A 56893-nucleotide genomic window follows, 5' to 3' on the forward strand; every position below is an offset into this window, starting at 1 on the left:
GATGGCGAGCCGGAAGTTGTTGTCGTTGATGAAGGTGTTGGAGTCCTTGTTCGCCAGGGCGAGTCCGAGCTGCAGGAACAGGCCGAGGTTGCAGAACACGATCACCAGCGTCAGCGGCGTGTTACGCACGATGTTCACGTACAGGGTGCCGAGGACCTGCAGCACCCGCACGGGGGACACCCGCATGACGGCGACGACCGTCCCGATGAGCAGCGCGCACAGGGCGGACAGCACGGTCAGGTAGATCGTCGTCTTGAAAGCTCCGAGACCGTCGTACTCGGAGAAGAACTCGGAGATCACGTCCATGGTTCTCCTGCAGGGGACGAAAGAGGGGACTCATGCGTGTGGGGAGGGACCGGCGAAGGGTCCCTCCCCACCGGTCAGGTCAGGCGCAGGCGTCGAAGGACTTCGGCGGGTTCGTCGCCGCGTCCAGCTTCAGGCCCGACGGGCCGACGTTCTTGTCGACCGCCTTCTGCCACTCGCCGGAGTCGACCATCTTCTTCAGCGCGTCGTTGACCTTGGTGCAGGTCTCGGTGTCGCCCTTCTTCAGGCCGACGCCGTAGCGCTCCTCGGAGAAGGTCTTGCCGACCACCTTGAACTTGCCCTGGTTGGCGGCCTGCGAGGCGTAACCGGCCAGGATCGTGTTGTCCGTGGTCAGCGCGTCGATCGCGCCGGCGCCGAGGGCCTCGACGCACTTGGAGTAGGTGTCGTACTCCTGCAGCTGCACGGTGTTGGCGAACTTGTCCTTGACCTTCTGGGCCGAGGTCGAGCCGGTCACCGAGCACAGCTTCTTGCCGTTCAGGGCGTCCGGGCCGGTGATGTCGCTGTCGGCGCGGACCAGCAGGTCCTGGCCGGCCACCAGGTACGGGCCGGCGAAGGAGACCTTCTCCTTGCGGGCGTCGGTGATCGAGTAGGTCGCGAAGATCATCTTGACCTGGCCGTTCGACAGCAGCGTCTCCCGCTGGGCCGACGGCGCTTCCTTGAACTCGATGTTGTCGTCGGAGTAGCCGAGCTCCTTGGCGACGTACTTGGCGACGTCGACGTCGAGGCCGGTGTAGTTCGACCCTTCCTTCAGGCCGAGGCCCGGCTGGTCGAACTTGATGCCGATGGTGACCTTGTCGCCACCGCCGCCGGAGCCTCCGTCGCCGGAGTCGTCACCACAGGCCGCCAGGCCGGTGGCGGCCAGGGCCGCGATGCCGAAGGCAGCGATGATCCGCTGTCGCATGGTTGGTTTCCTCCAGTGTTTCGGTACTGCGCTGGGAACGCGGGGACGGTCAGTGGGTGAGGATCTTCGAGAGGAAGTCCTGGGCCCGCTTGGTCTGCGGGTCGGTGAAGAACTGCTCCGGCTCGGCCTGCTCGACGATCTGGCCGTCGGCCATGAACACCACCCGGTTCGCGGCCTTACGGGCGAAGCCCATCTCGTGGGTGACGACGACCATCGTCATGTCCTGGCGGGCCAGGCCGACCATCACGTCGAGGACCTCGTTGATCATCTCCGGGTCCAGCGCCGAGGTCGGCTCGTCGAAGAGCATCACCTTCGGGTCCATCGCGAGCGCGCGGGCGATCGCCACCCGCTGCTGCTGGCCGCCGGACAGCTGGGCCGGGTACTTCTCCGCCTGCACGGCGACGCCGACGCGGTCGAGCAGGGCGCGGGCCTTCTTCTCGGCCTCCGCCTTCGACTCGCCCCGGACCTTCATCGGCCCGAGCGTGACGTTCTGCAGGATCGTCTTGTGCGCGAACAGGTTGAACGACTGGAACACCATGCCCACGTCGGCGCGCAGCCGAGCCAGCGCCCGGCCTTCGCTCGGGAGCGGCTGGCCGTCCAGGCTGATGTCACCGGAGTCGATCGGCTCCAGCCGGTTGATCGCCCGGCACAGCGTCGACTTGCCGGACCCCGACGGCCCGATCACGACCACGACCTCGCCCTTTTGGATGGACAGGTTGATGTCCTTCAGGACGTGCAGCTCACCGAAGTGTTTGTTGACGTCGGTCAGCGTCACCAGACCAGTTTTCGTCAAGGTGCCGGAATCGCTCATGGCGTGAACCTAGCGGAGCGGGGGGTTGGCCTGCACGGCCCCCCGGTTCCACGGTGGTAACGATCTGCAATCCGACGGAGCAGGCTGTGACGAATCGGTCACAGCCTGCTCAGCGGTTGTCCTCAGTGTTCGCGACGCTGCGTTCCGCAGCAGCCACCCGCGGCCAGGGCCGCTGCCGGAGCCGGGTCCTTCACGGCGGATTCGACGTCGGCGAGCAGTTGCCGGCGCGCCGCGGGCGAGATCACCCGGCCGCGGGTGATGACGCTATGAATTCGCCGGGTGTTGCGGATATCGGTCAGTGGGTCCGCGTCCAGGACGACCAGGTCGGCGATCTTGCGGGGTTCGACCGAGCCGAGGTCGGTCCCGAGACCGAGGAACCGGGCCGGTTCCACCGTCGCGGCGTACAGGGCCTGGCGCGGGGTGGCGCCGGCTCCGACGAGGAGTTCCAGCTCGTCGTGCAGGGCGAACCCGGGCACGGAGTACGGCGTCCCCGTGTCCGTGCCGGCCAGGACGGGGACGTCGTGGGCGAACAGCTCGCGGGTGAACCGTTGCCGCCAGTCCCACATCTGCCGCTGCCGCGCGACCTCCTCGGCCGGACGGTTCGGCTTGTACAGGTACTCCATCGCGTAGTCGAAGCTGAAGCGGGAGTCCTCGCTCAGGTACTTGCCGAGTTCGGGATCGAAGGTGACGTGGTCCGGCATGTCGAGAGCCCGGTGCATCGTCAGCGTCGGCGTGACCCGGGTGCGGTTGCGGCGGAGCGTGCCGAACACCTCGGCGGCGCGGGACCGGCTGTACGTGGTGGCCGCGAGCCATTCGATCGGGTGCATCTGGCGGAACCAGCTGTTGTAGTCCCCGGTCGACACCTTGATCGCCAGCTGCATCCGGCGGACCTCGGCCTCGCGCGTCGACACGGACAGACTCAGCGCGTGCAGGTGCTCGAGGCTGCGTTGTCCGGCGGCGCTGACCTGCTGGATCGGTACCGCGTCCGGCCCGTGCCCGTGGACGGTCAGTCCGAGCCGCCGTGCCTCGTCCACGATCGCCCGGTACGCCGCGGCGCCGAGCCGCGAGTACACCTTGACGAAGTCGGCGCCCTCCGCCTTTACCGCGCGGACGGCGGCCCGCGCGCCCGCCTCGTCGGCGACGACCTTGACGGTGAGCAGGTTCGGGTCCCACAGGGTCGGGTCGCCGTCGATGATCTGCGAGCCGACGACCATCCGCGGACCGAGCAGGGTGCCCGCAGCGATCCGGTCCCGCCAGTCGTACACGAGGGGGTTGCCGGCCATCTCCCGGACGGTGGTGAGGCCGTTGGCGAGGTAGAGCGGCGGGGAGACGCGGTCGTCGCCGAGGCTGTGGACGTGCATGTCGGCGAGGCCGGGGATGACGTACTTGCCCCGGAGGTCGATCGCGGTGGCGCCGCGGGGGACGGGAAGACCACGGCCGACGGCGAGGATGCGTTCGCCGCTGATCAGTACGGTCTGCCGCTTCTTGCGGTGGCCGGTGGCGACGTCGATCACGGTGACGTCGGTGAGCGCGGTGATCCGCGGTGCGGCCGTGGTCGCGAGCGGCTGGGCCAGCGCGGTGGAAGCGGAGGCGAAGGAGCCACCGGCCACGACAGCGGCGGCCCCGGCGGCGGAACGGGCGAGGAACTGACGGCGAGAACTGTTCATGCCCCTAACTATTCTTTCCCGCCGCCGCCCAGGCAGGGGTACCAGGGAGCCAAACCCAGGTAGGGCTATGTCCACCAAGGCACGTACTCTAGGTGGCTGTCATGCGTACTTATGAGGTCCGCACCTACGGGTGCCAGATGAACGTGCACGACTCCGAGCGCCTGCGGGGGCTGCTGGAGGACGCCGGGTACGTCCGCGCGCCCGAGGGCGACCAGGCCGACGTGGTCGTCTTCAACACCTGCGCGGTCCGCGAGAACGCCGACAACAAGTTGTACGGCAACCTCGGGCACCTGGCGCCGGTGAAGGCGAAGAAGCCGGGCATGCAGATCGCCGTCGGCGGCTGCCTGGCGCAGAAGGACAAGGCCGGCATCACGAAGAAGGCGCCCTGGGTGGACGTCGTCTTCGGTACCCACAACATCGGCTCGCTGCCGGTGCTGCTGGAGCGGGCCCGGGTCCAGGAGGAGTCGCAGGTCGAGATCCTCGAGTCGCTCGACGTCTTCCCGTCCACGCTGCCGACCCGCCGCGAGTCGGCGTACTCCGCGTGGGTGTCGGTCAGCGTCGGCTGCAACAACACCTGCACCTTCTGCATCGTGCCCGCGCTGCGCGGCCGGGAGAAGGACCGCCGGCCGGGCGACGTGCTCGCCGAGGTCGAGGCGCTGGTCGCCGAGGGCGTGCTCGAGGTGACCCTGCTCGGCCAGAACGTGAACTCCTACGGCGTCGAGTTCGGCGACCGGTACGCGTTCTCGAAGCTGCTCCGCGCCTGCGGCACGATCGACGGCCTGGAGCGGGTCCGGTTCACCTCGCCGCATCCGCGCGACTTCACCGCCGACGTGATCGAGGCGATGGCCGAGACGCCGAACGTGATGCCGTCGCTGCACATGCCGCTGCAGTCCGGCTCCGACGCGGTGCTCAAGGCGATGCGCCGCTCGTACCGCCGGGACCGGTACCTGAAGATCATCGAAGACGTCCGGGCCGCGATGCCGGATGCCGCGATCACGACGGACATCATCGTCGGCTTCCCCGGCGAGACCGAGGAGGACTTCCAGGGCACGCTCGACGTGGTCCGGCAGGCCAGGTTCTCGGGGGCGTTCACGTTCCAGTACTCCAAGCGCCCCGGGACTCCGGCCGAGGTGATGGAGGACCAGGTCCCGCGCGACGTCGTCCAGGACCGGTACGAGCGGCTGGTCGCGGTGCAGGACGACATGGCCTGGGCGGAGAACAAGCTCGTCGTCGGCCGATCGCTGGAGGTCCTCGTCGCCGAGGGGGAGGGGCGCAAGGACGCCACCACCCACCGGCTGTCGGGGCGGGCCCGGGACAACCGGCTGGTCCACTTCGCGCTGCCCGAGGGCGTGGACGCGCCGCGACCGGGAGATCTGGCGACGGTCGAGGTCACGTACGCGGCGCCGCATCACCTGGTCGCGGACAAGTTCGGCGCGGTCCGCCGGACCCGTGCGGGCGATGCGTGGGAGGCGGCCCAGGGTGCGCCGGCCGCGTCGGCGCCGGGTGTGATGCTCGGGATGCCGACGCTCGGGGCCAAGCCGATGGAGCCCGCGACCGGTGGCTGCCAGGCCGGCTGATCCGTATCCCGTGAACCTGCCGCCCGGTGCCGAGCCGTTCGCCTTCGGACGAGACGCGGACGTGTACGCCCTGCCGGACGGGCGCGTTCTGCGTCGGTACCGGAACGGTCATCCGGTCCGCGACGAGGCCGAGTACATGCGGCACGTGGCGAAGTACGACTACCCGGTGCCGGCCGTGTACGAGGTCGACGGCGCCGACATGGTGCTCGAACGGCTGACCGGGCCCACGCTCGGTGAAGCGGCGACCGCCGGTGAGCTCAGTCCGACCGAGTTGGGCGAGCTGCACGCCGACCTGCATCGCCGGCTCCAGGAGATTCCGGCGCCGAGTGGTGCGGACGGGCTGGTCGTGGTGCACGGCGACCTCCATCCGCTCAACGTGATCCTGACCGCGGACGGCCCGAAGGTCATCGACTGGCGCAACGCCGAAGAGGGCCCGGCGACCTTCGACGTGGCGATGACGGCGATCATCTTCGCCCAGGTGGCCCTGGATCCCTCCTTCGCCGAGCTGTCGGACCACCTCCGCGAAGCTCTGGCCGCCTACCTCGCGAACACGATCGACCCGAGCCCGTCGCTCCCCGCGGCTCTCGATGCCCGAAGCAACAACGTGACGCTCACCCCCGACGAGCTCGCGCTGCTCCCCGCACAGGAGGAGCTCATCCGCTCCCACCTCACGCGCTGAGGGATCGGTGATCCGGCCGGCTCAGAAACCCTCCGCGATCACCGCGGGGAGCTCGCCGTCGCGGACTCCGGCCAGTACCCGCGCCTCGTGCGGGACGACTGGGTCGGGCAGCTTGTCCAGGGAGTACCAGTCGAGGCCGGCCGCCTTGTCCGGCTCGACGATGCGTGGCTCGCCGGTCCAGCGGGAGGTGGTGAAGAAGAAGTCGACGCGCTCGTCGATCGGCAGGCCGGTGCCGCCGGTGCGGTGCATCGCGGTGAGGGGGACCAGGTCGGCCGGGTCGATCTCCACCCCGACCTCCTCGCGGACCTCGCGGCGGGCCGCCTCCAGTACCGATTCGCCGCGCTCGACGTGACCGGCCGGGACGGCCCAGTACCCGTCCATGTAGCCGGTGTTGGCCCGGAGCAACATCAGCACCTCGTCACCGCGCCGCAGCACCACGTACGCCGCCGGTATCACCTGGAATCCGTCCATGCCGAAACCCTAGTGCCCCGCACGGACGCCCCCGGACACTGCGAAGGGCCGGTGGGAAGCGGTGTGCTTCCCCCGGCCCTCCGGGTGCTGCGGGTGGGGCGGCTCAGGCGGGCTTGGGCCCGTTGTTGATGTCGTCGTCCTGGCCGTCCAGACCGTCGAGCTTGTCCTTGGCGACGCCGACACCCTTGTCGATCTTGTCGCCGTACTTGCCGCCGGTCTTCTCGTCAACGAAGTCGCCGGCCTTGTCGAGTCCCTCGCCGACCTTGTCGCCGTGCTGGTCGACCACGTCGGCCGCCTTGTCCTTGAGGTCCTCGGCCTTGCCCTTGAACTTGTCGAAGATGCCCATCTCGGGGGCTCCCATTCCTAGCGTAGTGAACTGCTTACAGACAGCTAGCGGTGATGATTCCACCTACTGGGCCCGAGGTGTGGGACGTTGTTTCAGTTTCCGCCGCCGGTGCCGCCCTCGACGTCACCGCCGCTTTCCACGTCGCCACCGCTCTCGACGTCCCCACCACTGTCGCTGCCGTTCCCCGGCGCCTCGACGTCGCCGCCGCTCGCCTTCAGCTCGACGTCGCCGCCGCTGCGCTTGGCCGCGTCCGCGGTCTCCTCCAGGTTCAGCGCTTCCTTGGCCGCGTCGGCCTCTTCCTCGAACTGATTCGTCACGCGGTGACCTCCGAGTGTGTGCTGGCGATCTTGGTCGGCCCCCCGAATCGCCGCCAGTTGCGGTCCGGAACCGTCCCTTGTTTTCTAGCCAACAACAGGGTCACCAACAACCCCGGCCGGTCCGTCTTGTCCCAGACTTCACGCCGGTCCGCCACCTGGTGGCCGCACACTGTCACACTGGACCGATGGCCGTACCACCCGTTGTCGCCGTCGTCGGCCCCACCGCCGCCGGCAAGTCCGACCTGTCAGTTGCCCTTTGCAAGCACCTCGGCGGCGAGGTGGTGAACGCCGACGCGATGCAGGTCTATCGCGGGATGGACATCGGCACGGCCAAGATCACCGAGGCCGAGCGCCAGGGCGTACGGCACCACCTGCTCGACATCCTCGACGTGACCGCGACCGCCACGGTGGCCGAGTTCCAGCGGTTTGCCCGGGCGGCCATCGACGACTGCCTGCGCCGTCAGGTGGTTCCGGTGCTGGCCGGCGGCTCGGCCCTGTACGTCCGCGCGATCCTGGACGACTTCGCTTTCCCCGGCACCGACGCCGCCGTCCGCGAGCGACTCGAGGCCGAGTTGGAGGCGGAAGGGTCGGGCGTCCTGCACGGGCGGCTGGCCGAGGTCGATCCGGCCGCGGCCGCGCAGATCCTGCCGAGCAACGGCCGCCGGATCGTCCGCGCGCTGGAGGTCGTCGAGATCACCGGCGGCCCGTACGTCGCGACGTTGCCGGAGCACACCTACGTGTACGACGGCGCGGTCCAGATCGGTCTGGACGTCCCGCGGCCCGAGTTGGACGAGCGGATCGGCCGGCGGGTGGACCGGATGTTCGAGCAGGGCTTCGTCGACGAGGTCCGCGAACTGCTCGGGCACGGGCTGCTGGCGGGCCGGACTGCGAATCGCGCGCTGGGGTACCCCCAGGTCGTGGCGCTGCTGAGCGGTGAGATCTCCGAGGCCGAAGCACGGGAACGGACCGCCCAGGCGACGCGGCGGTTCGCCCGCCGGCAGGACTCGTGGTTCCGCAAGGATCCCCGGATCACCTGGTTGCGCTACGACGATCCCGATCTTCTCGACCAGGCGCTGGCCGTGGTCCGAGGCAACCGAACGGCCGCCCCTGGCGTAGTCGGGATGGAAGGCACGGGGGCTGTCGATGCGAGGGGGTGACCGTGAGGCCGAGTTCCGTGAGTACCTGCTCGCGGACCGCAGCAGACTGATGAGAACGGCGATGTTGCTCACCGCGGGGGATGTGCACACCGCCGAGGATCTGGTCCAGACCGCCTGCACCCGGGTGTACGTGCACTGGCACCGGATCCGGCACGAGGGCGCCGGACCTTATGCGCACCGCATCCTGGTCAACGCCTTCCTGGACGAGCGCCGCCGGGCCGGCCGCCACCCCGAGGTGGTGACCGGGGAGGTGCTCGAGCCGCGCCGGCACGACGAGGCCGACCCGGCGGACCTGCTCGCCGTCCGCCGGGCGTTGCTCGACCTGGCGCCGCGGCAACGTGCCGTCCTCGTGCTGCGGTACTTCCAGGATCTCGACGTGGCCACCTGCGCGCGGATCCTGGACTGCACCGAGGGCACCGTGAAGAGCCAGACCGCGAAAGCGCTGAAGAGACTGAAGGATCTGATGGCCGACACGGCTGACGATCCGGCGACCGGGAGTAGTTGAAGTGGACGACGTGAAGAGGCTGCTGGAGCAGTTCGCCGACCAGTCGGTCGACGGCCTGCCACCGGCGGACGTGGACGCGGACGTGGCGCGCGGGCGCCGCGCGCTGCGCCGGATCAAGGCGCGCCGCCGGACCACCGGCGTACTGTGCATCGCCGCGGCGACGACCGCGGTCCTCGTGGCCGGCAACCAGGCGAAGTGGTGGGACGGTGGCGAGGCGGAGGTCGCCACCGACCAGGCACCGCCGCCGGCCACCTCGGCCCCGCAGCCGGGCGAGGCCAAGCCCGCGCAGACCCCGGCGACGATGTCCATGTACTCCGACCAGGTGCTGCGGCTGACCGCGAACAGGCAGGCGTGGAGCGGGGTCAGCTGCACCCTCACTCCGCAGGGCTGGACCGCTGAGCCCACCGGTGACCGCGTGGTCCTGAATCCGCCGAGTGTGCGGACGTCCGACACCGACACTGCCGCGCAGGTGGAGTTGTCCCGGTCCGACCAGCCGCAGAGCCTGAGCGGGATCCGCGTGACCGAGCAGGACGGCAAGGTGTTCCACGTCGGCAGCTCCGGCGGCCGCGAGATCGGCCAGGTGAAGCTGGGCGAGCGCTGGCTGGTCGCGAAGCTCCCGGTCGAGCACCAGGACTGGACCGACGACCTGGTCCGCCGCTTCCTCGACTCCTGCACCCTGTCCTGAGCAACGACGCGCTCTGCTGACGCGCGCCGAGTGGCGCGGATCTCCGCGAGCCGGTAGGCAAGGCTTGTCCCTGAACGCCGACCCGCGGAGGACCCCTGTGACACCGAAGAAGCTGGTCGCTTCCCTCACCTTGGGAGCGCTCGTCCTGTCCGGCCTGACCGCCGGAGGAACGCAGGCGCAGGCCGCCCGCGCCCCGCAACCACCGGTGAAGAACGCCACCGCCATCGGCTTCGGCGGCGCCGTCGCGTCGGTCGACCCCGAAGCCACCAACGCCGGACTGGGTGTACTGCGCCGCGGCGGCAACGCGGTCGACGCGGCTGTCGCGACCGCGGCCGCGCTGGGCGTCACCGAGCCGTACTCCGCGGGCATCGGCGGTGGCGGGTACTTCGTCTACTACGACGCCAAGCAGCGCAAGGTGTTCACGATCGACGGCCGCGAGACCGCACCGGCGGAGATGCCGACCGACGCGTTCATCGACGAGGCGACCGGCAAGCCGTACAACTTCTTCCCCGAGCTCGTCACCTCCGGCGTCTCGGTCGGTGTGCCCGGCACGCTGGCGACCTGGGACAAGGCGTTGCGGTCGTGGGGCTCGCTGTCACTGAAGAAGGCGCTGCGGCCGGCCACCGACCTGGCCGAGCGCGGTTTCGTCGTCGACCAGACCTTCCGCAGCCAGACCCTGGACAACAAGGCCCGCTTCTCGGCGGTCGTGCCGACGGCCAAGCTCTTCCTGCCGAACGGCGACGCCCCGCAGGTCGGGTCCGTGTTCAAGAACCCGGAGCTCGCCGCGACCTACGACCTGATCGGCAAGAAGGGGCTGTCCGCCTTCTACGGTGGGGATCTCGCCGCCGAGATGGCGGCCGCGGTGACCAGCCCGCCGAAGACGCCGGGCACCACGTTGCCGGTGATGCCGGGCCACCTGACCACGGGTGACCTGGCCAAGTACAAGGTGGTCGAGCAGGCGCCGACCAAGGTCCGGTACGACGGGCTCGACGTGTACGGGATGGCGCCGTCGTCGTCCGGCGGGACCACGGTGGGCGAGGCGCTGAACATCCTCGCGCCGCAGCAGTTGGCGAAGCAGTCGACGCCGCAGGCGCTGCACACGTACCTCGAGGCGTCCGCGTTGTCGTTCGCCGACCGGGGCGCGTACGTCGGCGACCCGGCGTACGTCGACGTACCGACCAAGGAGCTGCTGTCGAAGGGCTTCGGGGCCGAGCGGTCCTGCCAGATCGACCCGAAGACGGCGGCCGTGAAGCCGGTCAAGGCGGGATCGCCGGACGGTTCGTACTCGCCGTGCACGCCGGGTGTCGCGACCACCGAGCGCCCGGACACCGAAGGGTTGTCGACCACGCATCTTGTCGCCGCCGACAGGTGGGGCAACGTGGTGTCGTACACGCTGACGATCGAGCAGACCGGTGGTAGCGGGATCACGGTACCGGGCCGGGGCTTCCTGCTGAACAACGAGCTGACCGACTTCTCCGCGGTGTACGACGAGGCCGACCCGAACCGGATCGAGCCGGGCAAGCGGCCGCGGTCCTCGATGTCGCCGACGATCGTGCTGCGGGACGGCAAGCCGTTCCTCGCGCTGGGTTCGCCGGGTGGGTCGACCATCATCACCACGGTGCTGCAGACCCTGACGAACCGGCTCGACCGCGGCATGACGTTGCCGGAGGCGGTCGCCGCACCGCGAGCCTCGCAGCGCAACACCGCCAACGTCACCGCCGAACCGGCCTTCATCGACGCGTACGACGCCTCGCTCAAGCCGTACGGGCACAAGCTGGTTCTCGCCGGTGACGCCCTCACCTCGGCGGCCGAGATCGGCGCGGTCGCAGCCCTCGAGGTCCTCCCAGGCGGCGGCTACCTCGCCGCGGCAGAGCCCAAACGCCGCGGCGGTGGATCGGCCGGCACCCTCCACCAACTCTGGCCCCGCTGACCCCAACCCGAATCGCCCCCGCCACCCTTGCAGGTGGCGGGGGAGGACGGCCGGCTGCAGCCGGGCTGGTGGCTGGGGGACGCCCGTAGTAGACCTCTCGCCACCGTCAGGTGTGGCGCTGGGCTGTCAGAGCTCGGTGATGACGGCGGCGACCAGGGCGGCGCGGTTGGGCAGGTCGGCGCCTTGGATCTGTTCGTGGGACGCGTGGGCGCCTTGGCCGATCGGGCCGAAGCCGTCGAGGCTGGGGATGCCGAGGGAGCCGGTCAGGTTCGTGTCCGCCGCGCCGGCCGCGGCCCGTCCCCCTACTTCCTGACCGACCGTACGGCCCGCCGCGGCGACCTTCGCGAGGAGTTCTTCGACCGCCGCCGAGGGCTGCCAGGCCGGCCGGCTGGAAATCACCGAAACCTTGACGCGAGCGCCGTCCCGGATCGGTTGGAGTGCGCGCACCGCGTCGAGCACGGCGCGCTCGGTGTCCGGATCGACGAAGCGGAAGCCGAGCTCGGCGACCGCGCTCCCCGCGACCACGTTGGTCCTGCCCCCGCCCGACACGGTGCCCACGTTGCACAACACCTGCTCGTACGTCGCGACCAGCGCGCGCACCGCCGTCAGTTGATCGATCAGTTCGTCGATCGCGGAGACTCCTGATCCCGGATCCAGCGCGGCGTGCGCCTCGCGGCCGGTGATCTCGATCCGGACCCGGCTACTGCCACGGCGGGACGTCTTCAGCTTGCCGCTCGGGTGCGGCGGCTCCAGCCCGAACGCGGCCAGCACCCCGGCCGACTGCTCGGCGACCAGCTCACGGGCGGACGGCGACCCGACCTCCTCGTCCGCGGTGACCACGACCCGTACCGGCCGGTGGTCGGCGTCCGCGACGAGCGCGAGCGCGGTCTCCAGGACCACCAGCCCGCCCTTCATGTCGAACACCCCAGGCCCGTGGACGATCCCGTCCTGCTCGCGCCACGGCATCGGCCCGTCCACGTGGCCGAGCGGCCAGACGGTGTCGTGATGCCCGAGGAACAACACCGGCGGCTCGTCGGCGCGCGGGCCACGGCCGGGGAAGTCCGCGACCACGTGGTCACCCGTTGCCGAGGGCACCCGTCGGGCCGTGCCGCCGAGCTCGGTGTACCGCGCGACGAGGCGATCGGCGAACGCGTTCAGCGCGTCGGCTTCCCCCGTCGGTGTCTCGTGCTCGACGTACTCGCGCAACCGCGCCAGCATCCGCCCGACCTCACCCTGATTCCCCTCGGTGCTCATGGATAGTGAACGTATCATCACGAACCACGTCCCGTCTCCCGCCGGGTTTCGCCTGTTGGACAGTCGTTGACCACAGCCGTCCAGTGGGGTTTTACTCGGGACGGCAACAAGATCCGTTACGTATCTTTGCAATCCAGGAGACCGATGACAGGGCAGCCCCGCGCGGACGGATTCCGGACCGTCACGCTCACCACGCCGGCGCAGTACGCGGAGGCCGCCGCGCTCTACCGTGCTGTCTTCGGCTACCAGGACAGCGACTATGCGCTGAATCCCCGCCTGCTGGGTGCCCTGGTCGGCAACGGCGGCTCCGTCGTCGGAGTGCTGGACACCACGGACCGCCTCGTCGCTGTTGCGTACGGCTTCTGCGGTACCGACGGCCGGAGTACCTACCACTACTCGCAGTCCGCGGTGGTGGCGTCCGACCAGCAGGGCAAAGGCCTCGGCCGCCTGCTCAAGCGTGCACAACGGGAAGTCGCCCTGGAGTACGGGATGACGCACATGCGCTGGACGTACGATCCGTTCCAGACCCGCAACGCCCACTTCAACTTCGACGTACTGGGTGCGCGCGGTCGCTGGTTCAAGCAGGACATGTACGGACCGGGCGTGGACCGCGTCGTCGTCGAGTGGGACCTGCGCCGGGCCGACGTGCAGCCACCGGCGCCCGTCGAACCACCCGAGCTCACCGAGGCCGACTGGGGTCTCCCCGGTGGAGACGCCGACAAGTTGTGGCTCGCCCTGCCCGCCGACTTCGCCGGTCTGACCGTGACCCGGCCCGAGGTCGCGGAGCGGGTACGGCGGGACGTCCGGTCCACCTTCACCGACCTGTTCGGCAAGGGCGCGGCCGCGGTGTCGTGCCGCCGGGTGGACGCCACGACGGCGGTGTACTTCTTCGCCCCGGTCGAGGAGGCCGGCCGTGGCTGAGATCGACGACCGGCGGGCCGAGAACCGCGAGCTCGCCAGCCCGCACGAGCGGTACGACGCCCGGTTGCAGCGGCGTTCGTCCACGCTGCTCCAGCGCCGCGTGGTCGAGCAGGAGCGCGCCTCCATCACCGAGGCGCTCGACCTGATCCTCGCCGACGACTCGATCGCCCAGGCGGCCGCGCGGATCGTCGCCGCCCGGCGCCGGTTCATCGTCGGCTCCAGCAAGTCCTTCTCGTACGCGTCCCTGCTCGCCTTCGACCTGAGCGCGGGACTGTCCCAGGTCACGCTGATCGACGGCACCGTCGTCCGCAGTGTCGACGTGCTGTCCGACGTCCGGTCCAGCGACCTGATGGTGGCGTTCTCGCTGCGGCGGTACCGGCGCGACACCGTCGAGGTGGCTCGCCGGTTCGTCGAGGCGGGCGGCGAGTTGGTCGCGATCACCGACTACGACGACGCACCGCTGGCCGGGATAGCGAACCAGTGCATCTACGTGGCCACCGGGAGCGCGTCGTACGTGGACTCGCCGACCGTGGTCGCGTCGGTGCTGCACGTCCTGGCCACGCTGACCACCGCGAGCGCGAAGGGGGCCCGGCGCCGCCTCGGCGAGCGGGACCGGCTCAACACCGAACTGGGGCTCTATGTCCACGACTGAAGCAAGGGGAACACGCGTGCGTGTCACCGCCGCCCGCCTGCACCGGGTCCACCTGCCGTTGGTCCACGCGTTCCGGACCAGCTCGCACCGCAAGGCCGGCCTGGACCACATCCTGGTCGAGCTGGAGGACGCCGACGGCGCGATCGGCTGGGGCGAGATCGCGTCCCCGTCCGACCCGTACTACGCGCCCGAGACGGTGGAGTCGTGCTGGCACATCGCGGAGAAGTACCTGCTCCCGGCCGTGGTCGGGCAGGAGTGGGAGACCCCCGACGAGGTGCCGCGGTACTGGGAGAAGGTGCGCGGTAACCAGTTCGCCAAGGCGGGTGTCGACGTCGCCGCGTGGGTGCTGTGGTCCACCGTGCACGGCGTACCGCTGTCCGCGGCGCTCGGCGGGACCAGGTCCGAGGTGACCGCGGGGGTGTCCCTCGGGATCGAGCCCACGATCGACGAGCTGCTCACCGAGGTCCGGCGCCAGCTGACCGCCGGGTACCCGCGGGTGAAGCTGAAGATCGCGCCGGGCTGGGACGTGGAGCCGGTGCGCGCGGTCCGCGCCGAGTACCCCGACCTCGATCTCCATGTCGATGCCAACGGCATCTACACCGAGTCGGCCGAACACCTGGCCGCGTTGCTGGCGCTGGACGAGTTCGGCCTGACGATGATCGAGCAGCCGTTCGCACCCCGTGACCTGCCCGCGCACGCCCGCCTGCAACGCGCGATCGACACCCCGGTCTGCCTGGACGAGAGCGTCGAGACACTGGCCGACCTGGAGACCGCGGTCGCGCTGGAAGCCCTGCGGGTGCTCAACATCAAGGTCTCGCGGATGGGTGGCCTGACCGCCGCCCGCGCGGCCCACGACCTCGCCGCGCGGGTCGGAATCCCGGTCTGGTGCGGCGGCATGCACGAGTTCGGCATCGGCCGGGCCGCCAACGTGGCGCTGTCCAGCCTGCCCGGCTTCACCCTGCCGTCCGACGTGTCGGCCTCGGAGAAGTACTACGCGCGCGACGTGATCACCCCGCCCGTGGTCGCGCGTGACGGCATCGTCCAGGTCCCGGGGACCCCCGGCCTCGGCCACGCCGTCGACACCGCCCTGATCGCCGCGAACACCGTCGCCACCACCAGCGTCAACGCCAAGCTCTGACGCGCCGACCGCCCCCGGTCACGACAGAACAGGATCCTGATGAGCCAGGACAAGAGCACCACAACCACCCCGGACACCAAAGCCCGCGACGCCAACGCGTACGACGTCCAGCTGTCACCGGGCCGTCGCCGGGTGGTGAACCTGCTGGCCGTCATCGGTCTGGTGGCCTCCGTCATCGCCGGCCTGGCGACGGACGGCCCCACCTTGTGGGGTCTGCTGCCGATCGTCCTGTACGCCGTGCTCTGCCTGCTCGGCATGGACATCGTCGTCGGAACCGTCCTCGCGGTCCTGTCCGGCGTCCTGATCGTCGGCCTGAGTCCACTCGAGACCGGCACCCTGCTGGGTGAATCGCTGGCCGACTCGGTCACCGCGATCGGCCTGATCATCGTGCTCGGCGCCGGCGTCGGCGAGGTACTCCGGGTCACCGGCGTCGCCTCGACGATCGTGCACGGCGTGATGCGCGTGGTCGGGGACCGCAACCGGACCGCGGTCGTGCTCGGCGTGATGATCGCGTGCCTGATCCTGGTCGCGAGCCTCGGGACGTTGGCCGGCGCGCTGGCGATCGCGGCGCCGATCGTCCTGCCGATCACCGCGCGGCTCGGCTACACCCGGTCGGCCACGGCCTCGATGCTGTTCATCGGTGGCTGTGCGGGCCTGACCGTGGCGCCGTTCGCCGGGTCGAACGTGGCGATCATGACCGCCGCCGACGTCGGGTACCTCACCTATCTCGGCTACGGTGCCGGGCCGCTGGCGATCCTGTCCCTGATCCTCGGCCCGTTCGTGGTCGCGTTCATCCAGCGCCGCACGGCCGGTACCGGCGACGAGTACGAACTGGGCGAGCTCGTCGGCGACGACGGGGCCGGCGCGGCCCGGGCGCCGCGGGCCGCGACGATCGCGTTCGTGGTGACGCTGCTCGCCAGCGTCGTGTACGCGACGATCACCGAGGCGGGGACGAACTTCCCGCTGCTCGCGCTGCCGCTGCTCGGGGTCGTCACCGGCGTCGCCGGCCGGCTGCCCGCCCGCGACATCGCCGAGCACATGTACCGCGGCGGCGCGAAGCTGATCAGCATCCTGCTGCTGTTCTGGTTGCTCGCGGCCCTCTTCGCACTGATCGACAAGCTGGCGCCGTTCCAGGTCATCCTGGACGCGATCGGCCCGGAGCTCGCCACCGTGTCCGGGTTCGGTGTCGCGATCGCCATCGCCGTCCTCGGCTGGGTCGGTGTCCCGGGTGCGACGGCGGCGCAGGTGGTGTTGCTGGACAAGGTGTTCGGCACGCTCGCCGCGAGTGCCGGGGTCGGTCCGGCGGCCTGGGTCGTGGTGCTGCTGTTCGCGTCGAAGGCCGACACCTACGGGCCGTTCCCGAACGCCAACATGGTCGGCTCGATGGGCCTGGCCCGGTCCTCGAACCTGAAGAACATGATGATCACCGGCTGGCTGATGCTGATCCCGGCCTGTGTCATGTACGCCGGGATCCTGCTGGTGACGACATGAGCCGGGCCCTGACGAACGGCCTCGTCCTGGACGGCACCGGGTCCGACGCGGTCCCGGCGACGGTACTCGTCGACGACGGCCGGATCACGGCTGTGCTGCCGGCCGACGCGGAGGCCCCGGCCGGTACCGAGGTGATCGATGCCGGGGGCAACGTCATCACGCCGGGCTTCATCGACCTGCACTCGCACGCGGACTTCTCGGCGGAGGCGAGTCCCGAGGCGATCACTCAGCTGTACCAGGGGGTGACGACGCTGGTGACCGGCAACTGCGGCTGGTCGCCGTTCCCGATCGCCGACCTGGCTCAGATGCGAGCGGGGACGGCGTTCCTGTCGCCCGAGAGCAGCTGGTCCTGGCAGGACGGCAGGGGATTCGCGGACACGCTCGACGGCGTCGGCTTGGCGATCAACGTCGCGCTGCAGGTCGGTCACTCCGCACTGCGCCTCGCCGTCCTCGGTGGTGCCGAGCGGCCCCCGAACCAGGACGAGTTGGCCCGGATGCAGGCGTTGCTCCGGCAGGCGGCCGAGGACGGTGCGGTCGGCTTCTCCACCGGACTGATCTACGCACCCGGTACCTTCGCCGAGCCGGCCGAGGTCGCGGCGTTGGTGGCGACGGCCGCCGACTGCGGCCTGTTGTACTCCACGCATATCCGCAATGAGGGACCGCGGTTGCTGGAGGCGCTGGACGAGGCGATCGAGGCGGCCCGCGCCGGTGGTGCGCGGCTGCAGGTCTCGCACCTCAAGGCGATGGGCCCGGCGAACCACGGGCGCGTCCACGCCGCCCTGGAGCGGATGGACCAGGCTCGCGCCGACGGCCTCGACGTCGCCTGTGACGTCTACCCGTACACCGCGTCGAGCACCACGCTGACGGCCCGCCTGCCGACGTGGACGATGGAAGGCGGTACCGCGGGACTCCTCGCCCGTCTCGGTGACCCGGCCGAACGCGAGCGGGTCGCGGCCGCGGTCCGTGAACAGTCCGTCCTCGATCCCGCCAACGTGGTGATCGCATCGCTGCCGCCGGGCCGGTACGAGGAATGCCGCGGGCTCAGCCTCGCCGAGATCGGTCAGCGTGACGGCGTGGACGGGACCGAGGCTGCGTTGCGCGTCCTGGAGAACCACGAGGCCGCCGTGAGCGTGGTCAACCACGGGATGGCCGAGGACGACGTGGTCGCGGTCCTGCGGCACCCGTACACGAGCGTGGCCAGTGACGGGTGGATCCTGCGGGCGACGGGGGACGGGCACCCGCATCCGCGGAGCTTCGGGACGTTCCCGCGGGTCCTCGGGCGGTACTCGCGGGACCAGCGCGTGCTCAGCCTGGCCGAGGCGGTTCGCCGGATGACGTCGTTGCCGGCGTCGCGGCTCGGGCTGACCGATCGCGGGGTCGTGGCCCCGGGTGCGGTCGCGGACCTCGTCGTCCTGGATCCCGAGCGCGTCGCCGACCGGTCGACGTACGACGAGCCGTGGCAGCTGTCCGTCGGTATCGAGCACGTCCTGGTCGCGGGCGAGCCCGTCCTTCGCGACGGCGAACCGACCGGACTCAGACCGGGCCGGGTCCTCCGAAAGACCTCGGTCAGCGCTTGAGTCGGCGCGGCTCCGTCGGAAGCGGGGGCGGGGCCTGATCCGGCGCGGCCTCGTCCTCGGTGGAGGTCAGCCAGCCGTCGTACTCGGCGACCAACTCGTCCAGGGCGGCGGCGTCGGTACCGGCCGGCAGGACGACGGTCCACGGGTGGTCCTCGTCGTCGTCCTCGCCGTGGAACCGCTCCCGCCGGACCTCGCCGCCGAGCTCGGCCGCCACCGCGTCGGCGTCGTCGCGCTCCCAGAAGGAGGCGACCACCTCGTCTGCCGATTCCGCTGTCATGACCGAACCGTACGATCTGTGCATGACCACCGGCACTTTCCCCTGGCTCAAGGGGCACGGCACCGAGAACGACTTCGTGCTGCTGCCCGACCCCGACGGGACGATCCACGGGGACCTCGACGCCGCCGTGGTGCGGTTCCTCTGCGACCGGTACGCGGGGATCGGCGCCGACGGCGTGCTGCGGGTGATCGAGGGCTCGAAGCAGTCGTACGTCGAGGACGGCGGCGACTGGTTCATGGACTACCGCAACGCCGACGGCTCGATCGCGGAGATGTGCGGCAACGGGATCCGGGTCTTCGTCCGGTACCTGGCCGAGGCGGGCCTGGCCGGCGACAAACCGGTCCGGGTCGGGACCCGCGCCGGCGTCAAGGAGATCGTGCTGAACGACGACGGCACCATCACCGCCGACATGGGCGAACCGCGGCTGCCCGGACCGGCCGGCATCGTGGTCGAGGCGAACGGGCACCAGTGGCCCGCGGTACACGTGGACATGGGCAATCCGCACGCGGTCGCGTTCGTCGACGACCTGCGCGAGCCGGGGCACCTGGTGGACCAGCCCGGGTGGACGCCGGAAACCGCGTTCCCCCACGGCGTGAACGTGGAGTTCGTGGTCCGTGAAGGGCCGAACGCGGTCCGTATGCGCGTGCACGAACGGGGTTCGGGGGAGACCCGGTCCTGCGGGACGGGGACGTGCGCCGTGACCGTGGCGGCGGCCCGCGCGGCTCGGCAGGAGCGGCCGGTCACGTACCGCGTCGGCGTACCGGGTGGTGCGGTGACCGTGACGTGGCGGGCGGACAACCACGTGGAGCTGACCGGGCCCGCCGTGGTGCACGCGCGCGGCGAGTTCGACCGGTCCTGGCTGCCCGGATAGGGGAATTCGGGACCCCACGGGGTCGTTGAACAGGGAAATCGGGTCGCCTGGGTGGGGGACCCGTGCCACGATGGAAGGTATATGACGACCCAACCGAACGCGTACGAAGAGACCGAAGACGTCGACCTCGACCTGATCCAGGACGACGCGCTCGACGACGAGGACACTTCGTCGTCGGGGTACGACTACGAACAATCGACCGAGGGCCTCGACCTCGAGGAACGCCAGGCGCTGCGGCGCGTGGTCGGGATGTCGACCGAGCTGACCGACATCAGCGAGGTCGAGTACCGCAAGTTGCTGCTGGAGCGGGTGCTGCTGGTCGGCGTCTGGACCGAAGGCAGCGCCGAGGACGCGGAGAACTCGCTCACCGAGCTGAAGCTGCTGGCCGAGACGGCCGGTTCCGAGGTGCTCGACGGCGTGATCCAGCGCCGGAAGAAGCCGGACCCGGCGACCTTCATCGGTTCCGGCAAGGTGCAGGACCTGCGCCAGCTGGTCGCCGCGCTGGGCGCCGACACCGTGATCGCGGACGGCGAGCTGGCCCCGGCGCAGCTGCGCAACCTGGAGGACCGGCTGAAGGTCAAGGTGGTCGACCGGACCGCGCTGATCCTGGACATCTTCGCCCAGCACGCGAAGAGCAAGGAAGGCAAGGCCCAGGTCGAGCTGGCCCAGCTGCAGTACATGAAGCAGCGGCTGCGCGGCTGGGGTGGGAACCTGTCCCGCCAGGCCGGTGGCCGGGTGGGTGCGGCCGGTGGCGGTATCGGTGGCCGTGGTCCCGGTGAGACCAAGATCGAGACCGACCGGCGCCGGATCAACACCAAGATCTCCAAGCTCCGCCGGGAGCTGAAGGACATGAAGAGCACCCGGTCGACGATGCGGCAGGAACGCCGCCGGCACGCGGTCCCCTCGGTGGCGATCGCGGGGTACACCAACGCCGGCAAGTCCTCGCTGCTGAACGCGATCACCGGGGCGGGCGTGCTGGTCGAGAACGCGCTGTTCGCGACCCTGGACCCGACCACCCGCCGGACCACCACGTCCGACGGCCGGGTCTACACGTTCACCGACACGGTCGGGTTCGTCCGGCACCTGCCGCACGACATCGTCGAGGCGTTCCGCTCGACGCTGGAGGAGGTCGCGGACGCGGACCTGCTGCTGCACGTGGTGGACGGTTCGCACCCCGACCCGCTGGCCCAGATCCACGCGGTCCGCGAGGTGCTCGGCGAGATCAACGCCACCGACGTCCCGGAGATCATCGTGATCAACAAGGGCGACCTGGCGGACCCGATCGCGCTGGCACCGGTCCTGCACCGGGAGCCCCGGGCGCTCGTCGTCTCGGCCCGGACCGGCGAGGGCATCGACAAGCTGAAGGAGCTCGTCGAGGCGTCCCTGCCGCAGCCGGACATCGCGGTCGAGGCGCTGCTGCCGTACGACCGGGGCGACCTGGTCTCCCGGATCCACTCCGAGGGCGCGGTCGACCAGCTCGAGCACACCGCCGAAGGCACCCGCCTCACGGCGCGGGTGCACCCGGCCCTGGCCGGCGAGCTCACGCCGTACCAGGTGGCGACGACCAGCTAGGTCGTGTCCTCAGCGCAGTACCGACAGAAGTCCCCGGGGAGTTCGGCTCCCCGGGGACTTCTGCTTTTCAGAGGGGGCTCAGGTCGGGGGAGACCTCGCCGGCCAGCCAGGTGGCGAGGGTGGCGTCGAAGCGCTGGGGGTCTTCGACGTTCCAGATGTGGTGCATCTTGGGGACCAGGCGGGTCTGCGCGTGGGGGACCGCCGCGGCGAGCGCCTGAAGGGATCGGTGGACGACCCGGGGTTCGCGTTCACCGGCGACCAGGAGCAGCGGGCCGGGGTACTTGGTGAGGCCGGGTGGGATGCCGCCGGCATGGACGTCGTCGAGCATGCGGCGGGCGGTCTCGCGATGGACGGAGAGGCCGTGGCGGACATAGAGGTCGCGGGAGTCGGCGGGCAGCCGGAAGCCGGCCGCGAGCGCCTTCCAGAACCACGGGGAGTCCCAGAAAGTCAGCTGCAGTCGCGCCAGCGCCCGCGAGAACCCTTTCACCGGCAGGACCGGCGCACCGCTGACGAGGACCGACGCGGCGCTCCCCGGGTGTCTGGCAGCGAGATGAAGAGCCACCGCGCCACCCAGCGACAGGCCGACCACGTGGAAGCGCGGGCTCCCGGTCAGGTGCTCGACACGGGTCACGACGTCGTCGGCCCCACCTCCTAGCCCGGGCCACGGCTCCTCGGTACGCCGCCCGAATCCTGGCAGGTCGGGTGTGACGACTGTGCGGTGACTCAACGCGTCGAGCTGCGGTTCCCACATCCAGTTCGCCACGTTGCCGCCGTGCAGGAGTACGACGGGGAGGTCGTCGTCAGCGTCGTTCTTGGTCGCCGGGTGCACCTCGGGGAACGCCGTGGTCATGTCAGCTCCTTCTCGACGTCGTCGAGCCACGCCAGCTCGGTCCGGGTGTGGCGGAGCCCGTTGTCGAGCGTGGCGAGTCGCACCCGCTCGGCGCGGGTGGCCGGCTCGGGAGCTTCGTCGCGGATCGTCTCGAGATTCGTGAGCAGAGCACGCGCCGCATCCCGGCGACGGCCCAGCAACTCCGCGACCTCGGCGGCATCGAGCTCGCCGGCGAAGAACACGCGCGCCAGGAAGGCGTCGCGTTCAGGTTGCCGATCGAGCTCGGAGACCAGCCACTCGTGCAGGGTGGCCCGACCCGCGGCGGTGATGCGGTGCTCCTGCCGGTCGGGCCCGGCCGCGCCCGGCACCTTGCGGACGGCGACCAGTCCGTCGGCGACGAGGGCCGCCAGGGTGCGGTAGATCTGCGCCTTGTCGGCCGACCAGAAGTTGTTCGCGGTCGAGTCGAAGTGCCGCTTCAGGTCGTAGCCCGACATCGGCCCGATCGCCAGGAAGCCGAGGATGATGCGCTGCAGGATCACTCAGCTAGTAGACAACACACCTAGATGATTTGTCCACTAGCCCAGAACAGGCCGGAGGCCCCGGGGAGCGAACTCCCCGGGGCCTCCGGTGCTGGTGCTCAGGGCCTCACTTGCGGGCCGAGACCTGCACCTTCATCGAGGTGCCGGTGCGCGACTGCACGGTGATGTTGACCTTGTTGTTCGGGACCTTCACGCCGGCCGTCGGCTGGTCCGGGGACCAGTAGCTCTTGCCGTCGTTGAACGTCTTGACCGCGTCCTGGCCGCGGATGTAGCTGGGCTGACCGTTCACGTGCAGGGTGATCGAGTCCGCCTTCTCCAGGCCGAACGGCGCGTCGTAGCCGGCCACCCGCGGACGCCAGAGCTGGCCGTCGAGGCGGTTGATCGGCGTCGGGTGCGAGTCGATCGGCAGGACGAGACCCTCACCCGGGTGCTCGTTGGTGTTGTTGTCCGACTGCGAGGTGTCCCAGTACCAGATCAGCAGGCCGTCCTGGTACGGGAAGTGCTCCACCTTGTCCGGCAGCGCGGAGCCGAAGCCGAAGTTGTACGGCCCGGTCTTCAGGTGCTGGTCGTACGCGGTGTAGTTGATGTGCGAAGCCAGGTAGTAGTTGTCGTGCAGGCTGGTGAAGCTCGCACCCTGGGACGTGAAGCCGTTCAGGGTCCAGCCCTCCGGCGACGACTCCGCGCCCGAGTCGACCACGGTGGTCGTGCCCGAGGTCACCTTGATCGCGTCGGCGAAGAAGCCCTTGCCGCCCGCCGCCGGGTCGGTGGTGTAGCGGAACTGCAGCCCGATCGTCTTGCCCTGGTACGCGGACAGGTCGAACTCGGCCGGCTGCCAGCCGTCGCTGGTGCCGTCGATGCCGTTGCCCTCGTCCGGGTTGGTGATGGAGCCGGCGATCGGCTTGTAGCCGGTGCCGTCGTTCACCTCGACGTAGGCGTAGTCACAGGCGGTCGTACCGCAGTCCTCGATGTCCCAGTTCGCCTGGAACGTGAGCTTCGCGGCGCCGGCCGGCAGGGTGACCTGACGGTTCATCGTGTGGGTGAACTGGTTGCCCGCACCGCTCCACCAGGACTTGCTGCCCTCGGCCGGTGGGACCAGTTCGTTGACCTTCTCCTTCTTCGGCAGCGTGACCACGAGGCCCTGGGCCTTCTTCGAGTTGTACTCGTGCGGGCCGAGGTCCACGGTCCGGGTCTGACCCGCCTTGACGATCTCGTAGTCGAGCCAGCCGAGCTGCAGCTTGTCCCAGGCGCCGAGGTCGGCCGCCTGCTCGCCGATGCCGCCGTCGGACGGCTTGCCGACCCGGCTCTGCGCCATGATCGTCCACCAGTTCACGCCGTTCTCGACCGCGGCACCCGAGGTGTCGTAGTGGTCCGGCAGGCCGAGGTCGTGGCCGTACTCGTGCGCGAAGACGCTGACGCCGCCGTTCTCCGGCTGGATCGTGTAGTCGCCGACCCACAGACCGGTGTCGCCGAGCTGGGCGCCGCCGGCCGGGTTGTTGGCCGGGCCACCGGCCAGACCGACGTACCAGCGGTGCGACCAGATCGCGTCCTCGCCCTGCCACGGGTCGCCGTCGGCCTGGTCGCCGCCGGAGTGGACGATCTGGAAGTGGTCGATGTAGCCGTCCGGCTCGTTGAAGTCGCCGTCACCGTCGTAGTCGTAGCGGTCCCACTGGTCGAACGTCTTCAGCTCGGCGGTGATCTGCGCCGTCGTCCGGCCGGCCGCCTTCTGGTCCGCGACCCACTGGTTCACCGCGTCCCGGACCAGGGCCCAGGTGTTGTTGCAGACGTTGCCGCCGCACGGGTAGCCGTTCGACCGGCCGTACCGGGCCTCGTTGTACTGCACCTTGACCCAGTCGGTGACCGTGCCGGACACCGAGTAGCGGCCCGAGGACTGCTTCTCATAGTACTTCTTCACCGAGTTGCCGGCGCCGAAGTACATGTCCTGGAAGTGCTTCTGGTTGTAGTCGGCCTGCCAGACGGTCGAGTTGTCGACCGAGCGGTCCGGCGCCGGGATCTCGTTGTGCAGCGGGCCGTCGAAGCGGGCCGGTCCGGGGAAGTTCGGCGAGGTGTCCTGGTCGGGGTAGCTCGGGTGCCGCTCGTTCCCGAACTCGGCCAGGACGACGAAGATCCGGTCGGTCTTCTCCCGGTTCAGCTCGACGTACTGGTCGACCTTGCCCTGGGCGTTGCGCTTGCCCTGGGCACCGGCCGCCTTGGTACCGACCTTGACCACGGTGCTGGCACCGCGCTTCTCGGTCTTGGCGCTGCCGTTCAGGACCTGGGTCAGGGCCTCCTCGCGCAGCTCACGGCGCTTGTCCTCGAGCGGGCTGGACAGTTCGTCGGAGACCGCGGCGGGCTCGCTCGTCCCGACCGCGGGGGCGCCCTGGGGCGGGGCGGCGGACCCGGACGAGGCGAAGCTCAGTCCGATCGTCGCCGCCAGAGCCAGGCTGAACAGCCCGGCGGATACTTTGCGCACGATTCCCCTCCTGCAGGTATGTGGCCCGCTACGCGCGGTTCGTGACTTGACGCAGCGTGACCGTGTGCTCCCCCGAGCGTGTACTTCTGCGCGACAGTACGGGCAAACCCGGCTTTCCAGGAAGTGGTTCGGGCAAAATCCCGCCGCTTCGTCGGGGAATCCTGCACGCGGGTCTGAGTAGTACCACTCAGGTCACTGGAGTAGGACGACGCAGGGTCGCGGCCCGCCCGGTTGGCAGACTGTCCGCCATGACGTCGGAGACCGGGCCGGGCCGGGGCGAGTCCGCGGGCGAGTCCGCCGACCTGCTGCTGCCGCTGTGGCGGGCGCTGGTGGTGTTCCGGATGATCACCTGGGGATTCGCCTGCTTCGGCGTGTGGACCCGGTGGGACGGCATCGTCCGGCCGTCCGGCGCCGTCCTGCAGTTGGCGATCATGGGCGTCTGGACCGTGATCGCGTCGATCGGGTACAGCCGGCACTGGGGCCGCCGCAACACCCGGCTCGCGGTCGCCGACCTTCTCGTCACCGTCGGCTGCATGTACGCCACCCTGCTGGCCCAGCCGCTGCTCGACATCCGCGCCGGCGCCTCGGTCCTCACCTCGGTCTGGGCCGCGGGACCGGTGATCGCGCTGGCGATCTCGCGGGGCCGCGACGGCGGTCTGTTGGGGGCGGCAACCATCAGCCTCGCGCTGCTGTCCCTGCGCGGCGTCGACAACGCGGCGAAGATGCTGAGCAACGTGCAGCTCCTGCTGGTCGCCGGCATCGTCGTCGGGTACGCCGCGAGTACGATGCGGGCCGCGAACCGCCGGCTCCGTGAGGCGATCGCCGCCGAGAGCGCCACCGCGGAACGGTTGCGCCTCAGCCGGTCGATCCACGACGGCGTCCTCCAGGTCCTCGCCCAGGTCCAGCGCCGGGGGACCGCGATCGGCGGCGAGGCGGTCGAGCTGGCCGGGCTGGCGGCCGAGCAGGAGGTTGCCCTGCGCACCTTGATGGCCTCGCGGCCGGTCGACGGCGCGGGTGGCCGGGCCGACCTGTGCGGACTGTTGTTGCCGCTGGCCACTACCCGGGTGGACGTGGTGGTGCCGGCGGACCAGGTGATGGTGCCGGCCGCCGTGGCCGCCGAACTGGTCGCCGCGGTGAAGGAGGCGCTCAGCAACGTGGACAAGCACGCCGGTCCGGACGCGCGGGCGTGGGTCGTGGTCGAGGACCTCGGGACCGACGTGCTGGTCTCGGTCCGCGACGACGGAGCCGGCACGACGCCGGACCGGCTGGACCGGGCCGGCGCGGACGGTCACCTCGGGGTGAGCCAGTCCATCCGCGGCCGGATCCGCGACCTCGGCGGCTCCGTCGGAGTCCGTACCGCGCCCGGCGAGGGCACCGAGTGGGAGATGAAGGTGAGCAGGACATGACGGTCCGGGTGATGATCGTGGACGACCATCCGATGTGGCGCGAGGGCGTGGCCCGCGACCTCGGCAGCCGCGGGTACGACGTGTGCGCGACTGCCGCCGACGTGCCGAGCGCGGTCCGGATCGCCCGGGCGACCACCCCCGACGTGGTGGTGATGGACCTGCAACTCGGCGACGCGTCCGGGGTCGACGCCACCCGCGAGATCACGGCCGCGCTGCCGGACACCAGGGTGCTGGTGTTGTCGGCGAGCGGCGAGCAGAGCGATGTCCTGGACGCCGTGAAGAACGGGGCGTCCGGGTACCTGGTGAAGTCGGCCTCGCTGGACGAGTTCGACGCGGCGGTGCGGCGGACGGCCGAAGGGGATGCCGTCTTCAGCGCGGGGCTCGCGGGGTTGCTGCTGGGGGAGTACCGGCGGTTGGGCGGCGCGGGCCCCGAAGTGCCGCAGCTGACCGACCGGGAGACCGAGGTACTCCGCCTGGTCGCGCGGGGCCTTACTGCCAAGCAGATCGCGACCCGGCTGGTCCTTTCGCATCGCACGGTGGAGAACCACGTGCAGAACACGCTGCGCAAACTCCAGCTGCACAACCGGGCCGAGCTGGTTCGCTTCGCCATCGAGAACGGGCTCGACGCGGACGAGGCGTAGAACTTGGTGCATCGCCGCACCGGCCGGTGGAGCCGGTGCGGCGATGCTGTTGCGGGCGCTACAGGCCGTTGGTGAAGAGGAGGCGGTTGACCGTGCCGCCCGTGCCGCCGCCGCTGACGACGTTCGGGGTGGCGTTGGTCTCGAGGTACGACTTCACTGTCGCCGGGGTGGCCGACGGGCTGGTCTGCAGGTAGAGCGCGGCGACGCCGGCGACGTGCGGGGTCGCCATCGACGTGCCGTTGTACGAGCCGGTGGTGTTGCCCGGCAGGGTGGACACGATCGCGGACCCGGGTGCGTACACGTCGACGCAGGCGCCGGTGCTGGAGTACGAGGCCCGCGCGTCCGTGTTCGTGGTCGCCGCGGTGACCAGGGCGGTCTCGATCTTGCGCGGCAGCCGGTCGCACGAGTTCGCCCCGGTGTTGCCCGCCGACGCGGCCAGGAAGACCCCGGAGTTGATCATCGCCCGGAGCGAGTTCTCCAGGGTGGTGTTCGGGCTGAAGTTCCACGACGCGTTGGCGACCGCGGGCTTCACCGCGTTCCGGGTGACCCAGTCGACCGCGGCGATCGCGGCCGACGCGGTCCCGCCGCCACTGCAGTTGAGCCACTTCACCCCGTGCAGGCGGACCGACTTGGCCACGCCGTACGAAGTGGATCCGATGGTGCCGCCGACGTGGGTGCCGTGCCCGTTGCAGTCGGTGTTGTTGCTGTCCAGGCCGTTGAAGTCGAAGCTGGCCCGGCCGCCGAAGTTCGGGTGGCTCGGGTCGACGCCCGAGTCGATGATGTACGCGTGCACGCCGGTCCCGGTCCGGGTGTAGGTGTACGACTTCGACAACGGCAGGTTGCGCTGGTCGATCCGGTCGATGCCCCACGAGGGCGGGTTCGCCTGGGTGGTGTCGATCGCGTTCTCGACGTAGACGTCCTGCGAGATCGCGACGACGTCCGGGCTCTTCCGCAACTCGGTCAGCTGGTCCGCGCTGAGCTTCGCGCTGAACCCGTTGACCGCGGTACTGAACTGCCGTTGCGGGGCGATCCCGAGGGACCGCTTGAGCTTGACGCCCTTGCGCAGCTCGACGATGTAGGTATCCGGCACGGCGCTCACGCCGGCCTCGGCGGGAGCGGCCTGGACGGCGATGGTCCGGCCGGCGGGTTCGGGGACGGGCGCGGCTCCGGCAGCGCCTGCCGTGGTGAGGGCGGTGGTCAGGGCTACGGCCGGCACGACGGCGGCGACCAGAAGGGGGCGGAAACGACGACGCACGGTTCCTCCTCGGGGAACTCGTCACCCAACGGGGCGGTGGTGGGTGGTCACACTCGGTTTCCGGGCGGTCACCGAGCGCGTGGCTGAGAAGTTAGGACGCACTCACCTGATGCGTCAATCAGTTCGGCCGCGCAGTGATGCCATGGCACTGGGCTGCCGCCCCCGGACGTCTGCGATGCTGGGGCAGGACTTGCGGGCGTTCGTACACTGTGCGTTCCACGAACTGCGGTCTGCTCTGTGTCACGACACCTGTACAGCGGGTGCCCATCCTCCGGAGGAAGTAGTGAACCGGTCGTCCCTCATCCGCGCGGTGCTGGCACTCCTCGTGCTGGCCGCCTCGACGTACGTCGTGCTGACGGCGCGCCCTCAGCTCGGTCTGGACCTGCGCGGGGGAACGCAGATCGTGCTGGAGACCAGCGATTCGCCCACGGTGAAGGCGAACCGCGAGTCCACCGACCAGGCGCTGGAGGTGCTGCGCCGCCGGATCGACGCCCTCGGGGTGAGCGAGCCCAGCGTGACTCGGCAGGGCGACCGGCGGATCATCGTCGAGCTGCCCGGCGTCCAGGACCCGCGCGAAGCGGCGGCCGTGATCGGCAAGACCGCGCAGCTCACCTTCCACCAGGTGCTCGACCAGGTCGCCGAGAAGCCGGCCAAGCCCGCGGCGGGCGAGACGTACCTGGCCAGCGACGACGGCCAGGGCTTCCTGCGGCTGGCGAAACCGGCGATGACCGGTGAGCTGGTCGGCGGAGCGGAAGGCACGATCGACCCCGCGCAGGTCGCGCAGGGCTGGTTCGTGCAGATGGACTTCAAGGGCGACGGCGGCAAGATCTGGGCCCAGATCACCGGCAAGGCCGCGTGCGAGCCGGTCGGCTCACCGCAGCGCCGGGTCGCGATCGTGCTCGACAACGAGGTCATCACCGCGCCGGCCGTCGACCCGAACGGCGGCACCACCCTGTGCAACATCGGCATCGGCGGCGGCCAGTCCACCATCACCGGCAACTTCGGTGAGGAAGAGGCCAAGGACCTGGCCGCGCTGATCGAGGGCGGCTCGCTGCCGGTCCCGGTCGAGGTCATCGACCAGCGCACCGTCGGCCCGTCGCTCGGCAAGGACGCGATCGAGGCGAGTGCCCTCGCCGCGATCATCGGCGTCGCGCTCACCGCACTCTTCATCATCGTCGTCTACCGCTTGGTCGGGCTGATGGCGGTGATCGGCCTGATCTCCTACGCCGGGATGTCCTACGCCGCACTCACCGCTCTGGGGGCCACCCTCACCTTGCCCGGCCTGGCGGGCTTCGTGCTCGCGATCGGTATGGCCGTGGATGCCAACGTGCTCGTCTTCGAGAGAGCTCGCGAGGACTACATCGGTGGCCGCACGGACGGCCTGCGCAGATCCCTGCGCAGCGGCTTCCAGAACGCGCTGTCCGCGATCGCCGACTCGAACATCACCACCCTGCTCGCGGCCGGTCTGCTGTTCTTCCTGGCCGCCGGACCGGTCCGGGGCTTCGGCGTCACGCTGAGCATCGGGGTCCTGGCGTCGATGCTGTCCGCCCTGGTCGTCACCCGGGTGCTCGCCGAGTTCTTCGTCGCCCGCAAGTTCGTCCTGAAGCGCCCGGCCATCAGTGGCATCGCCGGCCACGGCCGGGTCCGCACCTGGCTGGAGGCCAAGCGTCCGGCCCTGATGAACCACAGCCGCCGCTGGCTGGTGATCACCATGATCGCGATCGTGGTGAGCGTCGCCGGCGTCGCCATCCGCGGCCTCAACCTCGGTATCGAGTTCACCGGCGGCCGCCTGCTCGAGGTGAGCACGGCCCAGCCCATCACCCCCGACCAGGCCCGCGTCGCCGTCGCCGAAGCCGGCTACCCGAACGCCGTCGTCCAGGCCTCCGGGACCGACGACATCACGGTCCGCACCGGCACGATCAGCAACGACGAGACCGAGAAGATCCGCGAGTCCATCAGCCGGATCGGCGGCGGCACCGAGCTCATCCGCAACGAGAGCATCGGCCCGTCCCTCGGCAGCGAACTCCGCGACAAGGCGCTGATCGCCCTCGGCGTCGCACTGCTCGCTCAGTTGCTGTACCTGGCAGCCCGCTTCCGCTGGACCTTCGGAGCCGGCGCGGTGCTGGCCCTGCTGCAGAACGTCGCGGTGGTCGTCGGCGTCTTCGCCTGGACCGGCAAACCCGTCGACGGCATCTTCCTGGCCGCGATGCTGACGATCATCGGTTACACCGTGAACGACTCGGTGGTCGTCTTCGACCGCATCCGCGAAACCCGCAACGCCCGGAGTACGGACAACCTCGGCCAAGTCGTCGACACAGCGATCATCAACGTGCTGCCAAGAACCATCAACACCGGTATCAGCACCCTCTTCATCCTGACGGCCCTGCTGTTCCTGGGCGGAGACTCCCTGAGCGACTTCGCCCTGGCGCTGCTGCTCGGCATCCTGGTCGGCACGTACTCGTCCAACCTGACGGCCGCTCCGCTGCTGGTGGAGCTGGAGAAGAAGTACCCGGCGCCTCCGCCCAAGCCGAAGAGAGTCCAGCGAGACCGCGACGCCGCACCGGACCGGGGCGCGGTCGTCTAGCACCGCCGCTGGGGATGGGTGCTGAGGTTTGGGCCGCTGGCGGGTTGTTTGACGCCTAGCGCGTTGTAACGCGTCAGCGGTCACGCAACCCCGTCAGCGATGACACAGCCCGCTAGCCAGCGATGGCCGACGCGCCTCCTCGACCTGCTGGCTCCACCCACCAACCAGGGTCCCGCGGCTCACCGGGTTGTCACCAAGGACAACTGTTGTCCACACCCCCGCCCAGCCGCGCGCGGTTTCTGTCCTCGGCTCGGGCTAGGGTGATCCGGTGGGTGTCGATGTGCGCGAATTGCTGGAGGCCGCGGTCTCCGGGTTGAACGGTCAGACTCGTCCGGGTCAGGTGTCGATGGCCGAGGCGGTGAACGAGTCGATGCACGATGGCTCCCACTTGCTCGTCCAGGCGGGCACGGGGACGGGCAAGTCCCTCGGGTACCTGGTGCCAGCGCTCGTGCACGCGATCGAGGACCGCCGGGTCGTCGTGTCCACCGCCACCCTCACCTTGCAGGCCCAGCTGGTCGATCGGGACATGCCCGCGCTGCTCGACGCGACCGAGAAGCTGCTGCCCCGCCGGCCGCGGTACGCGATCCAGAAGGGGCGGAACAACTACGCCTGCCTGCACCGGATCCGCGAGGGCGCGCCGGACGAGGACGGCATGCTGGTCGACGTGCCGCCGTCCGGTCCGGTCGGGCAGCAGGTGGTCGAGTTGCGCGAGTGGGCCGAGCAGCAGTTGCTCGACGGGGCGGCGGGGGACCGCGACCACGCGCCGTCGCACCAGTACCAGGCCTGGCAGCAGGTCGCGATCGCGGCGCGGGAGTGCTTGGGCGCGCAGAAATGCCCGTACGGCGAGGAGTGCTTCGCGGAGAAGGCGAAGGAGGAGGCCCGCAAGGCCGACATCGTCATCACGAACCACGCCCTGCTGTCGATCGACGCCTTCGAGAACCGCACCGTCCTGCCCGAGCACGACGTGGTGATCGTCGACGAGGCGCACGAGCTGCCGGCCCGGGTGACCGGGGCCGCGGGGGACGAGCTGTCGCCGCAGATGGTGGAGCGGGCGGCGAAGCGGGCGCGGCGGTTCGTCGACGACGACCACGCGGACGACCTGATCGACGCCTCGGACGCGCTGCGGTCCGCGCTCGACCAGTCCCGCGAGGGCCGGATCGAGGGGACGAACACCGTCGTCCTGGAGGCGGCCGGCCTGATCCGCGACGCCGCCCGCGCGGTGTACTCGGACCTCGGCAAGAAGTCCGACGACAAGGACGACGATCCCGACGGCGCCAAGCGGCAGTCGAAAGGGGCCGTCAAGGAGGTCTTCGACGTCGCCGAGCGGGTCGCGGCGCTGAGCGACGCGGACGTGGTCTGGCTGGTCGATCGGGACCGGTTCGGCCGGGAGCTGCGGATCGCGCCGTTGACCGTGGCCGGGTTGCTGCGGGAGCTGATGCTGAAGGACCGGACCGCGGTCCTCACCTCGGCGACGTTGACGCTCGGCGGTGAGTTCGACGCGATCGCGCGCCAGGTCGGGCTGCGGCCGTCGGACCGGCTCGAGCTCGAGGCGGAGATGCCGGAGGAGACCGACGCCGACCCGGGTCCGCTGCCGTGGCGTGGTCTCGACGTCGGCTCCCCGTTCGAGTACGAGAAGCAGGCGATCCTGTACGTCGCCAAACACCTGCCGCCGCCGCATCGGGACGGGCTGGGGCAGAAGCAGTTCGACGAGATCGTCGACCTGGTCACCGCCGCCGGCGGCCGGACGCTCGGGTTGTTCTCGTCCCGCCGGGCGGCCGAGGCGGCGACGGCCGCGGTCCGCGAAGCGACCGACCTGAAGATCCTCTGCCAGGGCGACGCCCACCTGAACGAGCTCTCCCGCGAGTTCGTCGAGGATCCGGAGACGTCGCTGTTCGGCACGCTGTCGCTGTGGCAGGGACTCGACGTTCCGGGCTCCACCTGCAACCTGGTGATCATCGACCGGATCCCGTTCCCCCGGCCGGACGAGCCGTTGATGGCCGCCCGGCAGCGCGCCGTGGATGAGGCCGGAGGCAACGGGTTCATGTCGGTCGCGGCGACCCACGCGGCCTTGCTGCTCGCGCAGGGGACCGGTCGGCTGATCCGGCGGACGTCCGATCGCGGAGTGGTGGCGATCCTCGATCCCCGGATCGTGACTGCTCGGTACGGCAGCTTCCTGCGCGCCTCGCTGCCGCCGATGTGGCCGACCGCGGACCGGGCCAAGGTGCTCGGCGCGCTGCAGCGGTTGCAGGAGTCATGAGCCCCGCGACCAGCCCGCCGGTGCTGCCGATGATGGCGGCGCCGGGCCAGCTGCCGACCGGGCCGGGCTGGTCGTACGAGATGAAGTGGGACGGTATCCGCGTCATCGCCGAGGTGGACGACGGCGTCTGCCGGCTCTGGTCCCGTAACAGCCGCGACGTCTCCGGCGGCTACCCCGAGCTGGTCGGCCTGGCCGAGGCGCCCGGTCTCGAGCTCCCGGCCGTCCTGGACGGGGAGATCGTCACCCTCGACGAGAACGGCGCCCCCTCGTTCGGCCTGTTGCAGCGGCGGATGCACGTGCGCGATCCACGGCACCTGACCCGCCTCGTCACCGAGGTACCGGTCTCGGTCCGCGTCTTCGACGTGCTCCGGTACGCCGGGAACTGGTTGCTGGAGGCAACGTACGACGAACGGCGCGGGCTCCTCGACTCGCTCGACATCGGCGACCCGTTCTGGGAGGTCCCGCCGGCGTACTCGGACAGCGAGAAGGCGCTCGACCTGTCCGCCGCACAAGGCCTCGAAGGCGTGGTCGCGAAGCGGCGCAAGTCCCGGTACCTGGCGGGGAAGCGCAGCTCGGACTGGGTGAAGGTGAAACCTGTCCAGACCCGCGACGTGATCCTGTGCGGCTGGCATCCGGGGGAGGGGAACCGCGAGGGCCGGATCGGCTCGCTCTACTGCGGCGCGTACTCCGAGCCCGGCGGTGAACTGGTCCTGATCGGCAAGGTCGGATCCGGCCTCGACTTCGCCATCCTCGACGTCCTCGGTGCCGAGCTGGCCGCGTTGGAGGTGGACCGGCCGCCCTTCGACACCTCGACCATCCCGACCTCGGACCGGCGCGCCGCGCACTGGCTGGATCCGTTGCTGGTGGCGGAGGTGACCTACTCGGGCTGGGCCGCGGACGGGCGGCTCCGGCATCCGGTGTGGCGGGGGCTGCGGCTGGACATCGACCCCGAAATGGTGCTTCGCTGAGACGCTCGGTGTCCAGATGTCGCTGACAGGCTTGGGATTTCAGGCATTACCCGATCGACCCATGGTGCTCATGTCACAGAACCCTGACTGATCAGGAATCGATTCCACCGATCCCTGCGGAACTCGGTCAGTCGTTCGCTTCCCGGGACGGCGCGGGGACCGCCAGTGCCGCCTCGATCTTGTCCGCCAGCTTCTCCGGCGTGTGCGTGGGCGCGTACCGCGCGATCACGCTGCCGTCGCGAGCAAGCAGGAACTTGGTGAAGTTCCACTTGACCCGGCCGCCGAGCAGGCCGCCGGCCTCGCGCTTGAGCCAGTTGTAGAGCGGGATCGTCTTCGACCCGTTCACATCGATCTTGGCGAACATCGGGAACGTGACGTGGTAGATCGTCGAACAGAAGTTCGCGATCTCATTCTCGTCACCGGGCTCCTGGTGGCCGAACTGGTCACAGGGAAAACCGAGCACCGAAAAACCCTGCCTGCGGTACTTCTTGTAGAGCTTCTGCAGGCCGGTGTACTGCGGTGTCTGGCTGCACTGCGAGGCCGTGTTCACCACCAGGAGGACCTGGTCGCGGAAATCGGCAAGAGACTGTTCATTGCCTTCGATCCGCCGGGCGCTGAAGTCATAGACAGTCGTCATACCTCAATGCTGACATGACACGCCCGACTTCGCGCGCCGTCTGCCATGTCAGACACGCCGCAGAACTGTTACGACCTTTCCGAGGATGGTCGCGTCCTTGCCGTCGATCGGCTCGAACGCGTCGTTGTGCGGCAGTAGCCAGATCTCGTTCTTGGTCTTCTTGAACGTCTTCACGGTCGCCTCGCCGTCGATCATGGCAGCGACGATGTCACCGTTCTCCGCGGTCTGCTGCTGGCGGACCACGACCCAGTCGCCGTCGCAGATCGCGGCGTCGATCATCGACTCACCCTTGACCCGGAGCATGAACAGCGTGCCCTCGCCGACCATTGCCTTCGGCAACGGGAAGATCTCCTCGACCTCCTGCTCGGCGAGGATCGGGCCACCGGCGGCGATCCGGCCGACCACCGGCACGTACGCCGCGGCCGGGTGCGCGTCGCCGGCGTCGGTCTCGTCGTAGGACAGCTGCCGGACCGAGCCGACCGAGCCACGGCGCGCGGACTCGGCGACCTCGCCGGGGTAGCGGACCTCGATGGCCCGGGGGCGATTCGGGTCGCGGCGGAGCAGGCCCTTCTGCTCGAGCACGCGGAGCTGGTGCGACACCGAGGACGAGCTGGTCAGACCGACCCGCTCGCCGATCTCACGCATCGAGGGCGGGTAACCACGGCTGTCGACCGAGTCGCGGATGACGTCCAGGACGCGGCGCTGGCGCGGCGTCAGGCCGGTCGCGTCGGCCGGGCCGTCCGGCAGCTCGGACACGGTCTGGTCGGCCGAGGTCTGGTCGCGCCGCCCCGCAGTGCTGCGCTCGTCCTTGCTGGAACCGCTCGGCGTCCTGGCCATCGGTGGCAACTCCTCCGGTCGGGCCGGCGATCCTCCCGGCCTGCTTTCTCGACTGACATGACCGTAGACCGAATTCTGAGATTCTTCAAACATCTGTTCGAAGGCGTGTCGGTTCGCACGTTTGTTCGTGTGTCGGGTTATAAGCCGTTCGCGAGGACGGGAATTTCCCTGGCGTGTCGTGGTTGGAACGGTTGCGTTCGTGTCGCCGGTTCGGTCATCATTCGTACAGGCGTTCGATCGAACAGGTGTTCGGGTCGGTCGCTCGGTGGCCGGACAGCCCGGCCGAGCGGGTCCGCGAGGACCACTCGCCGGAAACTGTCGGAGGCCACCGGTAGACAGGAACCGACACCGCAGCAAGAGGTCTGGACGAGGGTCTGGAGGAACCGATGAGCACAGCGGCTCTGGCAACAGAAACACCGGCGACGATCCAGGTGGCGCCGCCGCCTCAGGTCGTGCCGCGTCGCCGCCGGCGCATCGAGGGCACCACCACCGAGCGGATGCCGGTGCGCGCCTGCTCCGGCGACGAGCTCGGCCGGCACGTCCAAGCGAGGTCCGCGGCCGACCGGCACCGTCCCGCGGTCCGGCCCGAGGCCGAGGTCGAGCCGCCGGCGTTGCGGCTGACCCGCCGGGGACGCGCGGTGCTGACCGTGCTGTCGGTGCTGATCTTCGGGTCGGCCGTCGCAGTCCTGGGGCTGCGGGTCGCCGGGGTGCTCGAGCCCGAGCCGCAGTTCACCCGGACGGTGCAGGTCGAGGTCGGCGCCGGCCAGACGCTGTGGCAGATCGCCCAGGAGACCAATCCGACCGACAACCCCGCCACCGTCGTCGAGCAGATCGCGACCCTGAACAACCTCTCCACCCCGTCCGATCTCACCCCGGGCCAGACCCTCGAGATCCCGGTCCGCTGAGTCTGCTCAGCCGTGCGGCGACTCCCGGCGGTCCACAGGCCGCTCAGTGATCGGCGGCGCAGAGACAGCCGAGAGCGCGGCGTTCGGCAGGCGTGGGATCAGCCGAGAGGACGGCGGCCTGCGGTGCAGAGGTACTGGTAGAACCAGGCTCGGAAGCGCGGGTCCAGCAGGAGTTCGCCGGCGTCCTCCATCCGCGTGGGGACGGTTCGGGCCCAGGTTCGGTCATCACCCGGATAACGCCGCCCGGCAGGCGGCCCCGAGCCAGGCGCCCCGACCCCACGCGCTTTCCAGTTCGCCCGGACTCAGGTGCTTCCGTTCGCCCAGGCGATCAGCTCGTACCGGGTGGTGAGGTCGAGTTTGCGGCGGATGTGTTCGAGGTGGGACTCGACGGTTCGCCGGGAGATGCTCAGCGCCTGCGCGATCTGCTCGTTGCTCTGCCCCTGCGCGGTCAGGTCGGCGACCTCACGTTCCCGGCGTGTCAGCGGGCGGTCGGCCGGGGTCGGCCGGGCCAGCGCGTCGGCCATCAGGTCGTCGGCGGCCGACGTCGCCCCGTCGCGCATCAGCCGATCCGCGGCCCGCTCACCGACCGACGCTCGCGCCTTCTCCACCAACGTCTCGCAGAACGTCGTCACCACACCCGGCATGCGCCCACCACGCCGGCTCATCGCCTCGGCGGCACCGGCCAGCCGAAGCGTTGCGGGGATCCGCTCCTCGGCCGAGGCGAGGCTCGCGCCCGCCCAGAGCCACTCGGGATCCTCGACCAGTCCGTCGGAGGTACGGAGGTCCTCGACCACCACTTCCAGCTGGGCCCGGTGCAGTCCGATGTCGCCGGTTACGGCCGCGGCGAAAGCGAGTCCCAGCCGCGCGGTCACCCCGAGCGCCACACTTCGGCACGACCGACTCGCCCGCAGCGCCTCCGCGTAGTACTCCTTGCCGCCGTCGAAGTCACCGTCCTCGTACTTGGCCAAGCCCAGCACCGTGAGCGTGGAACCACGGCCACGGTGATCGTCGTGCCGACGGAAGAGAGCGAGTCCCTCACGGCAGCGGGCGACCGCCTTCGTGGTGTCTCCGGTCGTGCTCTCCACCAACGCGAGATTGCGCAGCCCGCGGGCCCGTTCGAGGTCGTCCCCGAACTCCTCGAACAACGCCAGGCTCCGCTCGTACGCGTCCCGCGCCGCGCCGTAGTCGCGCTGCCGCCAGGCCAAGCGGCCGAGACAGGCGAGCGCGACGGCCCGGAGGCGCTGGTCGTCGGTCCCACGGCCCAGGCATTCCTCCAGCCGGGCCCGCGCACCGTTGATCCGGCCGCGCTGTTCCCAGAAGTAGGCGAGGGCCGTACACAGCCGCAGGTCGAGGTCGTTCGGCCGGGTCCGCGCCCAGTTCGCGGCGGCCAGCAGGTTGGCGGACTCGCGCTCCAGCCGGATCAGGTGGCCGGACCGATCCGGACCGCGGAGCCCGGCACTGCGGGTCCGCGCGACGTCCAGGAAGTGCGCGACGTGCTGGTCCCGGGTCGCCGTCTCCGTGATCTCGTCGGCGGCGAGCACCGATTCGCCGTACTGGCGTACCGGCTGGAGCAGGCGGTACCGCATCCCGCCGCACGGTTCGCGGTCGGCCACGACGAGAGAGTGGTCGATCAACGTACTCAGCGCCGGCAACAGGTCGTCACCGAGTTGTGTGACCGCCTCGGCCGCGGCGAGGTCGAACCCGCCGGCGAACACGGACAGCCGCCCGTACAACTGCTGTGCCACCGGCGGCAGCATCCGGAAACTCCAGTCCAGCGCGGACGTCATCGCGGCCGGATCGTTCGACGGCCCGGCCGCGGTCAGCAGATCGTCGAGTCGGCGCAGGATCTCGGTGAGCGACAGCACCCCGCTCCAGGTCGCGATCAGCTCGATCGCAAGCGGCAGCCCGTCCAGCCGGCGGCAGATCAACCGGACGTCGTCCTCGGCGAGCCCGGCACCCGCACCGATCAGGCCGGCCCGGTCCACGAACAACTGTGACGCCGACTCGATCGCCAACGACGGCAGCCGGAAGAGCTGTTCACCGGGGACGCCGAGCGGGGCCCGGCTGGTCGCGAGGATCCGGACCCCGGGGCACTCGGACAGGATCCGCGCCGCCAACTCGGAGACCGCGCCGAGAACGTGCTCGCAGTTGTCCAGTACGAGCAGGAGCTCCTGGTTGCCCAAGGTACTGACGAAGGTGTCCTCCAAAGCATCCGCGTCTCCCAGGGCCGCGGCGACAGCACCGACGACGCCGCGTCCCTCGGAAACCTCGCCCAGCAACGCGGTCCGAGCCTCACCAGGGTCCGGGTGGTCGGCCAGTTCGAGCGCGAGCCGGGTCTTGCCGGCGCCCGGGGGACCGGTGATGGTGACGAGCCGGTTGTCCTGGAGCAGTCCCTCGACCTCGGAGAGTTCGCCCTCGCGTCCGTAGAACCGGGTCAGGCCCAGCACCCCCGGGCGTACTCCCGGTGCGGTCAGGATCTCGGGCTCGGCCGCAGTAGATGCCAACGGCAACGGACTGGAAGCCGCGGCGTGAGGCGGTGGGGAAGTCCAGTGGAGCGTCGGCCCTGGGGGCGGTTCGCGGGTGGCCACCAGGAGCTCCCGCTGGAGGTCCTGGAGCTCGGCGGAAGGGCTGGCGCCGAGGGTTTCGCTGAGTTGGTTGCGCAGTACCTCGTAGTGGTTCAGCGCCTCGGCCGGGCGGCCGAGGCGCTTCAACGCGGTCAGCAGGCGGAGCCAGAGGGTCTCGCGGAGCGGATAAAGCTCGACGAGAGCCTGGAGCTCGCTGACTCGGGCGGCCGGATCTTCCACGTCGAGATCGGCGCGCTGTTCGTAGGCGGTGAGGTACCGCTCGACCAGATCGGGCCGGATCCGCTCGTCGAGCCGCTCGGCCACCGCGTCCCCCAGCGGCTCGCCCCGCCACAGCAGCAGCGCCGAGTCGAGCAGGTCGCGACGGACCCGGCCCTCTGCCTGAGCGGCCCGATCGAGGTGGGCGAGGAAGTCGAGCGCGTCCACCCAGGCCGGGCCACCGAGACGGTAGCCGTTCACGTCGGTCTGGATCAGATCATTGCCCAGAGCCCGGCGCAGGCGGCCGACGTACGTCTGCAGGGTGCCGCGGATCCGGTACGGCGGATCGTCGCCCCACAGGCCTCGGGCCAGCGAGTCGAAGGTGACGGTGCGGCCCGCGGACAACGCCAGCAGGGCCAACAGGGTCCTGACCTTCCGGCCGGGAAGAGCGACAGGTCGCCCGTCCAGCGTGACTTCGAAAGGCCCGAGCATACGGATCTCCGGACCGGCCATCGCACCCCCCGGAGCGAGATCGGTTGTCGTTGCGCCTCAGTGTAGGGACCGTTCGGTTCACCGCCGGTCGGGCCGAGGGCTACCTGACCGTCTCGAGCCAGAGATCCGCGTACTTCCTGCCGTCGACCGCCGTGGCCACGTCGACGACGGTCGGGGCCGCGCCGTACGGGTCACTGGACAGGTCCGCGGACCAGTCGCGGGTGTCGACGATCGTGCGGCCGCGCGACCACGAGCCGGCCAGCTCGACCCGCAGCGGGTACCGCTTGGTGGTGAGCCCGGCCGGATCGATCACCGCGCACACGGCCCCGCCGTCGCCGATCGTGGCGCCGTCCCGCCGGTACAGCTCGCTGCGTCGTTCGATCAGGCGCCGGGCGAGCTCCGCCGACGGCGACCCGGCCAGCTCGCGGACCTCATCCAGCGTCACCACGACGTCGTAGAACACGTCCAGGCCGTACATCGTCATGCCGATGCCGAGGTCGCCGGCCGCGGCGAGCACGATCGCGGCCGCCTCCGGGTCGGTCCAGATGTTGAACTCTGCCGACGCGGTCGCGTTGCCGATCCCGGCCGCGCCGCCCATGAAGACGATCTCGCTGATCCCGGCAGCGGCCTCGGGGTACGTCCGCAGCAGCAGCGCGATGTTCGTCATCGGCGCCAGCGGGATCAGCGCGACCTTCTCGCCGGTCCGGGCCGCGGTGGTCAACGTGTCGCGGAGCAGCTCGACCGCGTGCCGCTCGTCCGGACGGCGGGCCGACTTGGGCCAGTCGAGGTCGCCGAGTCCGTCGACCCCGTGGACGTGCGGTGCAGGGCGTACCGGCTGGAGCAGGGGGAGTGCGGCGCCCCGGGCGACCGGTACGTCCGCTCGGCCGGCCGCGTCCAGCACGGTGACGGTGTTGACGACCACCTCGTCCAGGCCGACGTTGCCGCCGACGCACGTCACCGCCCTGAGGTCGAGCGCGGGATGGCGGGCGGCGAGCAGCAGGGCGCAGGCGTCGTCGAGCCCGGTGTCGACGTCGAGGATGACCGGCTTCATGGCGTCATCCTGTCCCATCGGCGGATCCATCGGCCGTTGGCGGTCAGTTCATCACTCGATCTGGTGCCGTTCGCGTCAGTTTCCTACGGTCGGTGCCCATGAAGCCGACTCCCCGCCGCCCTCGGGCCGTCCTCGCCGCCCTCGCGACCGGTGCCACCGTGACCGCCCTGATCACCCCGACCATCGCCGAAGCCGCCGACGCCCGAGCGACCGGCCAGGCCACCTCCCGAACCTCGAACCAGCTCTCGAACCAGCTCTCGAACCAGCTCTCGAACCGAGCCGCTGACCAGGTCGCGACGCAGGCCGCCGACCCGGCGCCGACGGTCGACGAGAAGTTCGACGGTACGGCGCTGCCGGCCGGCTGGACCCCGGTCGAGGGGACCTGGAAGGTGCAGAACGGCCGCCTGGTCGGGACCTCGTCCTCGGCGAGCCAGCAGAGCCGGATCACCTTCGGCTCGCACCTGACCGACTTCCGGATCGAGAGCAAGCTGCGCTTCGACTCCGCCGTCGACGCCGCCCGCTGGGTCGCGTTCGGCCTCGACCTGGCCCCGAGCGGCGCGGTCCCGTGGTCCATCGCGACGCTGCGGAACGGCTCGACCGCGGCCAACGGGCTCGAGTTCGCCCAGCGCACCGCGGCGAACACCTGGAATGTCACCGACACCGCTGCCGCCCCCGTCCAGGTAGGTGTCGGCAAGCAGGTCGAGCTCGCCGTCGAGGTCCGCGGTACCCGCGCCACCTGGTACGTCGAGGGCCGCGAGGCGCTTCGGACCACGATGGTCGAGCGCAGTACGACGGGCGGGCAGGCGTTGATCGTCAACGGCGCGACCGTGTCGTTCGACGACCTCAGGGTGACGCCGCTGGCCAAGGAATCGTTCATCCGCAAGGCCGGTGAGCCGTTGCGGGTCTGGGCGCACCGGGGTGGCTCCAGCGCCGCGCCGGAGAACACGGCGGCCTCCGACGAGGTGGCTCGCCGGGCCCGGGCGGAGTGGATCGAGAACGACGTCCAGCCGACCAAGGACGGCGTCCCGGTGATCCTGCACGACACCACCGTGGACCGGACCACCGACGGTACCGGCGCGGTCCGCAATCTCACCCTCGCCCAGGTCGCCACGCTCGACGCGGGATCGTGGTTCGCCCCGGCGTACACCGGCCAGCGGGTCCCGACGCTCGCGCAGCAGCTCGACGGCCTGAGGACGCGCGGCGGCAACCTGCTGCTCGAGGTGAAGGGCGCGCACACGCAGGACTCGGTCGCCCGGATCGTCCAGGAGATCCGGGACCGCGGTATGGCCAGCCGCGTCTTCGTCCAGAGCTTCGAGCCGCAGCACCTGCGCTGGATGCGCGAGCTGGCCCCGGAACTCCCGCTCGGCCTGCTCCGCAGCACGCTCGACGCGGACCCGGTCGCGATCGCCAAGGACCTCGGCCTGTCCGCGTACAACCCGTCGGACGGCGCGTTCCAGACCCGGCCGGGCATCGTCGCCGACCTGCACGCGGCCGGCGTCGCGGTGAACGTGTGGACCGTCGACGACGCGGGCCGCTGGAACGGGCTGGAGAAGGCCGGCGTGGACGGCGTCATCACCAACCGGCCGGCCGAGCTGTACGGCTGGAACACCGCGTTCCTGCAGCGCACCAAGCCGCGGGCCACCGTGCTCAGCCCGGCCGCGGACCAGCGGATCGACCGGGCCCAGCAGACCAAGGTCGCCGTCAGCAACAACTCGGCCGAGCCGTTGACCGTCACCCTGGACGGCGCGCCGATCGCCAACGGCACGACCCTGGACACGGCAGCCCTCGCCGCCGGTGAGCACGTGATCCGGGCCGAGGTGGCCGGCGCGACCACCGAGTCCCGATTCCGGATCGTCGCCACGCCGACCGGCCTGGCCGACCTGGTCCTCACCTCCGGCGCGTCCGCGTCGACCGTCTCGACCCTGACCACGCTGCTCGGCCAGCGGCAGTACGCCGTCCTCGCGACGTACGCGAACACGCCGGGAGCGAAGGGGCTGACCGCGGAGCGCCGGGACCGGATCGTCGCCGAGGCGCGTGCTCTCGCCACCCAGTAACACACCGCCGTTCCGACCAGGCCGGGTCCCCCAGGGGGCCCGGCCTCGTCGTTGCATGGCACGATGCGGAACGACGCGCCGATCGGCCGAACCCACCTCCAGCCTGCCCACCGCGAAGCCCTGCCCAGGGTGTCCGCGCAGCGGCTCGGAACGGCGTTCGCGGGGGCCGTAGTTTGCGCCTCGAAAGGGTCGTCCCGGCGGCGCCACGCGGGACTACACGAGGCTGCGCGAGTGTTGGAACAAGGAGACGCGCGCGGGATCCGGGCGTTCTTGCAAACTGTCGGAGCAGCGACGTAGCATCCCTAGATGTAGTGGTTACACGGGTGTAATTTTCCACAGGTAGTGGTCAGTTACTCACAAGTCATACACAAGTTGTCCCCAGGCTGATCCACAGGTTGCCCCGCGGCGACCCTCGGGAGGAGTGATTCTTCGTGCACTGTCCGTACTGCCGGCACAGTGACTCCCGCGTCGTCGACAGCCGGGTCGCCGAGGACGGCGGAGCGATCCGCCGCCGTCGCCAGTGCCCGGTCTGCGAGAAGCGCTTCACCACCGTCGAGCAGATGCAGCTGACGGTCGTGAAGCGGTCCGGAGCGACCGAGCCGTTCAGCCGGGAGAAGGTCGTCAACGGCGTCGGCAAGGCCTGCAAGGGCCGGCCGGTGGACGTGGACGCGCTGGCCCGGCTGGGCCAGAAGGTGGAGGACGCGCTGAAGGCGAGCGGTTCGCCGGAGGTCCCCGCGCACGAGGTCGGCCTGGCCATCCTCGGTCCGCTGCGGGAGCTGGACGAGGTCGCGTACCTGCGCTTCGCCAGCGTGTACCGGCAGTTCGAGTCCGCCGACGACTTCGAGACGGAGATCGCGTTGCTCCGGGCCGAGAAGGAGCCCGAGGGGACCGAGCCCGCCGCCTCGATCCAGACATCAACGGGGAAGTAGTTCCACCGCATCACCTGCGACACCAACGGGGCGGTCCCGACAGACCGCGGCAGGACAGACAGACAGGGCGAGGAGCAACCATGACAGAGACGGTGACCGGCCACTCGGGGTCGACCAAGAGGTCGGCGGCCGGGTTCCGCGGGCGGAAGAACAGCGCGCCCACGGGACTCACCATCGAGCGCATCTTCACGACCGACGGCATGCACCCCTACGACGAGGTGACCTGGGAGCGTCGTGACGTCGTGCAGCAGAACTGGAAGACCGGTGAGACGGTCTTCGAGCAGCGCGGGGTGGAGTTCCCCGACTACTGGAGTGTGAACGCCTCCACCATCGTCACCACCAAGTACTTCCGCGGTGCCGTCGGTCACGACAACCGGGAGTGGAGCCTCAAGCAGCTGCTCGACCGGGTCGTGAAGACCTACCGCAAGGCCGGCGAGGAGCACGGGTACTTCGCCTCCCCGGCCGACGCCGAGGTGTTCGAGCACGAGCTCACCTGGATGCTGCTGCACCAGTACTTCAGCTTCAACTCGCCGGTCTGGTTCAACGTCGGGACGTCCTCGCCGCAGCAGGTGTCGGCCTGCTTCATCCTCGCCGTCGACGACTCGATGGACTCGATCCTGAACTGGTACAAGGAGGAGGGCCTGATCTTCAAGGGCGGCTCCGGTGCCGGTCTGAACCTGTCCCGGATCCGGTCGTCCAAGGAGCTGCTGCAGTCCTCCGGCGGCACCGCCTCCGGCCCGGTCAGTTTCATGCGCGGTGCGGACGCCTCGGCCGGCACGATCAAGTCCGGCGGCGCCACCCGGCGGGCGGCCAAGATGGTCGTGCTGGACGTGGACCACCCCGACATCGAGGAGTTCGTCGAGACCAAGATGCGCGAGGAGGACAAGATCCGCGTCCTCCGCGACGCCGGGTACGACATGGACCTCGGCGGCCGCGACATCACCTCGGTGCAGTACCAGAACGCCAACAACTCGGTCCGGGTCACCGACGAGTTCATGCGCGCGGTCGAGGAGAAGGGCGAGTTCGGCCTGCGGGCCCGGATCGACAACTCGATCATCGAGACCGTCGACGCCCGCGAGCTGTTCGACAAGATCAGCCACGCTGCCTGGGCCTGCGCCGACCCGGGGATCCAGTACGACGACACCATCAACGACTGGCACACCACCCCGGAGACGGGCCGGATCACCGCGTCCAACCCGTGCTCGGAGTACATGCACCTGGACAACTCGTCCTGCAACCTGGCCTCGCTGAACCTGCTGAAGTTCCTGACGGACGACGACAGCTTCGACTCGGCGAACTTCGTCAAGGCCGTCGAGCTGATCATCACCGCGATGGACATCTCGATCTGCTTCGCCGACTTCCCGACCGAGGCGATCGGCGACACCACCCGCGCGTACCGGCAGCTCGGCATCGGGTACGCCAACCTCGGCGCCCTGCTGATGGCGACCGGGCACGCGTACGACTCCGACGGTGGTCGCGCACTGGCGGGCGCTATCACCTCGCTGATGACGGGGACGTCGTACAAGCGCTCCGCCGAGCTGGCCGGCGTCGTCGGCGCGTACGACGGCTTCGAGCGGAACAAGGACGCGCACACCCGGGTGATGCGCAAGCACGCCGCGGCCAACGACGCGATCCGCACGATGCACGCGATCGACAAGGACGTCCAGAAGCACGCCACCGCGGCGTGGGAGGGCGTCCTGAAGATCGGCGCCAAGAACGGCTGGCGCAACGCGCAGGCCTCGGTGCTCGCGCCGACCGGCACGATCGGCTTCATGATGGACTGCGACACCACCGGGATCGAGCCGGACTTCTCGCTGGTCAAGTTCAAGAAGCTGGTCGGCGGCGGCTCGATGCAGATCGTCAACCAGACGGTCCCGCGGGCGCTGCGGCAGTACAACTACACCGAGGAGACGATCGAGGCGATCGTCGAGTACATCTCCGAGCACGGCCACGTGGTCGACGCCCCGGGCCTCAAGCCGGAGCACTACGAGATCTTCGACACCGCGATGGGCGAGCGGGCGATCAAGCCGATGGGCCACGTCCGGATGATGGCGGCCGCGCAGCCGTTCCTGTCCGGTGCCATCTCCAAGACGGTCAACCTGCCGGAGAGCGCGACGGTCGAGGAGATCGCCGACGTCTACTTCCAGGGCTGGAAGCTCGGCCTGAAGGCGCTGGCCGTCTACCGCGACAACTGCAAGGTGGGCCAGCCGCTGGCCGACGCGAAGGCGAAGAAGGCGGCCGTCGCCGCCGAGGCCGAGGTCGCCGAGAAGATCGTCGAGAAGGTGATCGAGTACCGGCCGACCCGCAAGCGCCTGCCGAAGTCGCGGCCGTCGCGGACCACGTCGTTCAGCGTCGGTGGCGCCGAGGGGTACATGACCGCCGGGTCCTACCCGGACGACGGTCTCGGCGAGGTCTTCCTGAAGATGGGCAAGCAGGGCTCGACCCTGGCCGGCGTGATGGACGCGTTCTCGATCGCGATCTCGATCGCCCTCCAGCACGGCGTGCCGCTGGAGACCTACGTGCAGAAGTTCACCAACCTGAAGTTCGAGCCGGCCGGTCTGACCGACGACCCGGACGTCCGGATGGCGCAGTCGATCATGGACTACATCTTCCGCCGGCTCGCGCTGGACTACCTGCCGTTCGACGAGCGCGCGGCGCTGGGCATCTACTCCGCCGAGGAGCGGTCCCGGCAGCTCGACACCGGGTCGTACGAGGCGCCGGCGGAGATCTCCGAGGCCGAGTCGCTGAAGTCGGTCGAGCCGGCCGCGGACAAGGCCGCCGAGAACGACCCGTCGGTGGATGCCGCGACCGCCAAGCCGGTCGACACCTCCGAGGTCCGGACCACGGCCGAGATGTTCGAGCTGATCACCGGTACCTCGGTGGACGCGCCGCTCTGCTTCACCTGCGGCACGAAGATGCGCCCGAGCGGTTCCTGCTACGTCTGCGAAGGCTGCGGCAGCACCTCCGGCTGCAGCTGATCCACCCGGTGAGGCTCGCCTTCGGCGGGCCTCACCGGCCACGACTTCCCCGACCAGACCGGATGCTGGGGATCCGATCCACTGAAAGTACTGCGGCCCTCGGTGAGCTCACCCGGGGGCCGCGGTGCGTTCAGCGCGAGGACTGGTTCGTGTAGGTCATCGAGACCAGCCCCGCGTCGGAGGTGACCGATCCGCGGTCGACGCTTCGGCCGCTCACCACCAGGACGACGGAGAGCTCGCCGGCGCCCTTGGTCTTGTTCAGCGTGATCCGGTAGATGCCGCGCGAGTCCTTGGCCTGCAGGGTCGACGAGCCGCAGCCCGCTCTGCTCTCCCGCCCGACCTTCGCCTTCCAGCAGACGCCGTCCGAGGCGGTGATCCGGACGGTCGCCTGCGACTGTGCCGTCGTCGTCTTTGCGGTCGCCTTGCCATTCGCCTTGCCATTCGCCTTTCCAGTGGTCGGCTTGGTGCTCGGGCGGCCGCCGGTCGAGGTCGTGGGTTCGCAGCCGAGGAGCAGGAGGGCGAGCAGGGCAGCGGCTCCGGCGAGGGTCAGGCGGCGGATGCTCATGGGGGCTGTCCGGTCGATCGGGGTCCTGGTCAGCCGGTCTTCAGGGCGAAGCGGGGCTGCACGCTGGTCGGCTTGAGGTCGTCGCGGACCACGGCCTCGATCCCGGCGAGCCCGATCTTGTCCCGGGCCGCGGCGGTCCGGGCGGCCTTGGTTCGCGTCGCTCCCAGCTGGGCTTCGAGCTGTTTGGCCAGCGCTGCCAGCTCGTCGCGCGCGTGACGGGAGAACGCGCGGTGCTTGGACGTGACCACGACCAGCTGGACGGCCACCGCCGCACTGGAACACCCCTGGCACCCGGCGTTGACGGCCAGCGCTCGGTTCTGCGCGCTCAGCTTCACCCCTGGCCGCGTCACGATGACCTGGATGGACACGCTGGTCGCACCGCAACCACTGCAACTCGACCACGCGTTCGCGGTGTTGTCGGCCGTACCCTTGCGCGCCTTGTTGACGTAGATCACCTGGACCGCGGTCGCCTTTCCCTTGCAGCCGTCGCAGGTGGCCGAGGCCGTGGCGACCGCGTCCGCCTGGACACGTTTGCCGCGCGCTCGGTCGAACGAGGCCGTCCGGTCGGTGTCCGAACTGCCCGCCGCGGTCGGGTTGGCGGACGCGACCAGGTCGAAGTCCTGTCCTTTCCGGGAGGTGAGCAGGCCGCCTCCGGCCGCACTCGCGAGCAGGGATGCGATCAGCAGGGTCGCTTCGAGTCGCCGGTGGATGGTCATGTGCTCCTCTTCCAGGGATCCGTGGGTACGAGCTTCGGGACGGACAGGTCAGCGGCCGGGCCAGCGTTCGGCGGCGAATCCGCCGGCCACCGTCTCGGCCAGTTCGAGGTACGCGTCCCGGGTGGCGGGACGCAGGTCGGCGAGGTCGGTCGCCGCGCCGCTCTCCAACGCCGGGTCCCACGGGATGCGGACGGTCCCGGCGCAACGCGAGGCGAAGTGCTTCTCGATCTCGTCCAGCTGGAGCCAGCGCTGCCGGCCCCGGGTCGTGTTGATCACCGCGACCGCGGACGCGACCAGGTCGGCGTGGCCGTGCTGGTCCAGCCAGTCCAGCGTCCCGGCGGCGACCCGGGCGCCGTCGAGCGCGGGCGGCATCACCACGACGATCTGGTCCGCCTCACGCAGGATGCCCTGGACCGCGCTGTCGAGGATCCCGGTGCCGGTGTCGATCAGGATCAGGTTGTAGTGCTGGGTGAGCAGGTCGATCGCGGCCCGGTAGTCCCGGTCGCCGAGGGCCTGGCTGATGGAGGGATCGTCGTCCGACGCGATCACCTCGAGCCGGGTCGGAGCCTGCGAGGTGTACGCGCGCAGGTCGGCGTACTTGGTGATCAGTTCGCGTTCCCCGAGGAGGGTGGTCACCGTGGCCGGCGTCTGTCTGCGGACACGGTAGACGAGGGACCCCGCGTCCGGATTCGCGTCCAGGGCGACCACCCGGTCCCCTCGGTGGACGGCCAGCGTGTGGCCGAGCATCAACGTGGTGGTGGTCTTACCGGCGCCGCCCTTGCGGCTCAGGGTGACCACCCGGCGAGGGCCTTGCAACGGCGTCCGGACTCGCTCGATCCGTTCCTGTTCACGGCGTTCGGCCGCGCTCGGTCCGACGTTGACGCGTCCGCTCGTCGCGACGTACAGGCCATGCCGCCATCCCTGCCGGGGCGCCGTCGTCCGGCGGCGGAGCATCCGCTCCTCGGTGAACGCGGCCGCACCTGGTTCCTCGACGGAGGTGGCCGGGGGCGGTGCGGTCGCGGTCATCCCGGACTCGATGCCGTTGATCCGCTTCGGGTTGTACGCGGTGCTCATCGGTTCCTCCCCGGCCGGTGGAGTTGCGGTCACGGTGTTACGCCTGGCGCGTACTGCGCGGAGTACCTGGAGCACCGCTCGCCCCAGGACGAGACTCAGGCCGACGACGGGGAGCGTGATCGCCAGCAGGGACAGGACCGAGAGGATCGCCGCGCCCATCTCTCCGGCCGAGGCGAGTGCTCGCGTACTGGCCAGCAACGCATCCGCGCGATCCCAGAAGCCGGCCAGGTACTTGGGGGCGTTCCACATCAACACGCCCAGCCCGATCACCAACGCGGGCACGGTGACCAGCACCCACGCCGTCACGATCACCCGGGGTCGTAGCCGGAACTGGGCGACGCGGGGATCCTTGGCCGGGCCGGGAAGCAGGCTCCGCATGATCGGGCGAACGTGGCCGAACAGGTTCGGTACACCGGCCAGGTCGCCGAGGATGTAGTACCCGTCGAAGCGGACGACCGGCAGCAACTGCTGGACGATCTCCAGGTGGGACAGGGCGATGACCGCGAGCAGTGGTGCCCAACCACTCCACAGGTACGCCGCGGCGGCAACCACGATGAAGACCGCGTTGAAATAGACACCACCCAGATCGGTACGCAGCCGGCCCGCCCGGTCGAGCCGGTACGCGTTGGTGACGTTGGTGTAGAAGGCGGGGATCCACAGATAGATGCCGACCCCGATCTGCCCTGGCCGCGCACCCCCGTAGCTACACCCGGCCGCGTGACCGAACTCGTGGAACAGCGTCGCCGCCAGCAGCAGAAGCAGGACCGCGATGACTCCGGTCGGGTCGATGAGCGCGGCGAACACGTCGGCCGGCGCGAGCGTGGTCACCACCCACACGTCGAACGCGATGACGGCAGCGACGATCGCGAGGATCACCGGCCGGTGGAACAGCGGAGCGAGCAACCGGCCGATCAGGCGGACCGCGGTCGTCGGCAGCAGGACGCCGCGAACACTCAACGCCAGCAGGGGATCCGCTCGACGCTGACCGACGGGAGCGCCGTTCCACAACGCGACCAGGCCGGACGGCCCGAGCTTGTCGTGGATGAGGCGGACCAGGTCGTCGGGAACCAGCCGCTGCCCGTACGCCCGGCTCACCCGGTCGGCGAGCAGGTCGGTCGAGGCGTGGCCGTCGGCGTGTTCGACGATCAGGTAGAGCAGCTTGGTGAGCAGCACCATCTGCCGGTCCGCCCGCTCGACCAGGAAGCGTTCGTCCCGGAACCCGGATCCCTCGTACCGGCCGAGCAGCCTCACCCCGGGCGCACGACTCGGCCGAGGACCGCCGGTCTGCGGTCCCCGGGTACTGCGCTCGACCCACTCGTCGGTCGTCATCGAGCCGGTTCCCGAATGGTGCGCGGAGCAGATACCTCCCGGTTGGTGCGCGGAGCACGTACCTCCCGACCGGGGCCGTGGGCACAATCCGGCCGACCGGTGCGGGAGGCAGCACGCGCCCCCCGCACGTGCGGTGGGCGGCCGCCGCTAGTGCTGGAAGCCAGCCACATGCTGCAGAGCCGCCGCGGCCGCGGTCGAGCCGATCGTTCCGGCGTTCACCGCGATGGCGAGATTGACGGCGGTGATGTTGGCGATGTTCACCAGCGCGAGCGCCTCCCGTGTGGGCAGCAACTCGACGGACTGGCCGGCGACCTCCGACGTGGAGATCGTGCCAGGACTCGTCATCGAGACCCCTCCTCTGTGTCGGTCGTGGGCGGTCGTGCCCGTACACGACCGCCCACCCCCCGGATCCGATCGCTAGTGCTGCTTGACCACGATCGTCTGGACGGCCGCGGCCTTGGCCACGGACCAGTACGACGCCGCGTTCAGCGCGACCGCCGTGTTGGACGCGTAGACGTTCGCCCAGTTGAAGGAACCCAGCGCTTCCCGCTCGGGAAGAACCTGGACCTCTTCCAGGTCGAGCTCTACCTTCGACAGCTTCTCGTTCATGAGTCACCCCCTCCGACTGTTTCGGTGCTCAGAGCCCAGTGGAGTCCGGCCCGCATGCTCACGCCGTTGCCGTCGCGTTCTTTCGGCGTTGTTTCAGCGTTGTCCGGGCGTTGTCATCGCGTTGTCTCGGCGTTGTCTGGGTGTGGGTCGGTCGGTGGGTGGGGAGCGGGTCGGTCGACGTAACCCGGGGTCGTCGGAGATCGTTGGCTCAACGTGGGACTTCCAGGTGGCCGGGCTGCAGCCGGCAGTGCGGTAGCGCGCCAGGAGTCCGGCGGATCGCGGGGGAGTGCAGCATGACCGATCAGACACCGGAGGAGACCGGGCCGGACGCTGCGGCGGCACTCGTCGTGAGGGTCTGGCGGGAGAGCTCGGACCCGACCGGCCTGAGAGCACGCGTCACCAGCCGTCCCGATCTGGGGGCCGAGGGCGAGACGACCCGAGTGGTGACATCAGCCGAGGCGGTGTACCGGGAAGTGCGCGAGTGGCTGGAGGAGTTCGTCGAGCGCACGACGCGCTGATCACCGGTGGACGGCGCGGCGTGGGGACCCACGGAGCGAGCGCGCGACGCGAGGGCCCACGGCATGTCAGGGTTGACATCGCGCGGCCGGTGACCAATCGTGATTGTTCAAGTGGCCTTGGTGTTTCTGTGGGTCACGCGGTAGTGAGGCAATGTGTGGCAACACAGCCGGGGGGCTGCGCGCGCACCGATTCGGGCCGGCACCTCGTCAAGGGGGAGGCCGACCAGTGCGCACACTCTCGGGGTGCGATCTGCGACTACACCTGCTCGGTGACTGGTTGCTCGTCGCCGGTCCCGGAGCTCCCGAGGAGGTGGAGCTCCCCGCCGGTCCGAAACACCTCATCGCTCTGCTCGCGTTGAACGGTCGCTGCGCCCGCACCCAAGCCGCGGCGACGCTCTGGCCCGACTGCCCGGACGAGGTGGCCGCCGCTCGGCTTCGTGCTGTTCTCTGGCGACTGCGGCACCGGCACGCCGGCGTACCGCCTCTGCTCGAGATCGGCGACGCGTCCCTCGCGTTGACCGACGACGTGGCCGTGGACGTGCATCGGTTCGAGGCGAGCGCGGAGCTGCTGATCCACGACCCGGGCGAGCGCGAGGTACCGGACGACGAGGCCGCGGCCGCGGTACTGGACTCGTCGGAACTGCTGCCGGGGTGGTACGACGACTGGGTCCTGGCAGCGCGCGAACGCCTGCGGTACTTGCGATTGAGCGCCCTGGACGCGTTGGCCGATCGACGCCGGACGCAACGACGTTCCCACGAGGCGTTGCAGGCTGCCCGGGCCGCGATCAGCGTCGAACCGTTGCACGAGAGCGCGCACCGCACGATCGTCCGGACCCACCTGGAGAACGGCGACATCGTCGAAGCCGTCCAGCACTACGAGAAGTTCCGCGCGATGCTCGAACGCGAACTCGGGTTCCCACCGAGTGAACTCTTCCGGGAACTGGTCCACCCGTACCTGGCCGGCGTCACCGCCCGCCGCATCGCCCGCACCCGCTGATCGGTACTGAAGCGCTTGTTTCATCTGGGTTGGGTCAGGTGACCCGTTCGTGGTGAACGGCGCCCCGCTGCTCGGTGGGCAGCGGGCCGCCTTACCATCACGACGACTCCAGCGCCGGAAAAGTTGCGCCGACCGTGGTCCGAGGCGTTCTGTCGAAGGAGGAACCGGGGAGGGGACCACCATGAGCGACACGATCACACCCGCCTTCGACGAGGCGCGCGCGGAGGCTTTCGCCGAACGGATGGGCGCCTTGCTCAACGACGGCATGCTGTCCCTGCTGATGAGCATCGGTCACCAGGTCCGGCTGTACGACGTGCTGGCCGAGTTGCCGCCGTCGACCAGCGAGGAGATCGCGGCTGCCGCCGAGTTGCAGGAGCGCTACGTCCGCGAGTGGCTCGGCGCGATGGCGACCGCCCGGATCGTCGAGTACGACCCGGGCGCGCGGACGTTCCGATTGCCGCCGGAGCACGCCGCGTTTCTGACCAGAGCGGCGGGGCCGGACAACCTCGCCAAGGCGATGCAGTTCGTCCCGTTGATGGCCGGCGTGGAGTCCCCGCTCGTCGACTGCTTCCGAGACGGCGGCGGCGTGCCGTACTCGGAGTACACCGAGTTCCACCGGTTGATGGCCGAGGACAGCGGTGCGGTCTTCGACGCGCTGTTGCTCGACGTGACCCTGCCACTGGTCCCGGGCCTGCCGGATCGCCTGGCCGACGGGATCGAGGTCGCGGACATCGGGTGTGGGAGTGGGCACGCGATCAACCTGATCGCCGGGGCGTATCCGCGCAGTCGCTGTACCGGATTCGACTTCTCCGACGACGGGATCGGGGCGGCTCGGGCAGAAGCGGGGCGGCTCGGGCTGACCAATGCGGAGTTCGAAGTCCGCGACGTGGCGGAGTTGGGGGAGCGGGAACGGTTCGACCTGGTCACGGCGTTCGATGCGATCCACGATCAGGCGCATCCGGGGACGGTGCTGGCCGAGATCGCCGCCTCGTTGCGCCCGGGCGGAGTCTTCCTGATGGTGGACATCGACGCGTCCAGCAAACTCGAGGAGAACCTCGACCACCCGTTCGCCACGTTCCTCTACAGCGTCTCCACCCTGCACTGCATGACCGTGTCGCTCGCGCTCGGCGGGGAAGGACTTGGCACGGTGTGGGGTCGCCAGCAGGCGACCGAAATGCTCGCCGCGGCCGGCTTCGGTTCGGTCAAGGTCGAGACGATCGAGGCGGACCCGTTCAACGCGTACTACATCGCGCACAAGGCCTGAGGTCGTTCAGCGCAAGAGACCGCGTGACCTCTTGACCTCGGTGGGTGGTCGCTGGAAGGTGGCGAGGAAAGCGCTCTATCTCCTGGTCGCCCAGAGAAGCTACTCATGCGTTTGAGCCACGCGGCCCTTGGTTGGGGCCACAGCGCAGACCGTGCTCGCCAGGATCGGCTCTCTCTGCCGGGGCCGGTTCTGGCACCTTCGTCTCGTCGCCCGAGCTGTCCAGCGCCCCTTTTCCTGTGGCCCGTCTTCTAATGGCCCGTCCTGTCGGAGTCAGCCTCCTCCGGGCCGGTGCCATCGAGGGCTGTGAGCGCGTCCGACTCGTCCTGGCTCAGCTCGAAGTCGAAGACCGCCAGATTCTCCTGAAGCCGTTGCGGATTCGACGACTTCGGAATCGGGACCACGTCCAGTTGAAGCTCCCACCGCAGCACTACCTGAGCCGGCGTTCGGCCGTGCCGCTCGGCGATCTCGACCACCTTGGGGTGCTGGAGCAGTTCGCGGCCGCGCCCGATCGGGCTCCACGCCTCGGTGACGATCCCGTGCTCCGCGTGGAACTCGCGGCTCTCCTGCTTGGCCCAGAACGGGCTGAGCTGGATCTGGTTCACCTCCGGCGCGACCCCGGTCTCGTCGACGAGCCTGCGCAGATGCGACGGCTTGAAGTTCGACGTCCCGATCGCGCGAACCATGCCCGCCTCCCGGAGCGCGATCAACCCGCGCCAGGCCTCGACGTACTGGCCGTGCTCGGGATTCGGCCAGTGGATCAACAGCAGGTCGAGGTACTCCAGTCCCAGCTTCTCCGCGCTCTCCTCGAACGCGGCCCGCGCACCGTCGACGCTGTGCCGGTGCCGATTGAACTTCGACGTCACGAACAACTCCTCGCGCGGCGCACCCTGCAACCCACGCCCGACCCCGACCTCGTTGCGGTAAGCCTCGGCGGTGTCGATCAACCGGTACCCCAGTCCGATCGCCTCGTGGACGGCGCGTTCGGCGTCCGCGTCGTTCATCGGCGACGTGCCCAGCCCGATTCGCGGCATCGCCGAACCGTGACTGAGTGTGATCGTCGGTCCTTGGCTCATCCGGCATCTCCTCGGGTGGTCGCGTCAGCGGGTGCTCCGGCCACCGTAGTCGTCCCGGACGCCCCGGCGGATTGTCGGCGGCGTGGGTCATCATGAGGTCGGGCCCAGAAGCTGGTCTGGGGCGGCGCTGGAGGGGTGGGCGATGAGGAATCGGCTGATCACGCTGGTGGACCTGGGGTTGGACAGCTCTTTCGACGCGTCGATGACGTTCGTCCAGAGCATCGTGGGCAACGTCAACGCCGGCTGGAACAACCCGGTCATCGACGTGAACTTCGTCCGCAGCCGTGACCACGAGACTGCCTTCTCCGCGCTCACCACCCCGTCCACCGTGCTGCACGTGATGGCGCACGGTGACCACAGCGAGGCGCCCTCCTTCCTCTCCACCGACGGCGAGACCCAGGTGTCCCTCGGAGCGCTCGCCGACTGGTTCGTCGATCGTCAGTACGGCATCGCCAGCGGCGTGGTCATCGCCGACGGCTGCAAGACCGGTATCGGCAAGTGGCAACGCGCCATCCGGGACTGCCTCCAGGACGACATCACCTACATCGGCACCAGCACCGTCATCGGCTGGTACGAAGCCACCGTCTTCTGCTCGGCCTTCTACGGCGCCCTGATCCGCAACCGCGGCCTCGGCAAGAGCCCTGCCGAGCAAGGCTGGGACGCCGCCGACCGCGCGATCCGCGCCTACGAAACACTCACCGACGCCCGTTGCCCCTACAAACCCGTCCTGCTCACTCCCTCCCGCCGAGCCCTCCGCTCCCTCGCCGGCTGACGCACACTCGACACGCGTAGCGGTCGCTACGGTCGGTACCGCGTGTGAAACTTTCTGTGGCTCATCCACCGTCCCGAGGAGCCAGCGGGGAGTCATTCCAGGCCGTCCGCCCGGCCTGTAGCCGCCTGAAAGAAAGCCCGCGATGAAGCTGGACAAAAGCTCCTTGCTCCTTTCCGCCGGGGTCGTCGCATTCCTGTACCTCCTCGGTCTGGTCCTCCACCTCCCTGGCTGGGTAGCGGTCCTCGTCTCCGTGATCGGCCTCGGCACGGCCGCGATCGTGATCCGTGAGCCGGTGCCGAAGCCGGCGCCCCTGGCACCGGTGGCCACGACCCCCTCCACACCACGCGCCCCCGAACCGGACCCGGTCTTCAACCTCCCGCCGACCCGAACCATCGCGGACGTCCGCCTGCCGTCCGTCTCACCGGACTTCCAGTTCAGCTTCTCCGCGATCGTGCACTGGTCGGCGGTGTTGTCCGGCTCCCGGCACGCGGATCTGGGCAGCGTCGCTGTCGACGCCCTGCTCCGCCGAGCCAAGGCCCTCACGACAGCCCAGCAACCGACCGAGGAATCGCTGAACCAGCATCGCCTGGCAGCCCTACTCGGCGAACCAAGCCTCGACGACCGCGGCCAGGTCCGTACCTGGGCCACCGAAGTCCGTCTCCGTCTCCCTGACGCGGACAGCAAACACCTCCAGATCCTCGCCGCACTTCACCGTCGCGAACAGACCGCTCTCCTCGAGCGCCGGATGGAACGAGACCACCGCGACTACCTGAAGGACGACGTCCTGGCCACCCCCGGCTCAGCAGCCGTCTGGTGGCTTGTCAACAACCCAGGCCAGGTCGAGAAGGCCACCGACCTCCTCGGCACCCTCGCCGAACTCTCAGCCGCCGCCAACCCCGACGACTCCACCACCGAAGAACCACCTCGGGCCGAACTCCCACCGACCCCGGACAAGTCCACCGCCGAACTGGCCGCCGCCCTCACCCCGTCCGAAGAAGAAAGAACTTCGAAACACAACGGCGAGTACCGCGAGCAGTTCTTCCAGGACTGAAGCGGTACGGCCGCCGCTGAGGGGACAGGGGAGTGCGGCGGCCGTACCGCGGATCAGGGGTTGAGCCATCGGATGGTGGTCGCGCCGTTGTGGCCGTGGACGGCCAGGAGGGCGTCCAGGCCGTCTTGCCAGACCGTGGTGGTGGGATGCCGGCCTTTCCAGCGGAGGGCGACCGTCCCGTCGGACCACT

Annotated in this window: 51 protein-coding genes (2 of these 51 running past the window's edge); 27 read left to right on the forward strand and 24 right to left on the reverse strand. The window is 69.9% G+C overall.

Features of this window, described 5'->3' with window-relative positions; genetic code table 11:
* The 4 genes from FB561_RS37130 to FB561_RS37145 all read right to left on the reverse strand — a co-directional run.
* Positions 1 to 306, reverse strand: the 5' portion of a protein-coding gene (locus FB561_RS37130) for an amino acid ABC transporter permease (RefSeq protein ID WP_145814794.1). Its footprint begins 384 nt before the window's first position; the window shows 306 of its 690 coding nt (coding positions 1-306); its start codon is at positions 304 to 306; the stop codon falls past the left edge of the window.
* A gap of 79 nt (positions 307 to 385) precedes the next feature.
* Entirely contained in the window at positions 386 to 1225 is an 840-nt protein-coding gene (locus FB561_RS37135; protein ID WP_145814795.1) for a glutamate ABC transporter substrate-binding protein, read from the reverse strand.
* Between the two features lie 49 nt (positions 1226 to 1274).
* Positions 1275 to 2036 carry an amino acid ABC transporter ATP-binding protein gene (locus FB561_RS37140; protein ID WP_145814796.1) on the reverse strand — a complete coding sequence of 254 codons (762 nt, stop codon included), beginning with the start codon at positions 2034 to 2036 and terminating at the stop codon, positions 1275 to 1277.
* 122 nt (positions 2037 to 2158) lie between these two features.
* Entirely contained in the window at positions 2159 to 3703 is a 1545-nt protein-coding gene (locus tag FB561_RS37145; RefSeq protein ID WP_145814797.1) for an amidohydrolase family protein, read from the reverse strand.
* A gap of 101 nt (positions 3704 to 3804) precedes the next feature.
* Between FB561_RS37145 and miaB the strand changes: the two genes are divergently transcribed.
* Positions 3805 to 5280, forward strand: coding sequence for a tRNA (N6-isopentenyl adenosine(37)-C2)-methylthiotransferase MiaB (miaB, locus tag FB561_RS37150; protein WP_145814798.1), 1476 nt, complete (start codon positions 3805 to 3807; stop codon positions 5278 to 5280).
* Positions 5261 to 5959, forward strand: coding sequence for a phosphotransferase (locus tag FB561_RS37155; protein ID WP_238335343.1), 699 nt, complete (start codon positions 5261 to 5263; stop codon positions 5957 to 5959). The genes miaB and FB561_RS37155 overlap by 20 nt, the downstream gene beginning before the upstream one ends.
* 21 nt (positions 5960 to 5980) lie before the next feature.
* Here FB561_RS37155 and FB561_RS37160 read toward each other — a convergent pair whose 3' ends face one another.
* The 3 genes from FB561_RS37160 to FB561_RS37170 form a co-directional block, all read right to left on the reverse strand.
* Positions 5981 to 6430: an NUDIX hydrolase gene (locus FB561_RS37160; protein WP_145814799.1), complete on the reverse strand. Its 450-nt coding sequence runs from the start codon at positions 6428 to 6430 to the stop codon at positions 5981 to 5983.
* Between the two features lie 103 nt (positions 6431 to 6533).
* Complete coding sequence (locus FB561_RS37165) at positions 6534 to 6776, reverse strand: antitoxin (protein ID WP_145814848.1); 243 nt, start codon at positions 6774 to 6776, stop codon at positions 6534 to 6536.
* A gap of 92 nt (positions 6777 to 6868) precedes the next feature.
* Positions 6869 to 7093 carry a hypothetical protein gene (locus FB561_RS37170; protein ID WP_145814800.1) on the reverse strand — a complete coding sequence of 75 codons (225 nt, stop codon included), beginning with the start codon at positions 7091 to 7093 and terminating at the stop codon, positions 6869 to 6871.
* Between the two features lie 185 nt (positions 7094 to 7278).
* On the opposite strand from FB561_RS37170, the gene miaA reads away from it, so the two are divergent.
* The 4 genes from miaA to ggt all read left to right on the forward strand — a co-directional run bounded on the left by miaA (position 7279) and on the right by ggt (position 11370).
* Positions 7279 to 8250: a tRNA (adenosine(37)-N6)-dimethylallyltransferase MiaA gene (miaA, locus tag FB561_RS37175; RefSeq protein ID WP_145814801.1), complete on the forward strand. Its 972-nt coding sequence runs from the start codon at positions 7279 to 7281 to the stop codon at positions 8248 to 8250.
* Positions 8237 to 8755: a SigE family RNA polymerase sigma factor gene (locus FB561_RS37180; RefSeq protein ID WP_145814802.1), complete on the forward strand. Its 519-nt coding sequence runs from the start codon at positions 8237 to 8239 to the stop codon at positions 8753 to 8755. Before miaA ends, FB561_RS37180 begins: the two co-directional genes overlap by 14 nt.
* Before the next feature lie 10 nt (positions 8756 to 8765).
* Positions 8766 to 9440 carry a hypothetical protein gene (locus FB561_RS37185; protein ID WP_145814803.1) on the forward strand — a complete coding sequence of 225 codons (675 nt, stop codon included), beginning with the start codon at positions 8766 to 8768 and terminating at the stop codon, positions 9438 to 9440.
* A 97-nt stretch (positions 9441 to 9537) separates the two neighbouring features.
* On the forward strand, positions 9538 to 11370 hold the full coding sequence (gene ggt / locus FB561_RS37190) for a gamma-glutamyltransferase (RefSeq protein WP_145814804.1): 1833 nt from the start codon (positions 9538 to 9540) through the stop codon (positions 11368 to 11370).
* A 126-nt stretch (positions 11371 to 11496) separates the two neighbouring features.
* Here ggt and FB561_RS37195 read toward each other — a convergent pair whose 3' ends face one another.
* A complete protein-coding gene (locus FB561_RS37195) occupies positions 11497 to 12624 on the reverse strand; it encodes a M20/M25/M40 family metallo-hydrolase (RefSeq protein WP_202881034.1) in 1128 nt (375 codons plus the stop codon).
* A 144-nt stretch (positions 12625 to 12768) separates the two neighbouring features.
* Here FB561_RS37195 and FB561_RS37200 point away from each other — a divergent pair, with 144 nt between their 5' ends.
* The 5 genes from FB561_RS37200 to FB561_RS37220 are packed head-to-tail and all read left to right on the forward strand — an operon-like array spanning position 12769 to position 18403.
* Positions 12769 to 13545 carry a GNAT family N-acetyltransferase gene (locus tag FB561_RS37200; protein ID WP_145814805.1) on the forward strand — a complete coding sequence of 259 codons (777 nt, stop codon included), beginning with the start codon at positions 12769 to 12771 and terminating at the stop codon, positions 13543 to 13545.
* The gene (locus FB561_RS37205; protein ID WP_238335344.1) at positions 13538 to 14197 is read left to right on the forward strand and encodes a MurR/RpiR family transcriptional regulator; all 660 of its coding nucleotides are present in this window, start codon (positions 13538 to 13540) and stop codon (positions 14195 to 14197) included. The genes FB561_RS37200 and FB561_RS37205 overlap by 8 nt, the downstream gene beginning before the upstream one ends.
* 16 nt (positions 14198 to 14213) lie before the next feature.
* Complete coding sequence (gene menC / locus FB561_RS37210) at positions 14214 to 15335, forward strand: o-succinylbenzoate synthase (protein ID WP_145814806.1); 1122 nt, start codon at positions 14214 to 14216, stop codon at positions 15333 to 15335.
* Positions 15336 to 15374: 39 nt separating this feature from the next.
* Positions 15375 to 16826, forward strand: coding sequence for a Na+/H+ antiporter NhaC family protein (locus FB561_RS37215; RefSeq protein WP_145814807.1), 1452 nt, complete (start codon positions 15375 to 15377; stop codon positions 16824 to 16826).
* Positions 16823 to 18403 (forward strand): N-acyl-D-amino-acid deacylase family protein, encoded by a 1581-nt coding sequence (locus tag FB561_RS37220; RefSeq protein ID WP_145814808.1) that lies wholly within the window; start codon positions 16823 to 16825, stop codon positions 18401 to 18403. The genes FB561_RS37215 and FB561_RS37220 overlap by 4 nt, the downstream gene beginning before the upstream one ends.
* On the opposite strand, the gene FB561_RS37225 is transcribed toward FB561_RS37220, so the two are convergent.
* Complete coding sequence (locus tag FB561_RS37225) at positions 18393 to 18680, reverse strand: hypothetical protein (RefSeq protein WP_145814809.1); 288 nt, start codon at positions 18678 to 18680, stop codon at positions 18393 to 18395. The genes FB561_RS37220 and FB561_RS37225 overlap by 11 nt on opposite strands.
* 22 nt (positions 18681 to 18702) lie before the next feature.
* Here FB561_RS37225 and dapF point away from each other — a divergent pair, with 22 nt between their 5' ends.
* Both dapF and hflX read left to right on the forward strand, forming a co-directional pair.
* Positions 18703 to 19551, forward strand: a complete 849-nt coding sequence (dapF, locus tag FB561_RS37230) for a diaminopimelate epimerase (RefSeq protein WP_145814810.1) — start codon at positions 18703 to 18705, stop codon at positions 19549 to 19551.
* An 81-nt stretch (positions 19552 to 19632) separates the two neighbouring features.
* Positions 19633 to 21123, forward strand: a complete 1491-nt coding sequence (gene hflX / locus FB561_RS37235) for a GTPase HflX (RefSeq protein WP_145814811.1) — start codon at positions 19633 to 19635, stop codon at positions 21121 to 21123.
* A 67-nt stretch (positions 21124 to 21190) separates the two neighbouring features.
* Here the strand turns inward: hflX and FB561_RS37240 are convergent, their stop codons facing one another.
* The 3 genes from FB561_RS37240 to FB561_RS37250 form a co-directional block, all read right to left on the reverse strand.
* Positions 21191 to 21973 carry an alpha/beta fold hydrolase gene (locus FB561_RS37240; protein WP_145814812.1) on the reverse strand — a complete coding sequence of 261 codons (783 nt, stop codon included), beginning with the start codon at positions 21971 to 21973 and terminating at the stop codon, positions 21191 to 21193.
* Positions 21970 to 22491 (reverse strand): PadR family transcriptional regulator, encoded by a 522-nt coding sequence (locus FB561_RS37245; protein WP_145814813.1) that lies wholly within the window; start codon positions 22489 to 22491, stop codon positions 21970 to 21972. The genes FB561_RS37240 and FB561_RS37245 overlap by 4 nt, the downstream gene beginning before the upstream one ends.
* Positions 22492 to 22597: 106 nt before the next feature.
* A complete protein-coding gene (locus FB561_RS37250) occupies positions 22598 to 24961 on the reverse strand; it encodes an immune inhibitor A domain-containing protein (protein WP_145814814.1) in 2364 nt (787 codons plus the stop codon).
* Positions 24962 to 25209: 248 nt separating this feature from the next.
* Here FB561_RS37250 and macS point away from each other — a divergent pair, with 248 nt between their 5' ends.
* Positions 25210 to 26367: a MacS family sensor histidine kinase gene (gene macS / locus FB561_RS37255; protein ID WP_145814815.1), complete on the forward strand. Its 1158-nt coding sequence runs from the start codon at positions 25210 to 25212 to the stop codon at positions 26365 to 26367.
* A complete protein-coding gene (locus FB561_RS37260; RefSeq protein WP_145814816.1) occupies positions 26364 to 27008 on the forward strand; it encodes a response regulator in 645 nt (214 codons plus the stop codon). The genes macS and FB561_RS37260 overlap by 4 nt, the downstream gene beginning before the upstream one ends.
* Positions 27009 to 27066: 58 nt before the next feature.
* Here the strand turns inward: FB561_RS37260 and FB561_RS37265 are convergent, their stop codons facing one another.
* The gene (locus FB561_RS37265; protein ID WP_145814817.1) at positions 27067 to 28263 is read right to left on the reverse strand and encodes a S8 family peptidase; all 1197 of its coding nucleotides are present in this window, start codon (positions 28261 to 28263) and stop codon (positions 27067 to 27069) included.
* A gap of 283 nt (positions 28264 to 28546) precedes the next feature.
* Between FB561_RS37265 and secD the strand changes: the two genes are divergently transcribed.
* The 3 genes from secD to ligD all read left to right on the forward strand — a co-directional run bounded on the left by secD (position 28547) and on the right by ligD (position 34072).
* A complete protein-coding gene (gene secD, locus FB561_RS37270) occupies positions 28547 to 30847 on the forward strand; it encodes a protein translocase subunit SecD (protein WP_145814818.1) in 2301 nt (766 codons plus the stop codon).
* Positions 30848 to 31127: 280 nt separating this feature from the next.
* Positions 31128 to 33104: an ATP-dependent DNA helicase gene (locus tag FB561_RS37275; RefSeq protein WP_145814851.1), complete on the forward strand. Its 1977-nt coding sequence runs from the start codon at positions 31128 to 31130 to the stop codon at positions 33102 to 33104.
* Complete coding sequence (ligD, locus tag FB561_RS37280) at positions 33101 to 34072, forward strand: non-homologous end-joining DNA ligase (protein ID WP_145814819.1); 972 nt, start codon at positions 33101 to 33103, stop codon at positions 34070 to 34072. Before FB561_RS37275 ends, ligD begins: the two co-directional genes overlap by 4 nt.
* A 127-nt stretch (positions 34073 to 34199) precedes the next feature.
* Here the strand turns inward: ligD and FB561_RS37285 are convergent, their stop codons facing one another.
* Together FB561_RS37285 and lexA are read right to left on the reverse strand one after the other, a co-directional pair.
* Complete coding sequence (locus tag FB561_RS37285) at positions 34200 to 34709, reverse strand: glutathione peroxidase (protein ID WP_145814820.1); 510 nt, start codon at positions 34707 to 34709, stop codon at positions 34200 to 34202.
* Positions 34710 to 34757: 48 nt separating this feature from the next.
* Positions 34758 to 35546, reverse strand: a complete 789-nt coding sequence (gene lexA, locus FB561_RS37290) for a transcriptional repressor LexA (RefSeq protein WP_145814821.1) — start codon at positions 35544 to 35546, stop codon at positions 34758 to 34760.
* Between the two features lie 386 nt (positions 35547 to 35932).
* Here lexA and FB561_RS37295 point away from each other — a divergent pair, with 386 nt between their 5' ends.
* Positions 35933 to 36451: a LysM peptidoglycan-binding domain-containing protein gene (locus FB561_RS37295; RefSeq protein ID WP_145814822.1), complete on the forward strand. Its 519-nt coding sequence runs from the start codon at positions 35933 to 35935 to the stop codon at positions 36449 to 36451.
* A gap of 302 nt (positions 36452 to 36753) precedes the next feature.
* On the opposite strand, the gene FB561_RS37300 is transcribed toward FB561_RS37295, so the two are convergent.
* Positions 36754 to 39723, reverse strand: a complete 2970-nt coding sequence (locus tag FB561_RS37300) for an AfsR/SARP family transcriptional regulator (protein WP_170284966.1) — start codon at positions 39721 to 39723, stop codon at positions 36754 to 36756.
* 100 nt (positions 39724 to 39823) lie between these two features.
* A complete protein-coding gene (locus FB561_RS37305) occupies positions 39824 to 40774 on the reverse strand; it encodes a nucleoside hydrolase (protein WP_145814824.1) in 951 nt (316 codons plus the stop codon).
* A 98-nt stretch (positions 40775 to 40872) separates the two neighbouring features.
* On the opposite strand from FB561_RS37305, the gene FB561_RS37310 reads away from it, so the two are divergent.
* The 3 genes from FB561_RS37310 (at position 40873) to FB561_RS37320 (ending at position 46735) form a co-directional block, all read left to right on the forward strand.
* Positions 40873 to 42828 (forward strand): glycerophosphodiester phosphodiesterase, encoded by a 1956-nt coding sequence (locus FB561_RS37310; RefSeq protein ID WP_145814825.1) that lies wholly within the window; start codon positions 40873 to 40875, stop codon positions 42826 to 42828.
* A gap of 431 nt (positions 42829 to 43259) precedes the next feature.
* Positions 43260 to 43757: a transcriptional regulator NrdR gene (gene nrdR, locus FB561_RS37315; protein ID WP_145814826.1), complete on the forward strand. Its 498-nt coding sequence runs from the start codon at positions 43260 to 43262 to the stop codon at positions 43755 to 43757.
* 80 nt (positions 43758 to 43837) lie between these two features.
* Positions 43838 to 46735: a vitamin B12-dependent ribonucleotide reductase gene (locus tag FB561_RS37320; RefSeq protein WP_145814827.1), complete on the forward strand. Its 2898-nt coding sequence runs from the start codon at positions 43838 to 43840 to the stop codon at positions 46733 to 46735.
* A gap of 130 nt (positions 46736 to 46865) precedes the next feature.
* Here the strand turns inward: FB561_RS37320 and FB561_RS37325 are convergent, their stop codons facing one another.
* The 5 genes from FB561_RS37325 to FB561_RS37345 form a co-directional block, all read right to left on the reverse strand.
* Positions 46866 to 47300: a hypothetical protein gene (locus FB561_RS37325; protein ID WP_145814828.1), complete on the reverse strand. Its 435-nt coding sequence runs from the start codon at positions 47298 to 47300 to the stop codon at positions 46866 to 46868.
* Positions 47301 to 47329: 29 nt separating this feature from the next.
* Entirely contained in the window at positions 47330 to 48016 is a 687-nt protein-coding gene (locus tag FB561_RS37330; RefSeq protein WP_145814829.1) for a hypothetical protein, read from the reverse strand.
* Positions 48017 to 48064: 48 nt separating this feature from the next.
* Complete coding sequence (locus FB561_RS37335) at positions 48065 to 50419, reverse strand: MinD/ParA family ATP-binding protein (RefSeq protein ID WP_145814830.1); 2355 nt, start codon at positions 50417 to 50419, stop codon at positions 48065 to 48067.
* Positions 50420 to 50566: 147 nt separating this feature from the next.
* Positions 50567 to 50764 carry a hypothetical protein gene (locus tag FB561_RS37340; protein ID WP_145814831.1) on the reverse strand — a complete coding sequence of 66 codons (198 nt, stop codon included), beginning with the start codon at positions 50762 to 50764 and terminating at the stop codon, positions 50567 to 50569.
* Between the two features lie 72 nt (positions 50765 to 50836).
* Complete coding sequence (locus FB561_RS37345) at positions 50837 to 51028, reverse strand: hypothetical protein (RefSeq protein ID WP_145814832.1); 192 nt, start codon at positions 51026 to 51028, stop codon at positions 50837 to 50839.
* A gap of 293 nt (positions 51029 to 51321) precedes the next feature.
* On the opposite strand from FB561_RS37345, the gene FB561_RS37350 reads away from it, so the two are divergent.
* From FB561_RS37350 to FB561_RS37360, 3 genes are all read left to right on the forward strand, one after another.
* Positions 51322 to 51546: a hypothetical protein gene (locus FB561_RS37350; protein ID WP_145814833.1), complete on the forward strand. Its 225-nt coding sequence runs from the start codon at positions 51322 to 51324 to the stop codon at positions 51544 to 51546.
* 226 nt (positions 51547 to 51772) lie between these two features.
* Complete coding sequence (locus FB561_RS37355; protein ID WP_170284967.1) at positions 51773 to 52543, forward strand: AfsR/SARP family transcriptional regulator; 771 nt, start codon at positions 51773 to 51775, stop codon at positions 52541 to 52543.
* 181 nt (positions 52544 to 52724) lie between these two features.
* Entirely contained in the window at positions 52725 to 53807 is a 1083-nt protein-coding gene (locus FB561_RS37360) for a class I SAM-dependent methyltransferase (RefSeq protein WP_145814835.1), read from the forward strand.
* A gap of 248 nt (positions 53808 to 54055) precedes the next feature.
* Here the strand turns inward: FB561_RS37360 and FB561_RS37365 are convergent, their stop codons facing one another.
* Positions 54056 to 54880, reverse strand: a complete 825-nt coding sequence (locus FB561_RS37365; protein WP_145814836.1) for an aldo/keto reductase — start codon at positions 54878 to 54880, stop codon at positions 54056 to 54058.
* A gap of 142 nt (positions 54881 to 55022) precedes the next feature.
* Here FB561_RS37365 and FB561_RS37370 point away from each other — a divergent pair, with 142 nt between their 5' ends.
* Positions 55023 to 55652 (forward strand): hypothetical protein, encoded by a 630-nt coding sequence (locus tag FB561_RS37370; protein ID WP_145814837.1) that lies wholly within the window; start codon positions 55023 to 55025, stop codon positions 55650 to 55652.
* 142 nt (positions 55653 to 55794) lie between these two features.
* The gene (locus FB561_RS37375; RefSeq protein WP_202881035.1) at positions 55795 to 56703 is read left to right on the forward strand and encodes a hypothetical protein; all 909 of its coding nucleotides are present in this window, start codon (positions 55795 to 55797) and stop codon (positions 56701 to 56703) included.
* Positions 56704 to 56756: 53 nt separating this feature from the next.
* Here FB561_RS37375 and FB561_RS37380 read toward each other — a convergent pair whose 3' ends face one another.
* Positions 56757 to 56893 carry the final stretch of a hypothetical protein gene (locus tag FB561_RS37380; RefSeq protein ID WP_202881036.1) on the reverse strand. Its footprint extends 148 nt past the window's final position, so only the last 137 of its 285 coding nucleotides appear in the window; the start codon falls outside the window, past its right edge — the gene reads right to left on this strand; the stop codon is at positions 56757 to 56759.

Origin of the sequence: Kribbella amoyensis, assembly GCF_007828865.1 — a bacterium.
GTDB lineage: Bacteria > Actinomycetota > Actinomycetes > Propionibacteriales > Kribbellaceae > Kribbella > Kribbella amoyensis.

Bases quoted from the DNA above. Each gene is read 5' to 3' on its own strand.
- FB561_RS37350 (WP_145814833.1), top strand. From the start codon at position 51,322: ATGACCGATCAGACACCGGAGGAGACCGGGCCGGACGCTGCGGCGGCA.
- FB561_RS37145 (WP_145814797.1), bottom strand. From the start codon at position 3,703: ATGAACAGTTCTCGCCGTCAGTTCCTCGCCCGTTCCGCCGCCGGGGCC.
- FB561_RS37285 (WP_145814820.1), bottom strand. From the start codon at position 34,709: ATGACGACTGTCTATGACTTCAGCGCCCGGCGGATCGAAGGCAATGAA.
- FB561_RS37320 (WP_145814827.1), top strand. From the start codon at position 43,838: ATGACAGAGACGGTGACCGGCCACTCGGGGTCGACCAAGAGGTCGGCG.
- FB561_RS37225 (WP_145814809.1), bottom strand. From the start codon at position 18,680: ATGACAGCGGAATCGGCAGACGAGGTGGTCGCCTCCTTCTGGGAGCGC.
- FB561_RS37300 (WP_170284966.1), bottom strand. From the start codon at position 39,723: ATGCTCGGGCCTTTCGAAGTCACGCTGGACGGGCGACCTGTCGCTCTT.
- FB561_RS37135 (WP_145814795.1), bottom strand. From the start codon at position 1,225: ATGCGACAGCGGATCATCGCTGCCTTCGGCATCGCGGCCCTGGCCGCC.
- FB561_RS37195 (WP_202881034.1), bottom strand. From the start codon at position 12,624: ATGAGCACCGAGGGGAATCAGGGTGAGGTCGGGCGGATGCTGGCGCGG.
- FB561_RS37295 (WP_145814822.1), top strand. From the start codon at position 35,933: ATGAGCACAGCGGCTCTGGCAACAGAAACACCGGCGACGATCCAGGTG.
- FB561_RS37165 (WP_145814848.1), bottom strand. From the start codon at position 6,776: ATGGGCATCTTCGACAAGTTCAAGGGCAAGGCCGAGGACCTCAAGGAC.
- miaB (WP_145814798.1), top strand. From the start codon at position 3,805: ATGCGTACTTATGAGGTCCGCACCTACGGGTGCCAGATGAACGTGCAC.
- FB561_RS37330 (WP_145814829.1), bottom strand. From the start codon at position 48,016: ATGACCATCCACCGGCGACTCGAAGCGACCCTGCTGATCGCATCCCTG.
- FB561_RS37240 (WP_145814812.1), bottom strand. From the start codon at position 21,973: ATGACCACGGCGTTCCCCGAGGTGCACCCGGCGACCAAGAACGACGCT.
- FB561_RS37360 (WP_145814835.1), top strand. From the start codon at position 52,725: ATGAGCGACACGATCACACCCGCCTTCGACGAGGCGCGCGCGGAGGCT.
- hflX (WP_145814811.1), top strand. From the start codon at position 19,633: ATGACGACCCAACCGAACGCGTACGAAGAGACCGAAGACGTCGACCTC.
- miaA (WP_145814801.1), top strand. From the start codon at position 7,279: ATGGCCGTACCACCCGTTGTCGCCGTCGTCGGCCCCACCGCCGCCGGC.
- FB561_RS37260 (WP_145814816.1), top strand. From the start codon at position 26,364: ATGACGGTCCGGGTGATGATCGTGGACGACCATCCGATGTGGCGCGAG.
- FB561_RS37160 (WP_145814799.1), bottom strand. From the start codon at position 6,430: ATGGACGGATTCCAGGTGATACCGGCGGCGTACGTGGTGCTGCGGCGC.
- dapF (WP_145814810.1), top strand. From the start codon at position 18,703: ATGACCACCGGCACTTTCCCCTGGCTCAAGGGGCACGGCACCGAGAAC.
- FB561_RS37340 (WP_145814831.1), bottom strand. From the start codon at position 50,764: ATGACGAGTCCTGGCACGATCTCCACGTCGGAGGTCGCCGGCCAGTCC.
- lexA (WP_145814821.1), bottom strand. From the start codon at position 35,546: ATGGCCAGGACGCCGAGCGGTTCCAGCAAGGACGAGCGCAGCACTGCG.
- FB561_RS37370 (WP_145814837.1), top strand. From the start codon at position 55,023: ATGAGGAATCGGCTGATCACGCTGGTGGACCTGGGGTTGGACAGCTCT.
- FB561_RS37375 (WP_202881035.1), top strand. From the start codon at position 55,795: ATGAAGCTGGACAAAAGCTCCTTGCTCCTTTCCGCCGGGGTCGTCGCA.
- ligD (WP_145814819.1), top strand. From the start codon at position 33,101: ATGAGCCCCGCGACCAGCCCGCCGGTGCTGCCGATGATGGCGGCGCCG.
- macS (WP_145814815.1), top strand. From the start codon at position 25,210: ATGACGTCGGAGACCGGGCCGGGCCGGGGCGAGTCCGCGGGCGAGTCC.
- FB561_RS37325 (WP_145814828.1), bottom strand. From the start codon at position 47,300: ATGAGCATCCGCCGCCTGACCCTCGCCGGAGCCGCTGCCCTGCTCGCC.
- FB561_RS37345 (WP_145814832.1), bottom strand. From the start codon at position 51,028: ATGAACGAGAAGCTGTCGAAGGTAGAGCTCGACCTGGAAGAGGTCCAG.
- FB561_RS37180 (WP_145814802.1), top strand. From the start codon at position 8,237: ATGCGAGGGGGTGACCGTGAGGCCGAGTTCCGTGAGTACCTGCTCGCG.
- FB561_RS37305 (WP_145814824.1), bottom strand. From the start codon at position 40,774: ATGAAGCCGGTCATCCTCGACGTCGACACCGGGCTCGACGACGCCTGC.
- FB561_RS37310 (WP_145814825.1), top strand. From the start codon at position 40,873: ATGAAGCCGACTCCCCGCCGCCCTCGGGCCGTCCTCGCCGCCCTCGCG.
- FB561_RS37200 (WP_145814805.1), top strand. From the start codon at position 12,769: ATGACAGGGCAGCCCCGCGCGGACGGATTCCGGACCGTCACGCTCACC.
- FB561_RS37365 (WP_145814836.1), bottom strand. From the start codon at position 54,880: ATGAGCCAAGGACCGACGATCACACTCAGTCACGGTTCGGCGATGCCG.
- FB561_RS37215 (WP_145814807.1), top strand. From the start codon at position 15,375: ATGAGCCAGGACAAGAGCACCACAACCACCCCGGACACCAAAGCCCGC.
- FB561_RS37220 (WP_145814808.1), top strand. From the start codon at position 16,823: ATGAGCCGGGCCCTGACGAACGGCCTCGTCCTGGACGGCACCGGGTCC.
- FB561_RS37140 (WP_145814796.1), bottom strand. From the start codon at position 2,036: ATGAGCGATTCCGGCACCTTGACGAAAACTGGTCTGGTGACGCTGACC.
- FB561_RS37335 (WP_145814830.1), bottom strand. From the start codon at position 50,419: ATGACGACCGACGAGTGGGTCGAGCGCAGTACCCGGGGACCGCAGACC.